The sequence below is a fragment of the Providencia sp. 2023EL-00965 genome (genome assembly GCF_033550225.1).
Lineage (GTDB): Bacteria > Pseudomonadota > Gammaproteobacteria > Enterobacterales > Enterobacteriaceae > Providencia > Providencia manganoxydans.
On the sequence record NZ_JAWUEH010000013.1, the window covers coordinates 115,343 to 173,013 of the forward strand.

Annotated in this window: 49 protein-coding genes and 1 riboswitch (1 of these 50 cut by a window edge); of the genes, 16 read left to right on the plus strand and 33 right to left on the minus strand. The window is 37.9% G+C overall.

Translation table 11 applies throughout. The annotated features are described in order from the left end of the window. Positions 1-668 precede the first annotated feature (668 nt). The 5 genes from cra to leuO form a co-directional block, all read right to left on the minus strand. The gene (gene cra / locus SC428_RS16285) at positions 669-1,679 is read right to left on the minus strand and encodes a catabolite repressor/activator (protein ID WP_070925258.1); all 1,011 of its coding nucleotides are present in this window, start codon (positions 1,677-1,679) and stop codon (positions 669-671) included. A gap of 228 nt (positions 1,680-1,907) precedes the next feature. Then, positions 1,908-2,399 (minus strand): acetolactate synthase small subunit, encoded by a 492-nt coding sequence (ilvN, locus tag SC428_RS16290; RefSeq protein ID WP_318708915.1) that lies wholly within the window; start codon positions 2,397-2,399, stop codon positions 1,908-1,910. A 2-nt stretch (positions 2,400-2,401) separates the two neighbouring features. After that, complete coding sequence (ilvI, locus tag SC428_RS16295) at positions 2,402-4,129, minus strand: acetolactate synthase 3 large subunit (RefSeq protein WP_070925256.1); 1,728 nt, start codon at positions 4,127-4,129, stop codon at positions 2,402-2,404. Positions 4,130-4,435: 306 nt separating this feature from the next. Next, positions 4,436-6,268 carry an AMP-dependent synthetase/ligase gene (locus SC428_RS16300; protein WP_081335843.1) on the minus strand — a complete coding sequence of 611 codons (1,833 nt, stop codon included), beginning with the start codon at positions 6,266-6,268 and terminating at the stop codon, positions 4,436-4,438. Positions 6,269-6,626: 358 nt separating this feature from the next. Continuing rightward, entirely contained in the window at positions 6,627-7,580 is a 954-nt protein-coding gene (leuO, locus tag SC428_RS16305) for a transcriptional regulator LeuO (protein WP_140181784.1), read from the minus strand. A gap of 892 nt (positions 7,581-8,472) precedes the next feature. On the opposite strand from leuO, the gene leuA reads away from it, so the two are divergent. The 6 genes from leuA (at position 8,473) to mutH (ending at position 16,400) form a co-directional block, all read left to right on the plus strand. After that, positions 8,473-10,053 (plus strand): 2-isopropylmalate synthase, encoded by a 1,581-nt coding sequence (leuA, locus tag SC428_RS16310; protein WP_070925253.1) that lies wholly within the window; start codon positions 8,473-8,475, stop codon positions 10,051-10,053. Positions 10,054-10,055: 2 nt separating this feature from the next. Continuing rightward, positions 10,056-11,147, plus strand: coding sequence for a 3-isopropylmalate dehydrogenase (gene leuB / locus SC428_RS16315; protein ID WP_070925252.1), 1,092 nt, complete (start codon positions 10,056-10,058; stop codon positions 11,145-11,147). Position 11,148: 1 nt separating this feature from the next. Beyond that, complete coding sequence (gene leuC, locus SC428_RS16320) at positions 11,149-12,552, plus strand: 3-isopropylmalate dehydratase large subunit (protein ID WP_070925251.1); 1,404 nt, start codon at positions 11,149-11,151, stop codon at positions 12,550-12,552. Between the two features lie 12 nt (positions 12,553-12,564). Beyond that, positions 12,565-13,167 carry a 3-isopropylmalate dehydratase small subunit gene (gene leuD / locus SC428_RS16325; RefSeq protein WP_283125645.1) on the plus strand — a complete coding sequence of 201 codons (603 nt, stop codon included), beginning with the start codon at positions 12,565-12,567 and terminating at the stop codon, positions 13,165-13,167. A 319-nt stretch (positions 13,168-13,486) separates the two neighbouring features. After that, positions 13,487-15,166 carry an HTH-type transcriptional regulator SgrR gene (gene sgrR, locus SC428_RS16330; protein WP_318708859.1) on the plus strand — a complete coding sequence of 560 codons (1,680 nt, stop codon included), beginning with the start codon at positions 13,487-13,489 and terminating at the stop codon, positions 15,164-15,166. Between the two features lie 550 nt (positions 15,167-15,716). Next, complete coding sequence (gene mutH / locus SC428_RS16335; RefSeq protein ID WP_070925315.1) at positions 15,717-16,400, plus strand: DNA mismatch repair endonuclease MutH; 684 nt, start codon at positions 15,717-15,719, stop codon at positions 16,398-16,400. On the opposite strand, the gene SC428_RS16340 is transcribed toward mutH, so the two are convergent. After that, positions 16,387-16,734, minus strand: coding sequence for a hypothetical protein (locus SC428_RS16340; protein ID WP_254679796.1), 348 nt, complete (start codon positions 16,732-16,734; stop codon positions 16,387-16,389). The genes mutH and SC428_RS16340 overlap by 14 nt on opposite strands. 139 nt (positions 16,735-16,873) lie before the next feature. Next, on the minus strand, positions 16,874-17,119 hold the full coding sequence (locus SC428_RS16345; protein WP_140181774.1) for a helix-hairpin-helix domain-containing protein: 246 nt from the start codon (positions 17,117-17,119) through the stop codon (positions 16,874-16,876). A gap of 412 nt (positions 17,120-17,531) precedes the next feature. On the opposite strand from SC428_RS16345, the gene SC428_RS16350 reads away from it, so the two are divergent. Further along, positions 17,532-18,398, plus strand: coding sequence for an alpha/beta hydrolase (locus tag SC428_RS16350; RefSeq protein WP_318708863.1), 867 nt, complete (start codon positions 17,532-17,534; stop codon positions 18,396-18,398). Positions 18,399-18,435: 37 nt separating this feature from the next. Here SC428_RS16350 and SC428_RS16355 read toward each other — a convergent pair whose 3' ends face one another. The 4 genes from SC428_RS16355 to speA form a co-directional block, all read right to left on the minus strand. Continuing rightward, positions 18,436-19,344 (minus strand): sphingomyelin phosphodiesterase, encoded by a 909-nt coding sequence (locus tag SC428_RS16355; RefSeq protein ID WP_140181770.1) that lies wholly within the window; start codon positions 19,342-19,344, stop codon positions 18,436-18,438. A 939-nt stretch (positions 19,345-20,283) separates the two neighbouring features. Beyond that, the gene (locus SC428_RS16360) at positions 20,284-21,063 is read right to left on the minus strand and encodes an acetoin reductase (RefSeq protein WP_070925245.1); all 780 of its coding nucleotides are present in this window, start codon (positions 21,061-21,063) and stop codon (positions 20,284-20,286) included. A 427-nt stretch (positions 21,064-21,490) separates the two neighbouring features. After that, on the minus strand, positions 21,491-22,411 hold the full coding sequence (speB, locus tag SC428_RS16365; protein WP_283125642.1) for an agmatinase: 921 nt from the start codon (positions 22,409-22,411) through the stop codon (positions 21,491-21,493). 111 nt (positions 22,412-22,522) lie between these two features. Further along, positions 22,523-24,427 (minus strand): biosynthetic arginine decarboxylase, encoded by a 1,905-nt coding sequence (gene speA / locus SC428_RS16370; RefSeq protein ID WP_318708868.1) that lies wholly within the window; start codon positions 24,425-24,427, stop codon positions 22,523-22,525. A gap of 690 nt (positions 24,428-25,117) precedes the next feature. On the opposite strand from speA, the gene metK reads away from it, so the two are divergent. Both metK and SC428_RS16380 read left to right on the plus strand, forming a co-directional pair. Continuing rightward, entirely contained in the window at positions 25,118-26,272 is a 1,155-nt protein-coding gene (gene metK, locus SC428_RS16375; RefSeq protein WP_070925244.1) for a methionine adenosyltransferase, read from the plus strand. A 216-nt stretch (positions 26,273-26,488) separates the two neighbouring features. Further along, complete coding sequence (locus SC428_RS16380; protein WP_070925243.1) at positions 26,489-27,244, plus strand: tetratricopeptide repeat protein; 756 nt, start codon at positions 26,489-26,491, stop codon at positions 27,242-27,244. A gap of 256 nt (positions 27,245-27,500) precedes the next feature. On the opposite strand, the gene SC428_RS16385 is transcribed toward SC428_RS16380, so the two are convergent. The 5 genes from SC428_RS16385 to SC428_RS16405 all read right to left on the minus strand — a co-directional run bounded on the left by SC428_RS16385 (position 27,501) and on the right by SC428_RS16405 (position 32,056). After that, positions 27,501-28,415, minus strand: a complete 915-nt coding sequence (locus SC428_RS16385; RefSeq protein WP_070925242.1) for a LysR family transcriptional regulator — start codon at positions 28,413-28,415, stop codon at positions 27,501-27,503. A 280-nt stretch (positions 28,416-28,695) separates the two neighbouring features. Further along, complete coding sequence (locus SC428_RS16390; RefSeq protein WP_318708871.1) at positions 28,696-30,402, minus strand: glycosyl hydrolase family 18 protein; 1,707 nt, start codon at positions 30,400-30,402, stop codon at positions 28,696-28,698. A 475-nt stretch (positions 30,403-30,877) separates the two neighbouring features. Further along, a complete protein-coding gene (locus SC428_RS16395; protein ID WP_070925241.1) occupies positions 30,878-31,285 on the minus strand; it encodes a DUF6691 family protein in 408 nt (135 codons plus the stop codon). A gap of 4 nt (positions 31,286-31,289) precedes the next feature. Further along, positions 31,290-31,727, minus strand: a complete 438-nt coding sequence (locus SC428_RS16400) for a YeeE/YedE family protein (protein WP_070925240.1) — start codon at positions 31,725-31,727, stop codon at positions 31,290-31,292. 2 nt (positions 31,728-31,729) lie between these two features. Beyond that, entirely contained in the window at positions 31,730-32,056 is a 327-nt protein-coding gene (locus SC428_RS16405) for an ArsR/SmtB family transcription factor (protein WP_070925239.1), read from the minus strand. A 104-nt stretch (positions 32,057-32,160) separates the two neighbouring features. On the opposite strand from SC428_RS16405, the gene SC428_RS16410 reads away from it, so the two are divergent. Beyond that, positions 32,161-32,694: a SprT family zinc-dependent metalloprotease gene (locus SC428_RS16410; RefSeq protein ID WP_070925238.1), complete on the plus strand. Its 534-nt coding sequence runs from the start codon at positions 32,161-32,163 to the stop codon at positions 32,692-32,694. A 35-nt stretch (positions 32,695-32,729) separates the two neighbouring features. Here the strand turns inward: SC428_RS16410 and SC428_RS16415 are convergent, their stop codons facing one another. Further along, on the minus strand, positions 32,730-33,746 hold the full coding sequence (locus SC428_RS16415) for a magnesium transporter (RefSeq protein ID WP_233445652.1): 1,017 nt from the start codon (positions 33,744-33,746) through the stop codon (positions 32,730-32,732). A gap of 128 nt (positions 33,747-33,874) precedes the next feature. Beyond that, positions 33,875-34,051: riboswitch (M-box (ykoK) riboswitch) on the minus strand. A 586-nt stretch (positions 34,052-34,637) separates the two neighbouring features. Here SC428_RS16415 and SC428_RS16420 point away from each other — a divergent pair. Further along, positions 34,638-34,874 carry a HEAT repeat domain-containing protein gene (locus SC428_RS16420; RefSeq protein WP_070925236.1) on the plus strand — a complete coding sequence of 79 codons (237 nt, stop codon included), beginning with the start codon at positions 34,638-34,640 and terminating at the stop codon, positions 34,872-34,874. A 159-nt stretch (positions 34,875-35,033) separates the two neighbouring features. Here the strand turns inward: SC428_RS16420 and hcr are convergent, their stop codons facing one another. Continuing rightward, entirely contained in the window at positions 35,034-36,038 is a 1,005-nt protein-coding gene (gene hcr, locus SC428_RS16425; protein ID WP_070925235.1) for an NADH oxidoreductase, read from the minus strand. 63 nt (positions 36,039-36,101) lie between these two features. Continuing rightward, on the minus strand, positions 36,102-37,754 hold the full coding sequence (hcp, locus tag SC428_RS16430) for a hydroxylamine reductase (RefSeq protein ID WP_140186059.1): 1,653 nt from the start codon (positions 37,752-37,754) through the stop codon (positions 36,102-36,104). A gap of 320 nt (positions 37,755-38,074) precedes the next feature. On the opposite strand from hcp, the gene SC428_RS16435 reads away from it, so the two are divergent. Then, positions 38,075-39,169 carry a porin gene (locus tag SC428_RS16435; protein WP_070925233.1) on the plus strand — a complete coding sequence of 365 codons (1,095 nt, stop codon included), beginning with the start codon at positions 38,075-38,077 and terminating at the stop codon, positions 39,167-39,169. Between the two features lie 55 nt (positions 39,170-39,224). On the opposite strand, the gene SC428_RS16440 is transcribed toward SC428_RS16435, so the two are convergent. From SC428_RS16440 to SC428_RS16460, 5 genes are read right to left on the minus strand one after another with little or no spacing between them, the layout of a single operon-like run. Next, entirely contained in the window at positions 39,225-39,650 is a 426-nt protein-coding gene (locus SC428_RS16440) for an NUDIX domain-containing protein (RefSeq protein WP_140182821.1), read from the minus strand. Between the two features lie 14 nt (positions 39,651-39,664). After that, on the minus strand, positions 39,665-40,924 hold the full coding sequence (locus SC428_RS16445; RefSeq protein WP_070925232.1) for an adenylosuccinate synthetase: 1,260 nt from the start codon (positions 40,922-40,924) through the stop codon (positions 39,665-39,667). Positions 40,925-40,936: 12 nt separating this feature from the next. Further along, the gene (locus SC428_RS16450; RefSeq protein WP_318708881.1) at positions 40,937-41,590 is read right to left on the minus strand and encodes an HAD family hydrolase; all 654 of its coding nucleotides are present in this window, start codon (positions 41,588-41,590) and stop codon (positions 40,937-40,939) included. 10 nt (positions 41,591-41,600) lie between these two features. Beyond that, positions 41,601-42,695 carry a phosphoribosyltransferase gene (locus tag SC428_RS16455; RefSeq protein ID WP_318708883.1) on the minus strand — a complete coding sequence of 365 codons (1,095 nt, stop codon included), beginning with the start codon at positions 42,693-42,695 and terminating at the stop codon, positions 41,601-41,603. A 29-nt stretch (positions 42,696-42,724) separates the two neighbouring features. Next, entirely contained in the window at positions 42,725-43,492 is a 768-nt protein-coding gene (locus tag SC428_RS16460) for a HisA/HisF-related TIM barrel protein (RefSeq protein WP_070925228.1), read from the minus strand. A gap of 332 nt (positions 43,493-43,824) precedes the next feature. Here SC428_RS16460 and clcA point away from each other — a divergent pair, with 332 nt between their 5' ends. After that, the gene (gene clcA / locus SC428_RS16465; RefSeq protein WP_318708886.1) at positions 43,825-45,225 is read left to right on the plus strand and encodes a H(+)/Cl(-) exchange transporter ClcA; all 1,401 of its coding nucleotides are present in this window, start codon (positions 43,825-43,827) and stop codon (positions 45,223-45,225) included. 42 nt (positions 45,226-45,267) lie between these two features. On the opposite strand, the gene tehB is transcribed toward clcA, so the two are convergent. The 5 genes from tehB to SC428_RS16490 all read right to left on the minus strand — a co-directional run bounded on the left by tehB (position 45,268) and on the right by SC428_RS16490 (position 50,061). Further along, on the minus strand, positions 45,268-46,155 hold the full coding sequence (gene tehB, locus SC428_RS16470; RefSeq protein ID WP_318708888.1) for an SAM-dependent methyltransferase TehB: 888 nt from the start codon (positions 46,153-46,155) through the stop codon (positions 45,268-45,270). A 273-nt stretch (positions 46,156-46,428) separates the two neighbouring features. Further along, on the minus strand, positions 46,429-47,508 hold the full coding sequence (locus tag SC428_RS16475; RefSeq protein ID WP_070925225.1) for a linear amide C-N hydrolase: 1,080 nt from the start codon (positions 47,506-47,508) through the stop codon (positions 46,429-46,431). Positions 47,509-47,781: 273 nt separating this feature from the next. Beyond that, positions 47,782-48,591, minus strand: a complete 810-nt coding sequence (locus SC428_RS16480; protein WP_070925224.1) for a topoisomerase IV — start codon at positions 48,589-48,591, stop codon at positions 47,782-47,784. Between the two features lie 319 nt (positions 48,592-48,910). Further along, the gene (locus SC428_RS16485; protein ID WP_070925223.1) at positions 48,911-49,489 is read right to left on the minus strand and encodes a YceI family protein; all 579 of its coding nucleotides are present in this window, start codon (positions 49,487-49,489) and stop codon (positions 48,911-48,913) included. Between the two features lie 14 nt (positions 49,490-49,503). Further along, the gene (locus SC428_RS16490) at positions 49,504-50,061 is read right to left on the minus strand and encodes a cytochrome b (RefSeq protein ID WP_272580167.1); all 558 of its coding nucleotides are present in this window, start codon (positions 50,059-50,061) and stop codon (positions 49,504-49,506) included. A gap of 412 nt (positions 50,062-50,473) precedes the next feature. Between SC428_RS16490 and SC428_RS16495 the strand changes: the two genes are divergently transcribed. Then, complete coding sequence (locus tag SC428_RS16495) at positions 50,474-51,112, plus strand: glutathione S-transferase family protein (RefSeq protein WP_318708891.1); 639 nt, start codon at positions 50,474-50,476, stop codon at positions 51,110-51,112. Between the two features lie 330 nt (positions 51,113-51,442). On the opposite strand, the gene SC428_RS16500 is transcribed toward SC428_RS16495, so the two are convergent. Next, positions 51,443-52,060 carry a malonate decarboxylase holo-ACP synthase gene (locus SC428_RS16500; protein WP_140182829.1) on the minus strand — a complete coding sequence of 206 codons (618 nt, stop codon included), beginning with the start codon at positions 52,058-52,060 and terminating at the stop codon, positions 51,443-51,445. Positions 52,061-52,277: 217 nt separating this feature from the next. Between SC428_RS16500 and SC428_RS16505 the strand changes: the two genes are divergently transcribed. Together SC428_RS16505 and SC428_RS16510 are read left to right on the plus strand one after the other, a co-directional pair. Continuing rightward, positions 52,278-53,246, plus strand: a complete 969-nt coding sequence (locus tag SC428_RS16505; RefSeq protein WP_070925219.1) for an FUSC family protein — start codon at positions 52,278-52,280, stop codon at positions 53,244-53,246. 588 nt (positions 53,247-53,834) lie between these two features. Beyond that, the gene (locus SC428_RS16510; RefSeq protein WP_318708894.1) at positions 53,835-54,476 is read left to right on the plus strand and encodes an NAD(P)-dependent oxidoreductase; all 642 of its coding nucleotides are present in this window, start codon (positions 53,835-53,837) and stop codon (positions 54,474-54,476) included. A 57-nt stretch (positions 54,477-54,533) separates the two neighbouring features. Here the strand turns inward: SC428_RS16510 and SC428_RS16515 are convergent, their stop codons facing one another. The 3 genes from SC428_RS16515 to iolE all read right to left on the minus strand — a co-directional run. After that, positions 54,534-55,646, minus strand: coding sequence for a class II histone deacetylase (locus SC428_RS16515; protein WP_318708896.1), 1,113 nt, complete (start codon positions 55,644-55,646; stop codon positions 54,534-54,536). A 285-nt stretch (positions 55,647-55,931) separates the two neighbouring features. Beyond that, the gene (iolB, locus tag SC428_RS16520; protein ID WP_318708898.1) at positions 55,932-56,765 is read right to left on the minus strand and encodes a 5-deoxy-glucuronate isomerase; all 834 of its coding nucleotides are present in this window, start codon (positions 56,763-56,765) and stop codon (positions 55,932-55,934) included. A gap of 78 nt (positions 56,766-56,843) precedes the next feature. Then, positions 56,844-57,671: the 3' portion of a myo-inosose-2 dehydratase gene (gene iolE / locus SC428_RS16525; protein ID WP_140182832.1), read on the minus strand. It continues 66 nt past the right edge of the window; only the last 828 of its 894 coding nucleotides appear in the window; its start codon lies beyond the right edge, outside the window; the stop codon is at positions 56,844-56,846.

Here is a 57,671-nt window from a genome sequence, read left to right on the forward strand (position 1 = left end):
CCTCTTTATTTCCTGTTTACCCACTTTACCCCACAATTCTCCACTTATAAAGTTTACGAATGGTAGGAAAACCTTGTCAAGCCAGATGCACCTAGCTTTTGCTTTATTTACAGAACAATTCAGAAAAGATAAGAGAGGGTAAAATCTAATTCGGAGATAAAATTATGAATAACGGGTTGATATAACTCATTTATTTTTGACAATGCAGTAAATATTGACTTAATTCTATTTTACTGACGAAAAAACGGGCAAATGATGATATATCCTATATACGTCTCATTTTTAATCAGCTTATCGATAACCGATTCTTTACTTTCAAATTAACCGTGAATGTCTAATTACTATAAATATTCTCGATAACTGCCTCACAGGAAAATAAAAACCATAAATTTCAATCAATTAAAATACTGTTTTAATAGACAGTATTTTAACTCAAATATGGATTCAGGATAAATTTTATATTTAAACCTAAACTTTTAAATTAATTTTTTTATTTAATTTTATTCCACTTCGAGAAATTAGATTTATCCGATTAAGAATATTCCTAAAGTTAAATATTTACTTATTTTTAGCATGAAATAAAAAGCCCCTTTTGAATAGGGGCTAATATGATACTCATAAATGTGATCGATATCACTCAGTATTCAACCAGATTAATTAAAAAATAATTATTCCTTGCGACCTAAGCTACCACGTCGGCATAAATCACGGCGAATACGTGTAATACCTGTATCAGGTTTTTGCTTTTCATCTAGACTTGCAAGAACTAATTCTAAAATACGTTCAGCAATATCCCTATGACGCTGTGCAAGCGATAAAACAGGACAGCCAAGAAAATCAAGCAACTCGCTATCACCGAACGTTGCAATTACCATATGTTCTGGTAAGCGCCCGTTACGTTTCAATGCGACATCGAGCACACCTTGCAACAGCGAAAATGACGTCGTAAACAAAGCATCAGGCATCTGATTGCCTTTATCTAACCACTCAGCAAACACATCTGCTGCTGACGCCCTCTCATAACTATTAGCGTACAGATAATTAACTTCTCTTGAATCGCCTTCCCAGCCCTTACGAAAACCTTGTTCACGCAAATAACTGACGGATAGCTCAGGTAAAGCGCCAAGATATAACACTGATTTTGCAGGAAATTTCTTCAGCTCAGTTGAGATCATCAATGCATCTTCTTGGTCATCACCCACGACGCTAATAAAGTGCTCTTTTTCAAGCGCCCTATCAAGAGCGATAATAGGTAAGGAACGATTTGCCCAGCGCTGATAAAAAGGATGTTCAGGAGGTAGTGCCGTTGAGACAATAATCGCATCAACTTGACGCTGCAAAAGATGTTCAACGCAACGAATTTCATTATCAGGTTGATCTTCAGAGCAGGCTATCAATAACTGGTAGCCGCGTTGGCGTGCCTGACGTTCAAGATAATTAGCGATGCGAGTATAGCTCGTATTTTCGAGATCAGGGATGACTAGCCCTATCGAACGTGTTCTCCCTGCGCGTAGCCCCGCAGCTACGGCATTTGGATGGTAATTGTGCTCTCTGACAACAGCCATCACTTTTTCTACAGTTTTATCGCTGACTCGATACTGCTTGGCCTTGCCGTTGATCACATAACTAGCCGTTGTGCGGGAAACCCCTGCTAAACGGGCTATTTCATCCAGTTTCACGTTAACCTCTTTGTGTGTTTCAACCAAACTTAATACATTGATTATACTGCTTATATTGCAGCCTCTAATAACCGCAAGCCTATATACTCGTTATATTTCAAGCAGTAGAGGGGATTAACTACCTGCATCTTGAATTATTTAGAGTATAAAATAACAGCTGACGGTCAAAGCCCCGAATGACTCGGGGCTTTACACATTACTGTATTCTACCTTCAGCTGACAAATTTTTCATCGCATAATTTTATCACCGCGTGATACACCGATGATACCTGAACGCACAACTTCAACAATTTCAGCAACACCACGCACCGCTTCGATAAAAGCATCTAGTTTATCGCTTGTTCCTGCGAGCTGAACGGTATAAAGCGTTGGCGTCACATCAACAATCTGTCCACGGAAAATATCTGAGCAACGTTTGATTTCATCACGCCCATAACCTGATGCTTGCAACTTAACTAACATAACTTCACGTTCAATATGTGCTGAAGCCGTTAATTCGCTAACACGCAATACATCCACTAATTTATGTAGCTGCTTTTCAATTTGCTCAAGAACCTTCGCATCGCCTTTTGTCTGAATAGTCATTCGAGACAATGTCGGATCATCTGTCGGTGCAACCGTCAAACTTTCAATATTGTAGCCACGTTGAGAAAATAGCCCGATGACTCGAGATAACGCACCGGATTCGTTTTCTAATAAAACTGATAAAATACGACGCATGATCAAGTCCTCTCCGTTTTGCTCAGCCACATTTCATCCATTGCACCACCACGGATTTGCATTGGGTAAACATGCTCAGTTTCATCAACATTAATATCAACAAACACTAAGCGTTGGTTTTCATTAACCTCAACCAAGGCTTGCTTTAACTTGTCATCTAACTCAGCAGGAGAGCTGATAGAAATACCGACATGACCATAAGCTTCAGCAAGCTTCACAAAGTCAGGCAATGATTCCATATAAGAGTGAGAGTGTCGCCCTTGATAAATCATATCTTGCCACTGCTTCACCATGCCTAAAAAACCATTATTTAAGTTCAATACAATGACAGGTAAGCCGTATTGCAGCGCCGTTGACAGCTCTTGAATATTCATTTGAATACTGCCATCACCAGTAACACAAATAACGGTAGATTGTGGATGCGCTAATTTAACCCCTAAAGCAGCGGGTAAACCAAAGCCCATCGTTCCTAAGCCACCTGAGTTGATCCAACGACGAGGTTTATCAAATGGATAATATAATGCCGCAAACATTTGATGTTGGCCGACATCTGAAGTCACATAAGCCTCACCCTGTGTTAAACGATAGATAGCTTCAATGGCTTGCTGTGGTTTAACTTTTTGGCTATTGGTTTGGTAACTAAGGCATTTTTTCTCGCGCCATGTTTCGATATCCTTCCACCACGCCTGAAGCGCTTGGCTATTCTGCTTTGTGGAAGCTTGATCTAACTGGCTCAGCATTTGCTGAAGTGCCAATTTAGCATCACCAACAATCGGAATATCTGTATTTACGGTTTTTGAAATAGAGGTTGGGTCAACATCGATTTGGATAACCGTGGCATTTGGGCAATATTTTTCGAGATTATTGGTGGTTCTATCATCAAAACGCACCCCAACTGCAAAAATTACATCCGAGTTATGCATGACTTTATTGGCTTCATAAGTCCCATGCATACCTAACATCCCAACGGATAAATGATGTGTTTCAGGGAAAGCCCCGAGTCCCATTAACGTGGAAACCACTGGAAGTTGCAACTTTTCAGCAAGTTCTAGAATTTCTGGTGAGCAGCTTGAGTTGATCGCACCACCACCAATATAAAATACTGGCTTTTGTGCTGCTATCAGCTTAGAAAGTGCTTTTTTGATTTGTCCTTTATGGCCTTGCAACGTCGGGTTGTATGAGCGCAAAGAAACTGTTTCTGGATAGCGATAAGGGTATTTGTGCGCCGGGCTGACTGTATCTTTAGGTAAATCAATGACCACAGGGCCAGGACGCCCACTTGCTGCAATATAGAATGCTTTTTTGATGATTGCAGGTATGTCTTCCGCTTTTTTAACTAAAAAACTATGTTTTACAATTGGGCGAGATATTCCCACCATATCACATTCTTGGAATGCATCATTACCGATAAGGGAGCTTGCGACTTGCCCTGATAGTACGACCAAGGGAATAGAATCCATGTATGCTGTTGCAATACCAGTGATCGCATTTGTCGCACCGGGCCCTGAAGTCACTAAGACGACTCCTACATCCCCTGTCGATCGTGCGTATCCATCCGCCATATGTACAGCGGCTTGTTCATGACGAACGAGTATATGATCCACACCACCAACGGTATGAAGTGCATCATAGATATCTAAAACAGCACCACCTGGATAACCAAATACGTGCTTTACACCTTGGTCTATCAATGACTTGACGACCATTTCTGCTCCCGACAACATCTCCATGAGTTTGCCCCCAGACTATTTTTGCAAGTTAACAGAGGTATGACTGTCCTCGTAATTATTGTCATTTCTTCTGTCGTAATTATGACTGCTATTAACATATCGTTGAGATTAATACGACGCAAACATCATTTGTTAAGCAAAAATGTCAACTTAGAGCATTCACTCCATCTTTATTAATTATTAGTCGAACTAACTAAGATAATAACGAAGAGCAGCAAATATCGCTGCAATATAGTGAAAAAGAGTGCAAAGTGCAGCCGGATATGATGTTAAATATCCGGCTAAGAGAGAAATGTGATAGCTTAATTATTCACGATACATTGATTCTATTTCAGACTGGTAACGTTCTGATATGATCTTTCTACGTAATTTGAGTGTTGGTGTCAGCTCCCCTTTTTCCATTGAGAAATTGACAGGAAGTAGTGTAAAACGTTTAACTTGATGGAATGCTTCAATATTTTTTTGTAAATCTTTTAAGCGAGTTTCAAATAAGGCCACAATATTTGAGTCTTTGAGCAATTCAAGTCGGTCACGGTATTTTAAGTTAATCGACCTTGCATATTCCTCAAGTGAATCATAACAAGGCACAATTAAAGCCGATACAAATTTGCGCGCATCTGCAATTACCGCAATATGTTCAATAAATTGATCCTGCCCTAACACCCCTTCAATCATTTGTGGTGCAATATATTTACCATTCGATGTTTTCATCAAATCTTTCAAACGATCAGTAATATACAGATTGCCTTGTGCATCTATCTCACCCGCATCACCCGTTTTTAACCAACCATCCGCTGTGAAAGTATCATCAGTTTCTTGTGGACGATTATAATAACCTTTCATCACCACAGGCCCTTTGACCTGAATTTCATTATTATTGCCAATACGTACTTCAACTGATGATAAAGGTGTCCCAATAGATCCGAGCGGATAACGCCCTTCTTCCCAACATGAAACCGTCGCGCAGGTTTCTGTCATGCCATAACCATACTTAATATTGATGCCAGCGGCTAAAAAGAAAGCAATCACCTCATCATCTAAGCGCGCACCAGCAGCAGGCATAAAACGAATGCGTCCACCAAGCAACTGACGCAACTTGGTGAGAACCAATTTATCCGCCAAATTATAAAATGCGTTATTAATGATTGAAAGTGATGAGCCTTTGGTAAGAGCTTTCGTTTTTTTCTTACCTTGGGCTAGTGCCCATTTAAACAATAAACGACGTGGTAGAGGCGCTTTAGCAACTTTACCTAATACCGCACTATATACTTTTTCATAAAAACGAGGCACGGCACACATCACCGTTGGTTTCACATCTGCTAACGCCTCTCTAACCGCATTGGTGTCTGTTAAATACACATTGCGAGCGCCAGTATGCATAACGTAGAAACTCCAAGCGCGTTCAAAAACATGGGATAGTGGTAGAAAACTTAATGACACATCATCAGAAGTGAGTTTCAAACGTTGATCGTGCAAATAGAGTTGTGCTGCCATGTTGTAATAATCCAACATAACACCTTTAGGTTCACCAGTTGTCCCTGATGTATAAATGATAGTGAAAAGATCACTAAGGTTATGAGCAGCAATTCGACGATTTAATTCATCTTGATATTCTGCGGTATTTTGCTCAATAAAGTGTGATAAGTGGTATGAAGGAATGTCACTTTCTAGTAACTCAACATCACTGTTAAGCACCACAATAGCAATAAGCTGTGGGCAATGTGATTTTAATTGACACGCAATGTGATACTGCTCTTGCTCACCGACAAATAGAATACGAATGTTTGCATCATTAATGATATAGGCGGCTTGTTCTAAGCTACTTGTTGCATATAGAGGTACCGTCACGGCTTTTAGTTGTAAAACAGCGAGGTCAACTAAAGACCAATTCATACTGTTATGGGCAAATAACCCAATGTTTTCCTGTATGGCAACATTAAGCGACAGAAGACGGCAAGCAATTGCAGAAGAGAGTTGTTCAACTTCCTTCCACGTCAGCTCACTCTGTTGGCCATTATGCCATTGACTGAAAGCTATCCGGCTTGCCGATTCAACAGCACTAAATCTATTGTGCAAGCGATTAACCAGATGGTAAGGATAAAGGTTTTCAGTAATCAAAGTGTGTTTCCTATAGTACATTTGTTAACTGAAGTGATTCGGCAAAGTCACAAGACACTTCGTAAGTTAATTATTTCAGCTTACAACTGTTAGCTGAATACTTGGAGTGTATAGACTAAAAAGGAGCGAGGAAAGAGGTATTATGTAAAGATTATGCAAATGTTATTGGCTTAGCAAAACCCACTATTGTATTTCACTCTGACGAGTTACCCTCATAATACGACCTGTTACAACACTTTTAATTAAGGTATGGCGACTAGGTTCATGCGCTATTCATCACATACTGTGTATGCCCCTAGCACCTCATTCACAGATTACCTAGCCGCACCTTAAGTAAATTTTAATTAAACAGTATAAGAAGGGTTAATCAGCAGTAAGCCTAGATTGATGATTCTGTAATAAGCTGACAAATTCGTGATTTCATCCATTGATGCCCTTTATCGCGAGACGTTGACTCATGCCATGTTAAATAACATGGACGTGTATTGTCAGCCCAAGGCAAGGCCACTGTGCGAACAGGGAATTTATTATCTGCATGCTCAACCAACCATTTAGGTACAATAGCTACTAAATTAGTTTGTGACACCATATTTAGCACACTGTGTAAATTGATTCCTTGATAACTAATTGTTTGTGATAAATCAGTATTAGAATAATATAAATGACTAAATGAACCAATATTATCCATAGACATAACTGCATGTTTTTCGTTTACTAACTCTTCAAGCGTGATGCTATTTCCAATATAAGGATGGTTATTGGCCACCACTAAAACAGCTTCATCATTAAAGATAATTTGATGTTGATATTCGTTTTTACCGAGCTTATTGTAGCTTATCGAAAAATCTGTTTCTTGATATTTTAGTTTATGTTCAATGTTATTATCTAAGAAACCATGAATAACTATATTAATATTAGGTGATATTTCTTTAAACTTTTCGACAACAATTGCCGCTAAGCGAATATCTAGAGGGGAGCAAATCGCTAAATTAAAAATCCTTTCGCTAATCAGGGGATCAAAAGAGGCTCCGGGTAGTTCATTATGAACTAATTGTAAGGCTTGTCTAATAGGACCAAATAATTGCTTAGCACGTGATGTCGGTTGGATCCCTCTACCATAACGAACAAAAAGCTCATCATTAAACATTGATTTTAAACGAGATACTGCATTACTTACCGCAGGTTGTGACATCCCCAAAACTTGTGCTGCTTTAGTCACATTTTGCATTTGCATTACAACATCAAAGACTGTCAGTAAATTTAAGTCTACGTTTCTTAGATGAATATCACTATTCTCTTTTTTTGTTGGTGAAACTGTATCAAAATCAATCATTCTTTACTCCAATAAAGATATTTATCATTTTTAATTAATGACAATTCATATACCTATAACTTATTTAATAGATGCATAAATTCATTAAATATTATTTTTCAAACAACTTATACATAATAAGCTATTCTGCGTTCCCTGCATTTATAAAACGACGCTCTAATTATATAACTTATAGATTTGATGATACAATATAAGCTGTAATAAGAAGCGAAGGTATTCATATATTAAATGAATATTACTCATTCATTTAAAACTACTATTGTTAACCCCAAAATAATAAAACAATTTTTAAAATAAATCATAATAAATATGATCAGCTTTACCGAAACATTCTCATTATCAGATTAATTATAAATTATTCATTTACCGAATAATTTATTGATTGAAAACTATAATTCAAGCCTATTTCTATTTCTCACATTATCGCTTTATTCACATCGCAAAATCGCGCAAAAAACACCCAAAACAATCAGTTTATGCTATGTTTTTACCTCGACATTTCATGAAAAGAATTTTACCCCTGCTTTATGACCAAAATATAGGGAAAAACATCACTAAAAATTTAGAAATTAGTCACAATCACTAAGTATTGATGATGATTCATAATTCGCAAAATTTACGACAAAAATCTAAAGTTGACAGCAAAGAAAAGATCACGTATCAATAAATATATCTTGATGAAAAACAAATTTTAGAGACCGCGTAAATGACAATTTCTATCCGCCTACTAAGCCTACTACTACTCGCATCCAATGTGCGCGGTATGCTTATGGACGGAAGGTAACACGCAGTCCAGAAACATAAAGAACCCGCGCCAGCCGCGGGTTTTTTTATGCCTGCCGGCACCGCAAAAATATAACGATAAAATTCTGTATTTAAAGAGGAACACAACATGAGCGATCAAGTCATTATATTCGATACCACCTTACGTGACGGCGAACAGGCATTGCAGGCAAGTTTATCCGTTAAAGAAAAATTACAGATTGCGTTTGCGTTAGAACGCTTGGGCGTAGATATCATTGAAGCAGGTTTTCCGGTTTCCTCTCCCGGTGATTTTGAATCTGTACAAACTATCGCTCGTGAAATTAAAAATAGCCGCATCTGTGCATTAGCTCGCTGTGTGCAAAATGATATTGATGTGGCTGCTGAATCATTAAAAGTCGCTGAAGCATTTCGTATCCATATCTTTTTAGCTACCTCAAACTTACATGTACAAAAGAAATTAAATAAAACGTTTGATGGTGTCATGGATATGGCGATCGACTCAATCAAACGCGCTAGACGTTATACTGATGATGTTGAATTTTCATGTGAAGATGCAGGCCGTACCGATATTGATAACTTATGCCGTATTGTTGAATCCGCAATCAAAGCTGGCGCAACCACCATCAATATTCCAGATACTGTTGGCTACACCACGCCATACCAATTCGGTGGCATTATTACTTCTTTATATGAACGCGTTCCTAATATTGATAAAGCTATTATTTCTGTGCACTGTCATGATGATTTGGGCATGTCTGTTGCCAACTCCATTACAGCCGTACAAGCGGGTGCTCGCCAAGTTGAAGGAACCATTAATGGATTAGGTGAACGTGCAGGTAATACCGCATTAGAAGAAGTGATTATGGCCATCAAATTGCGCGAGCAGATGATGAATGTTCATACCAATATTAATCACAAAGAAATCTACCGTACCAGCCAATTAGTTAGCCAGTTATGTAACACACCGATCCCTGCCAATAAAGCTGTTGTAGGCAGCAATGCATTTGCTCACTCATCGGGTATCCACCAAGACGGTGTGCTGAAGAACCGCGAAACCTATGAAATTATGACGCCAGAATCGATTGGTTTGAAAGCTATCCAATTGAATTTAACCTCTCGTTCAGGTCGTGCCGCGGTTAAACATCGCATGGAAGAAATGGGATACCATGAAGGGAAAGATTTCAATTTAGATGAATTGTATACCGCCTTCTTAGGTTTAGCCGATAAGAAAGGCCAAGTGTTCGATTATGACTTAGAAGCATTGGCTTTCTTTGCTAATCAGCAAGATGAAACTGACCATTTTGTCATGGACTATTTCAGCACCCAATCAGGCTCCAGTGTCGTTGCGACCGCAACAGTGAAAATGCGCTGCGGGGAAGAGGAAAAATCAGAAGCTGCCACTGGCAACGGCCCTGTTGATGCTATTTATCAAGCTATTAGCAAGATCACAAATTACCCTATTCAATTAGTATCTTACAAATTATCCGCAAAAGGCCAAGGTGAAAATGCATTAGGTCAAGTCGATATTGTTGTCGAATGCTTCAATCGCCGTTTCCACGGAATGGGCTTAGCAACAGATATCGTTGAGTCTTCTGCAAAAGCAATGGTGCATGTATTAAATAGCATCTGGCGTTCTGAACAAGTCGAAAAAGAAAAACAAAAAATAAATCAACAAGAATCACAATCAAATACAAAGGAAGCTGTATAACAATGTCTAAGAGCTATCATATTGCCGTATTGCCTGGAGATGGCATTGGTCCAGAAGTTATGGCGCAAGCAAATAAAGTATTAGATGCTATCCGTCAGCGCTTTGCGTTATCGATTACCACTAAAGAATATGATGTTGGCGGCATCGCTATTGATCGTCATGGTAAGCCATTGCCTGAAGAAACAGTGGCTGGTTGTGAAAATGCGGATGCGGTGCTGTTTGGCTCTGTCGGTGGCCCTAAATGGGAAAACTTACCGCCTGATAGTCAACCTGAGCGTGGTGCTTTATTACCACTACGTAAGCATTTTAAATTATTCAGTAATTTGCGCCCAGCGCGTTTATATCAAGCTTTAGAAGCGTTTTGCCCATTAAGAGCTGATATTGCTGCTCAAGGTTTCGATATTTTGTGCGTGCGTGAATTAACGGGTGGTATCTATTTCGGTCAACCTAAAGGCCGTAAAGGCGAAGGTAAAGAAGAGTATGCCTTTGATACTGAAGTCTACCATCGTTATGAAATCGAACGTATTGCCCGTATTGCCTTTGAATCCGCGCAAAAGCGTAATCATAAAGTAACCTCAATTGATAAAGCTAATGTGTTACAAAGCTCAGTTTTATGGCGTGAAGTTGTTAATCAAATCGCCAAAGAATACCCTGATGTCGCCGTTAGCCACATGTATATTGATAACGCGACCATGCAGATGATCAAAGCGCCTGCACAATTTGATGTTGTGCTATGTTCGAATTTATTTGGCGATATTATTTCTGATGAATGCGCCATGATCACAGGTTCAATGGGAATGCTGCCATCTGCAAGTTTAAATGAAGCTGGCTTTGGCTTATATGAGCCAGCAGGTGGCTCAGCACCAGATATCGCAGGACAGAATATTGCGAACCCTATCGCACAAATTCTATCCGCAGCAATGCTGTTAAGATTCAGCTTAAATGAAAACGATGCCGCAGATGCTATCGAAAGAGCGGTCAATAAAGCGTTAGAAGATGGGCATCGTACTGCTGATTTAGCAGGTGGTGGTAAGTCCGTTAGTACTAGTGAAATGGGTGATATTATCGCCCGCTATATTCGTGAAGGGGTGTAACATGGCTAAAACTTTATATCAAAAATTATATGATGCCCACGTTGTCCGTGAAGTTGACAACGAGACACCTCTTATTTATATCGACCGTCATTTGGTTCATGAAGTGACCTCACCTCAAGCCTTTGATGGTTTGAGAACAAAGAATCGCCCATTGCATCAGCCAAGCAAAACATTCGCCACTATGGATCATAACGTTTCTACGCAGACCAAAGACATCAATGCTTGTGGTGACATGGCGCGGATCCAAATGCAAGAATTGATGAAAAACTGTGAAGAGTTTGGCGTCACGTTATACGACCTCAACCACCCTTATCAAGGGATCGTCCATGTTATGGGACCTGAGCAAGGTATCACCTTGCCGGGTATGACAATTGTTTGTGGTGACTCACATACAGCAACACATGGTGCATTCGGTGCTTTAGCTTTCGGGATCGGTACATCTGAAGTTGAACATGTTATGGCAACGCAAACCTTGAAACAAGCACGCGCCAAAACAATGAAAATTGAAGTTATCGGCAAAGCCCCTGCTGGAATTACAGCAAAAGACATCGTATTGGCTATTATCGGTAAAACAGGTAGCGCAGGTGGCACAGGCTATATTGTTGAATTTTGTGGCGAAGCTATCGAAAACCTCAGCATGGAAGGCCGTATGACAGTGTGTAATATGGCTATCGAATTAGGGGCAAAAGCGGGGATCATTGCCCCTGATGAAACCACCTTCAATTACATGAAAGGGCGCCAGTTTGCTCCGAAAGGCGCAGAGTGGGATGAAGCTGTTGCCTACTGGAAAACGTTAAAAACGGATGATGATGCCCAGTTTGATAAAGTCGTCACATTACAAGCTAGCGACATTGAACCTCAAGTCACTTGGGGAACAAACCCAGGTCAAGTAATTGCCATTAATCAACCAATCCCAGCACCTGAATCATTCAGCGATCCTGTCGAACGTGCCTCTGCGGAAAAAGCGTTAGCTTATATGGGATTAGAATCAGGTATTAAATTATCTGATGTGAAAATTGACAAAGTGTTTATCGGTTCTTGCACCAACTCTCGTATTGAAGATTTGCGTGCAGCTGCGGCAATCGCAAAAGGCAAAAAAGTCGCTGCGGGTGTGCAAGCCATTGTTGTCCCAGGCTCGGGCCCAGTTAAAGCACAAGCAGAGCAAGAAGGTTTAGATAAAATCTTTATCGAAGCTGGCTTTGAATGGCGTTTACCGGGTTGCTCTATGTGCCTTGCAATGAACAATGACCGTTTAAACCCGGGTGAGCGTTGTGCATCCACCAGTAATCGTAACTTTGAAGGCCGCCAAGGCCGAGCTGGTCGCACTCACTTAGTCAGCCCTGCGATGGCAGCAGCAGCAGCGATCAATGGTCACTTTGCTGATGTACGTGATATTCAAGCCTAAAGGAGACATGAAATGGAAAAATTGATTACTCATACTGGTATTGTCGCACCTTTAGATGCTGCAAATGTCGATACAGATGCAATTATCCCTAAACAGTTTTTGCAGAAAGTGACTCGTACTGGTTTCGGCCAACATTTGTTTAATGACTGGCGTTTTTTAGATGATGCAGGCCAACAACCTAATCCGGATTTCGTCTTAAATAAACCGGTATTCAAAGGCGCAAGTATTCTATTGGCACGTGAAAACTTTGGTTGCGGCTCATCAAGGGAGCATGCGCCTTGGGCATTAACCGATTTTGGTATTCAAGTCGTGATTGCACCAAGTTTTGCCGATATCTTTTATGGCAACTCGTTTAATAATCAGTTATTACCAATTAAATTGAGCGAACAAGAAGTCGACGAAATGTTTAATTATGTGAAGCAGCATGAAGGATGCCAATTCACTGTCGACTTAGAAAATCAAACCGTTAAAGCAGGCGATAAAACTTATCATTTTGAGATTGATAGCTTCCGTCGCCATTGCATGATGAATGGCCTTGATAGTATTGGTTTGACATTGCAACATGCAGAGCAAATTAGCCAATATGAGCAAAAACTCCCTTCTTTTATGCGCTAACGATTACGTTTCAACCACCAAACGCCTGCAATAATTGCAGGCGTTTTTGTTTTTAAATAGTGAACAAGTTTTTCATAACATGCTAATCTAAACTGAAGCCATCCCTATTGTTTTTGTATTATTAGAAAAGAAAGTGCCATGGTAAAAAACAATAAAAAAGCCGATAACCTAAGCTATCGGCTGGTAAATTACCATTACTCAATAATTCGGGGAGTTGGCCTGCTAACTAGCAGACCTAACGAGCTACTTACTGGTACCTATTATCAATGGGATATTAGGAAATAAAAATTGATGAAATCATTGCCGGAGTTCCCCTTTTATGTCTAGTTCTCGTCTGCAAACGCAATTTGTTCGCCTCTGGCAGCACTTCCAAGGACAAGATAGTGAAACCACACTGCAACATATTGCAGACACACTGTTTTGCTCTCGTCGACACGTTCGTACTTTACTCAATAATATGCAATCTCATGGCTGGTTAAGTTGGCAAGCTGAGGCTGGTCGAGGTAAACGATCTACCCTACTTTTTCACGTTAATGGATTAGAATTACAACAAGCTCAGGCTGAACGCTTATTAAAAGAAGAAAGTATTGAAAAATTAGTCGCACTAGTCGGTGACAAAGAAACTATTCGCCAAATGGTGCTTTCTGAGCTGGAAAGAAGCTATCGCCAAGGCAAAAACCTATTACGTATCATTTATTATCGTGATTTTCCTAATTTGCTGCCCGGAACACCGATACGCCGCTCTGAAATTCATTTAATGAGCCAAATCTTTAACGGGCTAACCCATATAAATGAGGAAAAAGGGGAAGTCGAAAATGGGATCGCTCATTATTGGCAAGCAATTAGTGATACCGAATGGCGCTTTTATTTAAGACCAGCAATCTATTTTCATCATGGACGAGAAATGTTAGTCGATGACGTTATTAGCTCACTAATGCGCTTAAGTCATTGTTGGCCACTATTTTCTCATATTAAATCTGTTACATCCCCACTGCCTTACGTGATTGATATTCAGTTAAGTTCACCAGATAAGCAGCTCCCATTATTATTAGGTAGCCCTCATGCGGCTATCATACCTAAAGAATGGGAAAGCCTTGAAAATTTTAATAAATTGCCTATTGGTACAGGACCTTATCTCGTCGAAAAAAACTTACCTCAAAAACTTACCATTACCGCATTTGAGCGATACTTTGGCTATCGTGCACTACTCGATGAAGTGACTATTTGGGTCGTACCAGAGCTTTCTGAACAAATGGTTTGTACCACATTAAAAATGGACAATGACAATACGCCTAATGATTCACTAGAAAGCAGAATGGAGGAAGGTTGTTACTTTTTGTTGATGGATCAACGCTCTTCGCTTTCTCAACGCAGTGATATCCGTAAATGGCTGTGCAGTTATTTGACGCCAATAAATTTATTAGCTCATTGTGAATCCTTTTATCAACGGCACTGGGCGCCTGCCTATGGCTTATTGCTTCATTGGCATCACAGTAAGATGCTAACACCGCTACCAAAACCAGCCGATCTTACTCAGCTCACCGTCACCTTTTACCAACAGCACCATGAGTTTTATGCGATTAGCCAGATCATGAAACGCGTTTTAAAATCACAAGGAATTGAATTAAAAATACAAATTGTTGATTATCAAGCGTGGTTTAATGGTGATGTCGAAAGTGATATTTGGTTAGCCACTGCTAACTTTTTTAAACCTCTGGAATTTTCTATTTTTGCTACTTTGTACGAAATTCCACTCTTACGTCAATGCTTAGGTAACTCGTTAAACGAAGAGCTCGTTAAATGGCGAAATCAACAATTAAATGTTGAGTCTTGGTGTGAAAGTCTTGTTGATTCACAGATATTCCATCCTATTTTCCACCATTGGTTAGAGTTACAAGGGCAAAAAACCATGCGTGGAGCAAGGATGAATACTTTCGGTTGGTTCGATTTTAAATCTGCATGGTTTAAACCCACTGAGGATAATACACAGAAATCATAGAAGTTATAAACATTGTAAGTGAATAATAAGGATGTTATTCACTTTTTCTGTGGATATCTATGTTAACAACCCGATAGTAATCAGGGTATATCCTTTAAAGGGATTAATTAAGCAAACTAACCATTTTTATTAAACTCTAATAAATCATAAGGATAACGCGATTTAAGGCAAGTTATTCACTGTTTATCTTTTCATCATCCTTGTTTAGGAGTTCAAGTGAGCAAAGATCAAACAATGTATGATTTATCCACAAGTAATGTACTTAACTTACTCATTTTATGTGACGAAGTTCAACAAAATGACGAAGTCAAGGCTGTAAATACACACAGTAATTAAATTTTTTCACAGTTATCCAATAAACCTGTGGATAACTCAGTGCATGACCCTGTGATTAGCATGGGATGAACGTGAATAACCTATTTTTTTTAGTTTTATTTATTTTATTAAAGGCAATTATTATCTTATATATCAATATATTAATAATCTCTTATAAAAAGTGATATACTGAATATATCTTGTGGATTTTTTTTGGCTATTATTTCATCGCATTATGCAATTTACACCACCTTTACCCCCTGAAAATGAATCTGTGCTAATGGCTAGAGCACAAGCTCTCGCAGGCTATACACTTGGCGAGCTAGCAAGCTATGCAGGTTTACCAATCCCTCCAGATCTAAAACGTGATAAAGGCTGGGTGGGTATGCTGCTTGAGTACTTCTTAGGTGCCACCGCAGGGAGTAAGCCAGAACAAGACTTTGCAAATATTGGCGTTGAACTAAAAACTATTCCTATAGATCGCCATGGCGTACCTCTTGAAACAACCTTTGTTTCTGTTGCTCCTCTCACTGGCAATAGCGGGTTAACATGGGAAAATAGTCATGTCTATCGTAAGCTTTCACGTGTTCTCTGGTTTCCTATCGAAGGTGAACGGCAAATACCACTTGCCGAGCGACGTGTGGCAAGCCCATTATTGTGGAGCCCATCTCCTTTGGAAGAAAAATTATTACGTCAAGATTGGGAAGAGCTGATGGATTTAATTGTATTAGGAAAAGTCGAAACGATTACTGCTCGGCATGGACAGGTTTTACAAATACGCCCCAAGGCGGCAAATAGCAAAGCCCTAACAGAAGGGATTGGTGAATCGGGCCAAACAATCATGACCCTTCCCAGAGGTTTTTACCTTAAAAAAGATTTTACAGCTCCGCTTCTGGCAAGGCATTTTAAAATTGATTGATAGAGCTGATCATTAATCCTGCAATGTTTCCTTGCTCACAGTGCTGGATCGTAACAAGACTCCCTGTTGAGAATGCCATTTCAATGATACCAAACATTTTCTTGTTATAATCCCCTCCCCTTAACCCTAAAACTGGAATTCTTTTCGTTACCGTAGGCCCATCAAATAACGAGATTAAATATTCTGACTGTTGAGTGATTTTTCGTTCAGCAAATGTAATAGCAGCAATTTTCTTTGGCATTCCTTTATAACTTTCACATTGATCAGGAAAATAATTTACCTCTTCTGTGCTGGCTACTGCCATGATAACAATACATAAAATAAACTTTGCCATTTTATTAAACATAGTTACAAAAATATTAGTAATTTGATTTAGCTAAGCGTAAATCAAATTACTTAGTCTTTCATGTAAAAACAGCGGCTAAGTATTAATTAAAAATAACAGAGATAATCTTTTAATTATGTCTTTAGATCTATTTCTCTTTCAGTGAATGCCGTGCCGCCTCTATAGCTCCTTCAACGGCTTTTTTGGCTTGAGGACTATTCTTCCAACAGCTTGATCCGGTTAAAGCAGCTCCAGAAATTAAAATTTCGTCATAAGATGCTTCACTTAACTGCAATAATGATGAAAACCCCATTTGCTCAAGACGACTAATCACGGTAGGACCAACCCCTTTTACCGCCAGTAAACATTGTTTTTCTGCATCAGAGAATCCCATAATAACGCCTATTAGAAATAATAAATGAGACAGTAATATACCCTAAATAATTAGAATTTCAGCTATATGATAAGGCCAGAGATATAAAAAGTGATGTAACGTGTATGAGTTAACACGGTCAAAAAACATTGCTATTTGCTATAATTAGCTTTGCATTCAACATACTTCTTCTTTTACTATATACGCTTAACACACTTTGATAGTAACTATGCTCAAAGAAATATATTGTAAATAGTGTGCGTATTCATAATTTTATACCCTAGCTCATTCGAGTCGCTAGCAATATAGAAAACGAAATGGCACCAATGAATTAAGCCAGAAGTGCTCAACTCGAAGTGTGACGCGTTTATATCCATACAATCCCCTAAAACATAGCATATTTGTTTTTTGGAACGACAGCTAGGATCCAGTAATGCAAACTAATCGGTTCGTTAACTCTCGACAATATTCAATTAAACTACCTGACAATCGTCATTTAAGTTGGTATGAATCAGGCCCTGTATCCGGCTACCCTGTGGTTTTTTGTACTGGAGCTGGCATGAGCGGGACTTTAGGTTTTGGGATCGAATTACTGGATAAGTTGAACATTAGGTTAATTGTCCCTGAGCGTGCAGGCCTAGGCCGCTCTTCTATAGATCCACAGAAATCGTTAGCAAGTTTTGCTGCCGATGTTAATGCGTTACTCAATTCACAACAGATTGAACAATATTCTGTGGTTGGTTTTTCCCAAGGAGCTGTATTTGCTATGGCTTTAGCTTTTTATGGACATCCGAGCTCGCTATCCATTGTCGCTGGGCAAGATCAATTTGACTATCCTGCAACAAGAGCCATATTGCGTTCTGATATTATCAATATGCAAGAACAGGCCAGAAATACCCCAGAAGCGCTTGCAGATTGGTTACAAAAAAATGTGAGTGCACCATGGCTGCTGGCCTTTATACTCCACTATAGCGCAGAAATCGATCAAGAATTTTATAATGAACCTACTTTCTTGCAAGCCTATACCGACTGTATGAATCAAGCTTTTCATCAAGGTAATTTAGGATACGTACAAGACCTATTAATTTCATTTCAAGAGTGGAAATTTCAGCCCGAAGATATCCATTGTCCAGTATTATTATGGTATGGGGAAAAAGATGAAAGTACCGTCCATTCACCTGATTTCGGTAAAATACTTTCAACACGTTTCTCTAATTGCCAACATTTTATTTTAGAAAATGAAGGTGGTTCATTACTATGGACGCAGGCCGAACGTATTTTAACTCATTTAAACGTCTGATCGTATGAACCACTCTGCACCATTGCCATGGCTGAAATTAATATAATTCAATTTCAGCCACAACAGGATAATGGTCAGAATAATCAAAAAATAGCTTATTATTATAATCATAGCCTTGCTTTGTTTTTATAACACGCGTCTGTTCATTAATTGAAACTACATTTTTTGCAAAAATATAATCTAAATGCCAACGGTGCCGTTCATCTGGTGAAGCTTCTCGAATGATATTATTCGTTGCAAAATCCCAAGATGGCTGTGGATTAAAGTTTTCAGGCTCTCTCCAACCAATAATTTTCAATGCTTGCTTATATTCATCAGAACCATAATCGATATTTAAATCTCCGCCTAAAATAATAGCTTGGTGATCATCGCTCGTTGATTGTTCAGCCCAGTTCACCAATTGAGCTAACTGTGACTTACGATGTGAAGATGGATGACTCATAATACAGAAGCTATCATCGGATTGCATATGTGTACCAAATACACTTACCACTTTACCATTAATATCGATAACCGCTCTAACTCCACCTCTGGCACTAAAGCGATCAGCACCACACCCTGCATCTTCAAATAGCTGATATTCACGGTAGATAATAGGATGACGAGATGCAATAGTAATACCTGAGTTGACTTGCTGAATAACATCCCATCCTCCTTTTTTAGCATTCCAGCAATGATTAGAATCACAATAAGATAATATCGATTCATTATATTGTGCTGCAACAGGTGTGTGGTAGAAGAAACCCAATTCACGCATGCCAGATAGCAATTTTTTTTCAGAGTCATAGTTAAAAACCTCTTGAAAAATAACAATATCTATATCTTCAAAGATATTATCTTTTATCATTGCATTAATACGCTTGTCTTGTGTTAGGGCGCTAATACTAAAGAAGGGAATATGCAGTAAATAAGTATTTAACGTCATTACTTTAATGGTATTCGACATAAATTTTCCTTATTAAATGGTTTATTTGAAAAATATCAATTTATTTATTATATAAATGAAAATATCGCGAAATTAAAGCTATTGATTATGCTACTCAAGCCTTAATTAGGCTAAACCATATATGCATCATTGAATATATTATTTATTAATGTATTACCAAAAGAATTTTAACAGAGTTAAGTTTAGGTTAGATTATTTATAATGAATGTTTATTTAAAATAGTTTGTAATGTGGCTAATCCATTAATCAATAACTATAAAACAAAACTATTATGTAGAAAGTTAATATTAAATATTTCAATACAATTAACAGCGAAATAAAATCTATATTTATTTAATCTCTCATCCATTCTTATATATCAATAATTAGTCACATGCATAAACAGGTGACGAATATGAACAGTTCCTATTAATAAGGCTACAACTCAGAGGTTTGACGAGCGGTGCGCTATATAATTCGAGCTGTAACAAGGCGACAAGTCAGCGAATCACTAGGTGCATACATAAGTATGTGACTAATGTGAGCGAACGCCATCAGCAAAGCTACAGCTCAAAAGTTTGACGAGCGGTGCGCTATATAATTCGAGCTGTAACAAGGCGACAAGTCAGCGAATCGCTAGTCACACATATAAATAGTAACTCGCGTAAGTGAATGCAATCAACAAAGTTACAACTCGGGGATTGACGAGCGGTGCTCTATATAATTCGAGCTGTAACGAGGCGACAAGTAAGCGAATCGCTAGGAGCATACATAAGTATGTGACTAGTGTGAGCGAACGCCATCAGCAAAGCTACAGCTCAAAAGTTTGACGAGCGGTGCGCTATATAATTCGAGCTGTAACAAGGCGACAAGTCAGCGAATCGCTAGGAGCATACATAAGTATGTGACTAGTGTGAGCGAACGCAGTCAACAAAGTTACAGGTCGAAGTATGACGAGCATTAGCGATAGACGATACCGCCATCAGTTAATATAGACTGACCGGTAATATAATCAGAATCATCACTCGCTAAAAAGGCGACTAGGCCTGCTACATCTTCTGGTGTTTGTGCTCGGCCTAATGCTATTCCTTCTACATATTTTTTATAGGTTTCACCTTTTGGAGCACCTGTAATTTCAGCGAAGCGTTCATCAATTTCTACCCACATGTCTGTTCCTACTATACCTGGGCAGTATGAGTTAACGGTGATACCTGAACTGGCATATTCTTTTGCCGCGGCTTGAGTTAGTGCGCGTACAGCAAATTTCGTTGCTGAGTAAACCCCTAGCATGGCAAAACCATCATGCCCTGCAATGGAGGAGGCGTTAATAATTTTACCTTTATGTTTACGTTGCTGGAATTTTTCACTAGCGGCTTGAATACCCCACATCACACCATCAACGTTAATTTTGAAGATAAGATCCATATCTTCTTGACGAACATCTGCGATCGGTTTTACTTGTGCGATCCCCGCATTATTAATCATGACATCAAAGCCACCTAACTCGGCCTCTGCATGTGCAACAGCAGCGAAAACCTCTTCACGTTTACTGACATCCGCTGCAAATGTGGTCGCTTTACGGCCTAGTGCTTCAATCTCTTTAGCTACATCGACCAGTTTATCTTTTTTCAGATCAACCAGTGCGATATCAGCACCTTCTTTTGCTAGACGTAATGCGATACCACGCCCAATACCTTGTGCTGCACCAGTAACTAAAATGACTTTATTATTCAGTGCCATAAGTATTCTCCCATTGAAAGCCGTTAAAATGAATGACTCAAACTAATAATTACGTTAGCAAGATTAACAACAAGTTACAAAGTAATGATAATAGGCTGTTATTAGAGAATATAATAATAGATTGCACTATGTTTGAGTGAGAATCACTTACATTTGCGATATGAATAACTTTAAAAAGCAAAATACTAGTTAATTAGAGGTAGATTTACACAATAAGAAGTATGGCAAAAAATGCTATTTGTCTATATTTGCTTAATAAATCTTCTATAACTCCAAATAATTTGAGATGCAGATAGGCAACAAGTGAAGATAGGAAAGGAGTATCAATACATTATGTGGCTCAGCTCGCTGAAGGTAGGCAATGCTGATGCAGCTTGAGCGAGTTAAAATTTAGGCTGCCTAGATGACAGCCTAATATTAAGACACCTTATTTTTTAGATGCTTGCAAATAAAGCATCTCTAGTGCTATCGATGCTGCGGCTAAAGCCGTAATTTCTGATTGGTCGTAAGCAGGTGCAACTTCAACAACATCCATACCAACGATATTTAACGGCTGTAAGCCACGCAGTAATTTTAATGCACGGTCAGAAGTTAAACCACCAACTACAGGTGTACCTGTTCCTGGGGCAAAAGCAGGATCTAAACAATCAATATCAAAAGTTAAGTAGACAGGCATATCACCCACAATTGATTTAATTTGTTCAATCATATCATCAACACTGCGATCGTTTACCTGTGCCGCATCTAACACAGTGAAACCATTATCGCTATCATGTTCAGTACGAATACCGATTTGTACTGAATGGTTAGGGTCAATCAACCCCTCTTTTGGTGCATGATAGAACATGGTGCCATGATCATATTGGCTACCATTACCATAAGTGTCTGTATGTGCATCAAAGTGGACTAGCGCCATCTTGCCAAAGTGTTTTGCGTGAGCACGTAATAACGGTAATGTCACAAAGTGGTCACCACCAAACGATAAACAACGTTTACCTGACGCTAGCAGTTTCTCAGTATGCGCCTGTAATTTGTCACACATATCCTGAGCATCACCGAAAGCAAATACCACATCACCACAATCCACGACATTTAAACGTTCTGTTAGTTTAAAATTCCATGGCCAGCGATGACTTTCCCACGCTAAGTTAGTTGATACTTGACGGATAGCAGCAGGACCATGTCGGCTCCCCGCTCGCCCTGAAGTCGCCATATCAAATGGAACACCAGTGATCACCCATTCAGCATCTGAGCTATAAGGCTGAAAATTTAATGGAAAACGTAAAAAACCAAATGCGTTAGAAACCAATGAATTATCAGTCTGGTTCCCTAATGTACTATTGATCATCACTTCTACCTCTACCTGTATTTGCATTTGCCAAATACATTGATTTATTAGGTTTTATTCACAGGATACCCTGTGATTGATTTAAAAAATCTAATGGCGATTTATCGCAAATTACTCGTCTTCTAAATAAGTATAGCCATAAAGGCCTGCTTCAAATTCTTCAACAAAATCTTTTTGCAGCTGTTCGCTTAAACCAGTCCCTTTCACTTGCTCAGTAAAGCTTTCTAACAAGACTTCAGGAACTAATTTTACATATTGCAGCATATCCGCGACTGAATCGCCTTCTTCACTTTGCAAATAACGAAGGTTGCCTTGGCTATCAACCCATACATCGATTGCTGCGGTGTCACCAAACAAATTGTGCATATTACCTAAAATTTCCTGATAAGCACCAATCATAAAGAAGCCAATCATTGGCGGATTTTCAGGGTCATAAGCAGGCATTGGCATGGTAGTTTCAACACCATCACCATCAACATAGTGATCAATAATGCCATCTGAATCGCATGTGATATCCAACAGTACCGCACGACGGTCTAGCGGCTTATCTAAACCTTCAATAGGTAACACAGGGAAGACTTGATCAATCCCCCATGCATCGGGTAACGATTGGAATAACGAAAAGTTTACATAAAACTTATCGGCCATACGCTCTTGTAGCTCATCAATTATTGGGCGATGCGCTCGATTGCTTGGATCCAAATCTTGCTGAATACGACGACAAATATTTAAATAAAGTTCTTCTGCCCATGCGCGCTGGGTTAAATCCAATACGCCATGAGCGTACTGTGTATGCGCTTCTTGTAAGTCAAACTGGCTATCATGAAGCCATTCACGTAATGAGCGGCTATTGCCTTGGTGCTGCATCGACTCCCATGTTTCCCATAAAGAAATCAATGAACGTGGTGCATCTTCATCAGGTGGAGATGTTTTAGTAAATTCATTACGCTCTACCCCAATCACATTAGATACCAATACGGTATGATGTGCGGTTAATGCACGGCCAGACTCAGTGATCACCGTTGGGTGAGGTAAATCAAACTCCTCACACGCATCACCTATCGCCCAAATGACATTATTAGCATATTCGTTTAACCCGTAATTGACAGAGCAATCAGACTGGGAACGAGTACCTTCGTAGTCAACGCCGAGGCCACCACCAACATCAAAGCATTGAATTTGTACACCAAGACGATGCAATTCAACGTAAAAACGTGCTGATTCACGAACCCCTGTCGCAATATCACGAATATTCGCCATTTGTGATCCTAGGTGGAAATGCAATAATTGCAAACTCTCTAAACGACCTGCATCACGTAATATTTCAACTAACTGTAGTACTTGCGTTGCCGCTAGCCCAAATTTAGATTTTTCTCCGCCACTAGCTTGCCACTTACCTGAACCTTGTGATGCTAAACGTGCTCGAACACCTAAGCGAGGTGTAACATTCAAGCTCTCCGCTTCCTTCAGCACCATTTCAATTTCAGACATTTTCTCGATAACCAGATAAACTTTGTGTCCGAGTTTTTCGCCAATTAATGCTAAACGGATATACTCGCGATCTTTATAACCATTACAAACAATCACTGTGCGAGTACGACCTGCGTTAGCGAGAACTGCCATCAATTCGGCTTTTGAACCCGCTTCTAACCCAAGAGGTTCACCTGAATTAACTAATGACTCAATGACACGTCGTTGCTGATTAACCTTAATAGGATATACCAGAAAATAGTCACCCTTATAACCGTATGATTCACGCGCACGCTTAAAGGCCGCATTAATGGAACGCAAACGATGCTGTAAGATTTGTGGGAAGCAGAACAACGCGGGTAAACGCAGATGTTCCTGTTCCTCTTGTACTTGATAGACAAGTTCAGCAAGATCGATGGATGTTTCTGGGTTATCAGGATTAGGGCAAACACAGACATTTCCGCGCTCATTCACCTGATAGTAACCACCGCCCCAATATGCGATGTTGTACGTCTGGCGCATTTTACGAGCGATATTATCATTCATAACAAACTCCTAATATGGAGGGGTGAGTGACGCTTTCTCCGGCCAGATAGAACCCCGTCATATGACGTGGTGACACTGGGCAGTTATGTCGGGGAAACAGCTATTACTCGGATTAATTAAAGTGCTTAGAACATCTAAACGGTGACAAATACGACCATTAGGCTGGCAGTTTACCTACTGATAGCCAAAGGTGTACTGAGAAAGTGACGGTAACTTCGTGAAGAAGTAAAGAAGGACAGGAAAGTAAAAGCCAAAAACACACGGCGATCCGCATATAGCTGTTGGTTACTGTTATTCAGTAGATTATGGATCATCACCCATTAACCCCCAATATAACTGTTTAATCTTCATCAATAGTGAAAAAGATAAACACTCCTGATAGATAGCAGGCAATTTATATACCTACTCGTATATAACGGAATATATCTAACTAACCATTACGGTCGCTGTTTATACATTGATTGAGCAGAAATTGCAAAACGTTATTGCTTTGTTCGAAATAAAATTAAGCAAGAAACTTTTTTTTTCGTTTGTATTTTCTAAAAACTACTCATTTTTTCAAATAGTAACAGTTAGTGCCTGCTGTTTTTTAATAAAAACAGGTGGCACTTTCCATGTTAAGCGATTAAAATAGACGTCTAGATGTTAAAACATCCAATTACAATCTGCGAATTCTAAGGTATTAATTTCATGGCGACACATCTCTTTACTTCTGAGTCTGTATCAGAGGGGCATCCAGATAAAATTGCCGATCAAATCTCTGATGCGGTTCTTGATGCAATTCTTGAACAAGATCCAAAAGCTCGCGTTGCTTGCGAGACTTATGTTAAAACAGGTATGGTGATGGTAGGGGGAGAAATCACCACCAGTGCTTGGGTTGATATAGAAGAAATTACACGTAAAACTGTTCGTGAAATTGGTTACACCAGTTCAGATATGGGCTTTGATGCAAATTCGTGTGCCGTTTTAAGTGCAATTGGTAAACAGTCACCTGATATAAATCAAGGGGTTGACCGCGCAGATCCTTTAGAACAAGGTGCTGGTGACCAAGGTATTATGTTTGGTTATGCGACTAATGAAACAGATGTTCTCATGCCTGCGCCGATTACTTTTGCACACCGTTTAGTACAGCGCCAAGCTGAAGTCCGTAAAAATGGCACATTGCCGTGGTTGCGCCCTGATGCAAAAAGCCAAGTCACTTTTCAATATGATGACAATAAAATTGTCGGTATTGATGCCGTTGTTTTATCGACCCAACATTCTGAAGACATTAAACAACAAGATTTGCATGAAGCCGTTATGGAAGAGATTATCAAACCTGTGCTTCCAACAGAATGGCTAGCTCCAACAACCAAATATTTTATTAACCCAACTGGACGTTTTGTTATCGGTGGCCCTATGGGTGACTGTGGTCTAACTGGCCGTAAAATCATTGTTGATACCTATGGCGGCATGGCTCGTCATGGTGGTGGGGCATTCTCAGGTAAAGATCCGTCTAAAGTTGACCGTTCAGCAGCTTATGCAGCACGTTATGTTGCTAAAAATATTGTTGCTGCGGGCTTAGCTGATCGTTGTGAAATTCAAGTTTCTTATGCTATTGGTGTGGCAGAACCAACCTCAATCATGGTAGAAACATTTGGTACAGGCAAAATCCCTGAAGCCCAGTTAGTACTACTTGTTCGTGAGTTCTTTGATTTACGCCCATATGGCTTAATTCAAATGTTGGATTTACTCCATCCAATTTATCAGCAAACAGCATCATATGGTCACTTTGGTCGTTCACAATTCCCATGGGAAAAAACTGATAAAGCCGAAATCTTACGTAATGCAGCTGGTTTAAAGTAACCATAAATAAAAAGTTCGAGGTGTAGCTAAACGATCCGCTAAAAGTATAACTGGCATAGCATACCTCAACGCAGAACGCTGCAATTAGAAGTATCATGAACTCACATAGACCCTACAATAATGTAGGGTTTATTTTTCAGGTAATTCTTGTTGTTAGCAAAGCGAGTTATGTCATTATAACCTGCTAACAGTTAACCCCCATTTATAGAGGCCACTATGCCAATTATTGGTGCCCTACTCTATTTTATTCCTGCTATTTATTTTGCTGTACATGTTGTCAAAACACATCAAAATTCATACTGGTTATTTATTTTATTTGTATTCCCTATTTTAGGTTCTATTGTCTACGCTTTAGTTATTTGGTTACCTTCTATTCGCTACTCTCGCCATGGCTATAAACTAGAAAACACCATCAGAAAACAGTTGTTTTCGGGTAAAGATCTCAGTGAAGCGAATCGTCAATATCAGCTAAGTCCAACAACAGAGAACTGTGTTGCACTTGCTGAAATACTAGCAGATCAACAAAAATACCAAGAAGCCGCCAAATATTATGTCGAATCGTTGCAAGGAATAAATCAATACTCTCCAGATATTATGCAAAAATATGCTCAAGTGCTGTTTGATCTAGGCGATTATCAAAATTGCCGTGACACACTTGATTTACTTTGTGAGAAGAACCCTAATTTCACGTCTCCAACAGGCCATTTTTTATATGCGAAAGTATTGGCTAAGTTAGGTCTAATTGAAGAAGCCAATCAAGAATTTCGTGCATTGCTACAATATAAAGAACGCATTGAATACAAAGCTATTTATGCCGAGTTTTTATTCGAAAATCAACGTCAAAATGAAGCAATGCCTCTCATTGATGAAGTCATCAAAGAGTATAATCTTTTACCAAAATCAGCAAAAAGCTATAATAAACAATGGTATCAATTAGCATTGAAAATAAAAAATAATAAAAGGCTTGAATAAACGTCTTAACACCTGAAATCTATGCTCTAAAGAATTTAAATTACATATCAGCGACCAGCGAATAAACCGCTAGTAGCATAAGCCACAATATAATGAGTGGCGAGTGAAAAAACTCACTATGCTTTAACGAAAAACGCTGCAACTTGAAGTAAAACGAGCTATAAGTTAATCCTAGTGGCATTAGCCCTCTGCCACTAGGATTTCTAAAACAATAAGACCGACCTAATAACATGAAAGCCAATAAATATCTTTACTATTATGCTGTTGATAGGTTTTCGGTAAAACTAGATGCATCAATTTTTTTTATCAGCCTTTCTTTCCACCAAGAAAAATGCCCCCCTTTACTTGCCGGGTGCCAAGCAAGCCAAATAAATTGATCATCTTTTGGTATTTCTACTGGAACTATCACTAGCTCTTGCTTTTTTAATTCATTCTTTATATGAGATGGACAGATAAAACCATAACCAATACCTCTCTTAATCAAGATTAATTTACTTTCTAAATCACAGACTAATATTTGTTTTTGTAGTATTAATTCCTTTTCTCTATTAAATGACAATTCATGGCTACTATCTGCAATTTCCACATGAATATCATTTAGTAATTGCTCTCGTGTTATCACTTTATTTTTAGAGGCAAAGGGGTGTGATGGTGAAACACAGAGAGCAAAACTAAGTTTGCCAAGTAATTGCATTTTTGCTTTTACATTTTCAGGTACATTACCAAGCGCAATAATAAAATCAGCTCTATTTTCTTTTAATGCGTCCCATGCACCTGTCATCGCTTCTCGTTGTATAGATATATGAATATTTCCACTAGTATTAATATAATCGCGGATATCTTGTACAAAAATATCTAGTGGCAAAAATTTTTCAACCACAATGCGAATTTGATTGTCAAGTGTTGGAATATTTCTAACTCTATTTTCTAGATCTTGAACTGCATTCAATATCCAAGCCCCCTCTTGCAATAAAAATTCACCTTCTTTTGTTAATCGAATTATTGGGCCGTTGCGATGAAACAACTTAACTTTCAATCGGCTTTCTATATTCAATACTTGATAAGAAATTGCCGATGGAGTTTTATGCAACACATCCGCCGCTGTTGAAAAAGAACCTGTTTTTTTGATAGTATTTATTATATTAATTGCATCCACGGATAATCTAGTCATATAAGCTCCGATTAATTTAAAATAGCTAATACAATGATTTCAGCGCATGAATATTAGATAACTACATATATAGAACTATCATAATATTAATAATAAAAAATCTAGAAACATCCTAATCTAATTACTTAATAAGTATAAGTAATTTAAATTGATTTGTAATTAATAAATAAAAGCAAAATAAAAATATTGACCAAATAAAATAATAGAACATATATATTTAAATACTTTTTTGTTAAATATAGGGGAATGTATCCCCTATATAGATTATGATAATCATTCATCATTTTAAGGTATTGCCTAAGCTCGAGTTCATACTATTAAGGATATCACCATTATCGGCATCAATTTCCCATGAAAATAATCCGCCTAGTTTATTATCTAAAACATATTTACCTTTCGCCTTAACAGAACGTTCATCATCAAAAGTAATTAAATCACCTGTTGATGCTTTAAATACATACGGTGTTTCCGCTACCGTATCGTAGTTATACGTCCACAAACCAGTCATATATTGGTTTTTTATTTGCCGATAATCGACAACACCATTTTCCCATGTACCAGCGACTGGCCCAGTTGCTTTCCCTGTAAATGGATTATCACCCACATAGCTATTAACCCCTGTCCACCCTCTACCATACATTGCCGCCCCTACAACAATTTTTTGTGGCGCGACACCTTGAGCTAACAAAGCATTTACCCCATTTACTGTCGTGTATTCAGTATCAGGTCTCCAACTAGATGCATTAAGTGCTGTATGGTAACCAAGCGTATTTAAATCAAATGCGCCATAAAAGTCATAGCTCATCATAAATAAATGATCGACTGATTTTTGTACTGTACCAAAGTCCACTTTATCTATTTTGACTTTAGCTGCACTAATTGCCGAAGTTAATTCGTACTCACGCCCTGTTTCTTTTTCCAACCCATCTAGCATCGCGCGAAGTTCTTGCATTAATAATAAATAAGTTTCGCCATCTTTATCTGATGCTAATACAGTACTAGCGCCATTTGCGCCAGGATATTCCCAATCTATATCAACACCATCAAAGAATTTCCATGTCAGCAAAAATTCTTTTACCGAATCTACAAAAATATCACGCTTAGTTTTATCTTTCATCGCATAGAATGGATCAGATAATGTCCATCCACCAATTGAAGGAAGTACTTTTAAATCAGGATAGGCTTTTTTCAAGGCCATTAACTGACCAAAATTTCCTTGGTAAGGTGAAGTTGTACCCGTTTGTGGCTTATTAAACGCAGCCCACTGGTCATGAATACTTACTTTATAATCAGCTCTACCCAGGCATGATGTCTGCAATGTTTCAAAACTATTCTCAATTTGTTTTAAACTATCATTAATACCATGACCACCACATATGGGAATAAAGCCATAAAGAATATGGGTTAAATTTTGTGCCGGTATTTTGTCTACTGGGAATCCTCGTAAATATACCCCCCATTCTACAAAATATGCCGCAATAACTTTTCCAGAACTTTGTGTATAAGCCTTATTATTTTCTAATAAAGGCGTTTTAAGCATCGCTATTTCAGTTGACTTCAAATGGATACCATCAGTATCTTTAACAATAAGTTCTTTCGGATCACTAAGAGTACATTCATCTCCGTTACAAAAAGCAACTGTGACTTGATATATTCCTCCCTTGGTCACCTCAACTGCTGTGGTACCATACCCTCCCATGGTAGGAATACTTTGAACTAACTCGTCATTAAAATAAATTTTAACGGTTGTTCCAAAATCACCATTCCAGTTAGTCACGGCCCATTCAATTGGAATACTTACTACGGTTTTTCTCTTGATCGCCGCTTCATAATTTGTTGCGGCTGATATATCAACGAAAGCATAGTTTGTATGATTCCAATTTGAGTAAGGATCTACAACAGGTTTTACAGGAAAAGCAGCATAAGCATATTGACTTGCTAAATAACTCACAACAGCAATCGATAATAATTTATTTAACGTAACCATTTCTTTCTCCTTAAATTAGAGAAAACAAGTTATTATGTCTTTTATTTTTCTTTCATTCGTGTCTAGTATCAACATCATTTGTTTGATACGGCATAAACATTAGAGGCTCAGCTGTATGACTGTAAATGAGAGAAAATGGTATAGCAGCTAATAGTGAAGAGTCTAAAGAATGTAATAAGACGGAATTTTGAAATCGATTTTTCATCATTCACCTCTTTTATTGGTTAAGATAAAAATATCCACATCAGTTTTATTAAATCCACGTTCTACTGACCACTAATATTATTATCAATTTTAGAGGTGCTCTTTATGAATAAATCGATGCAATAAATTAAATATTTATCATGATAAATATTTTTTTTACTAAGGATGAGTAACTTTATATGTAATGTATCTTTATGTGACATCTTTTTATTCTAATAATTTATATTTTAAATCATTAGAATAAAAAGCCCTAATATAAAAGGGCTCACTTTTATTTTTTTAACATCTGAAAAATGGACATACCTGCTATCATAGCTAAGGTAAAAATAATTCCCTCCGTTACCCCCATCCCTGTCAACAATAATGCAGGCCCAGGACAAATCCCCGCGATCCCCCAGCCTAACCCAAATAATACGCTACCAATTATCAAGGGCTTATCGATTTTTGTATTCTGTGGGATTTGTATAGGACAATTGAGCACACTCATTTTACGTTTTTTAGCTATCGCAAAAGCAATAGCACTGACTACCATTGCTACTGCCATTGTCACAAGTAAAGAAGGATCCCAATTTCCTGTAATATCTAAGAAACCAAGAATTTTAGCAGGATTTCCCATACCGGCTAAAAGTAGCCCAAGGCCAAATAACAAACCTGATATCAATGCAACGATAATAGGCATCTATTTATCCTCTTAATCCAAATGTATTAACAATCGCAACTGTCGCAAATGCAACAATCATAAAAGTCATCACTGCCACAATTGAGCGGCGAGAAAACCTAGCCATACCACAAATACCATGTCCACTAGTACAGCCGCTGCCTAAGCGTGTCCCAAATCCCACTAATAATCCTGCAATAATGATGAAAGGTGTACTCGTCGAAATAATGACTTCTGGCGCATAGAAAAAGAAACTAAAGATAGCTGGTGCAACCATAATTCCCACAATAAATGCCACCTTCCATGCGGTATCCCCCACAATAGGTTTTAATACGCCTCCTAAAATACCGCTAATACCCGCTATTCTGCCATTTAAAAGCAATAAAGTTGAAACAGCCAATCCAATTAATAAACCACCGATGGCTGCTGACCATGGAGTGAAATTAGCCCAATCAATAGACATGATTATTTACCCTCTTTCGGACAATAAAGTGTGTAGAGTGTGTTCAGTAAAATAAACAGTTTTTCATCGGCGATTGCGTAGTAAATACGTTTACCTTCACGCCGCGTTACTACAAGACCTTCATTTCGTAGCACGGTCAATTGTTGAGATAATGTAGGTTGTTGTATTCCTAGTGATACCTCAAGATCACTCACGCACGCCTCTCCTTGCGTCAATTGGCATAACAAAAGTAAACGATCCGAATTACCTAATGTTTTTAAAAGCGTTGAAGTTTGTGTTGCCGCTAATTTCATTGCGTCCAGTAGTTCACTTGAAAGTGGCTTTGTCATTATGTCTTCTCATTATCAATATCATAAATTATAATATATGTTTTGATATAATGAGTGTCAATAACACTTGTTTACCTGCCATCGCTTGTATTAAGCTTAGTTGTATGAAAACACTTCGTGTCCCCATCAATCTACAGCAAAAAGTTATGCGCACTTTGCGAGCAAAACTTATGTTAGCTCAGCAAAAACTCGAACAACATATTCCAGAACCCATAATTAACTATAAACAACGCGGAACAACCGCTGGTAGTGCCTATTTAAAAGAATGGGAGATCCGCTTAAATGCCGTACTGCTTTTAGAGAATGGTGAGAATTTTATCGATGAGGTGATCCCCCATGAGCTGGCACATTTATTAGTTTATCGTGTGTATGGGCGGCAAGGTATTGCACCGCACGGTTCGGAATGGAAGTGGATGATGGAACATGTGCTTGAAGTGCCTGCAAGCCGGACCCATTGCTTTGAGGTTACGTCGGTAAAGAGCCGTACTTTTCATTATCATTGTGCCTGCCCTATTACACACGAATTAACCGTGAGAAGGCATAACAAAGTTGTTCGAGGGGAAAGTCAGTATTTGTGCCGAAAATGTGGTGAGATATTAAAACAAGGAGCAAATAGAGCTGCGACAGATATTAAATAGATTGGATCTATCGCAGCCAAAATCAACTGATAAGCTTAGGCAAACTCTGTCATCACCAATTTAGCAATTTCAAAGTAAATAATTAGACCTGTACCATCGATAAAAGTGGCAATAAAAGGTGCCGATACTACAGCGGGATCCACTTTTAGCTTCTTCAATACCATTGGAATAATTGAAGAAACAATGGCGCTCCACATGGTAATTGCGATAATCGTCAAACTCACCACAATTGTTACTTCAGCACCAACACCAAGTATCCATGCCCTTATTAAAGCTGCCGCACCAATTGTAATGGCGACTAAAAAAGATGTCGAAACTTCTTTTTTCAGCACAGCACCGACATTACGTAAGCTCACTTCGCCCAATGCCATGGCTCTAACAAGTGTAGATGTAATTTGTGTACCGCTGTTGCCGCCTGTTCCAATCAATAATGGAATAAAGAAAGCCAGTGAGATAGCCGCTTCTAGTTGTTCTTCAAACGCTTTTAATACTGTCCCTGTATACGCCTCAGCGACGAATAACATGAGCAACCAAACCACTCGTTTACGCCACAATGTGACAGGGCTGGTTGATAAATAAGGTTCTTCAAGTGGCGTTGTAGCACCTTGAAGCTGTGCATCCAACGTATTCTCATCTTCAATCAATTCAGCAATATCTTGAGGACGCAATACCCCCATCAATTTACCAAACTGCACAACAGGGATCATATCCAAACCACTGTGATTGATCAGGTCATAAACATCATGACGTGATTGTTCTGGAGCAACGGAAAAGTAATTATGTCTCATAATATCAGAGACATGCAAACCTTCATCTGCCGCTAACAGCGATTTAACGGAAAGTATACCATTTAGATAATTATCCTGATCAACAACAAATAAAAATGTTGGAATTTGTTCACCATCAAGATGTTCAATCAAACTTTTTTTTACACAAGCAACTGAATCTGCAATAGAAACAGGTAAATACGACTGACTCATGTAAGCGCTTACTGTTGAGTCATCAATTTTCGGTTGCTGTGAATTGTTGTTTTTTAGGCGTGCGCCTTTCATTGCGGACTGAGCAATTGCTACAGTTCCCGCTTTATTCTGGGAAGTGAATGTCATTTTTTTAGTCCCTAGTTACTGTTGGTTACTCAAACAGTACTCACATAGGGGCGAAACCAGATGAGAGAATGCGATGGCTATCTCCACGTCTCGGTTTTAGCACTATACAACGTATCTCATTATAAAATAATGAGAAGTTACATGGGGATATACCTTCGTTCGATATATCCTGTCCTGATCTTGGGCGTCTCTCGACGTCGTCAGATCAGCAACCTGTGTTTGTATAGGAGCCTCGCCTAACGAGATACTGCACTTTTAATGCGTCGCGAATTATAACCATTGAGATGTTAATTACCACCCCAAAAAAAGGGTTAATATCGAATAGCCATTATTCTGTTTAGGATTTGTTTAAGTTGATGTATAACAACAATTCCCACCGAAACAAAATGTAATAAAATATGAATTTATATTTCAAAAAGATTAGTACTGTCTATAATTAACTCATACTAAACAGCTTTTTGGAGTTGTAGCACTATCCCGTTATAAAATAAGATAAAGGCGCAATTGCATTTAACCATTACGATGATTAATTGAAAAGTAATATTGTATATATTAATTTGTATTATTATATATTTTAAAATAATCTTATTTTATAGTATAAAAACCCTAATTAAGGGTTAATTAAGTCATGTACCTATAATTACTTTATTTATAAGGATGTCGCCTTAGAATAATTTAAGTAAGCGAATGCACTTAAGTATTTATTAAACTCGAAAAACAACCACTTTCAGTTACACTTCAAAATAAAATAATAAAAACATATATTAATTTAGTCTTTAATATATTTTATTTTACATTAGAATAGTGTTAAGTTAATTAAAGAGTGAAGATTTGATTATGGACAAGACTATTGTCGGCATGCTGACAAACCTGACATTTAGGGGTAATGACGAGATAAAAATCGCTGCAATATCAGCTTTAGGTGATTATAAGGCGACAATTGAGTATGAAGAAGCCATCGTGCGTATTATTAATCTATGTCAGGACCCAAATAAAGAGATTGCAGTCTCAGCGATCAATACATTAAGTAAATTATCTATTTACTTTATGCATGATGGTAGTTATTTCAAGTAAAGATGCCTAATATTTAAAAAATTAGTCTGTTTATCACATTCTAATTCAATATTTTTCAATACGTTTATTTAATTAGGCATTAATACATAGACTACTGTCTCATTAATTCTATACAGAATGAGACAGTCCATATATTTTTAGTGATACTAAAAAAATACCCTAGGCTATTTCTGTATCACCTTGTAGTTGGCAGCTGCATGCTAATACATAACCATTTGCTATTTCTTCAGCCGTTAATGTCATAGTGCTACTTGTTATATAATTACCAGATAAAACTCTGGTTTTACAACTACCACAAACCCCCGCACGACAAGCTGCAATAACTGGTTGTTTATTTTGCTCTAAAGCAGAGAGTAAAGATGTACCAACTGGTACCTTAAAATTCATCAAACGGTGACGTATTTTTAAACTTAAGGTATCTTCACTTTCAATTGGTTCTGGATCTAACGAAAAACGTTCCATAAAAAAATGTTCAGCAGGAACGCCAAGATTTTTCGCAAATTGCTGGGCATTCTTCATATAAGGTGTTGGCCCGCATGTCATCACGACTCTAGAGCGAATATCAGGCACTAAAGCAAACAGTTTTTCTTGTGTTAAACGCCCTTCTGCAATTCCACCATGGTCAGGGTGTTCAGCCATAGTACACAATTGTAATCTCGGAGAATATAAATTAACTAGTTGTTGCCACTCATCAGCAAAAATAACTTGCTGCTGATCACGCACATTAAATAGAACTTTTACATCCGCTTGAGGACGATTTGCCATTAACCAACGTACCATTGACATAATGGGGGTTACTCCACATCCAGCCGCTAGCATCAAATATTGGTTACTGTTAATTTCTGCACAAGTAAACTCCCCTTGTGCATCCGAAAGCCACAAATAATCTCCTGGTTTAACTGAATTCGTTAACCAACATGAACCAACCCCATGATCCAACCGCCTAACGGTGATAGTAATAAAGCGACTTTGGCCTGGAGTAGAAGATATTGTGTAAGCACGCATTATTTCATCACTGTTTTTAATGCTTACTAATGCATACTGCCCAGGCGAATAAGTGTAAAAATCGTGATTGATTAAGTTAATCGTCCATACATCAGATGTTTCTTGATGAATAGAATGAATTTGCATTCTATTAGGACATAAGCTGCTTGGCATTGTCATCTTATCACTCCACTTGGTAGGGGGAATTATCATTCCCCCCTCTTTCATATTACTTTTTAAAAATTACGCAGGTAGGATTTCAGCTAAATCTTGTTCAACCGTTGTTATACTACGCATACCAAATTTCTCATTTAGTACATTCAAAAGATTTTCAGTTAAAAATCCAGGCGCAGTTGGTCCGGTATAAATATTTTTAACACCTAATGCCAAGAGCGTTAATAAGATAACAATTGCTTTTTGTTCAAACCAAGACAAGATCAAGCTAAGAGGTAGATCATTTACGCCACATCCCAATTTTTCCGCAAGATTAACTGCAAGCATAATTGCTGAGTAAGCATCATTGCATTGCCCAACATCGAGTAAACGCGGTAAACCTTCTAGTGTGCCGAAATCTAATTTATTGAATCGATATTTACCACAAGCTAATGTCATAATTAAACAGTCATTTGGCACACTGCGAGCAAAATCAGTATAATAACTACGCTCACCACGACTACCATCGCAGCCACCCACTAAAAATACATGGCGTAATTTTTTCTGTGCAACTAAATCAATAACGGTATCAGCCGCACTTAATAATGTTTGACGGCCAAAACCAACTGTAATTTTGTGCTCTATTTCAGTGTATGGGAAACCATTCATCGATAACGCTTGAGCAATCATTTCAGAGAAATTATCTCCAGTTAAATGTTTTGCTCCAGGCCATCCAACAATACTGCGCGTCCAAATGCGATCTTTGTATTGCCCAACATCAGGATCAATAATGCAGTTTGATGTCATGAGTACAGGACCTGGGAATTTAGCAAACTCTACTTGCTGATTTTGCCAGCCACTACCGTAGTTCCCAACAAGATGAGAGTATTTTTTAAGTTCAGGGTAACCATGCGCTGGTAGCATTTCACCATGTGTATAGATATTGATCCCTGTACCTTCAGTTTGTTCTAGCAACATTTTCAGGTCTTTTAAATCATGACCTGAAATAAGGATACATTTGCCCGCGACAGGACGTACATTAACTTCTGTTGGGATCGGATGTCCAAACTCACCTGTTTCACCAGCATCCAGTATTTCCATCACTTTAAAGTTCATCATGCCAATGGCCATTGCGTTATCAAGCAGCTCATTCATATCAGCGGGTAACGTACCTAGCCATGCCATTATTTGATGATATTGTGCATAAATTTCATTGTTGTATTGTCCTAAAACATGAGCATGCTCCATATAAGCAGCAGCCCCTTTCAGACCATATAAACACAGCATGCGTAAGCCATGGATATCGTCACCAACACGCGCTTTATCAATATCTAATGCAAATTCTTCAGCTTGCTTTTGTAACGTTGCAATATCATTACTGTTTAACTGAAGATTAATTAACGGGTGATTGAAGACAATTGCACTATTTTTTGCTTGGCACTGCTTAATTAATTTGTCTCGCAGATATATCGCTTCTCTTGCATAACCAATAATACGTTCTGAATCAAAGTTAACATTGGTTAATGTTGAAAAAAATGCACGTGGAGCAAAACTATCTACATCATGATCGATAATGCCTAACTCGCGCGCTACCACTGCGCTAGCAGATAAACTTTGCAATACCGCAACTAATAGATCTTGCAAGTCAGACGTTTCAGCCGTTTTACCGCACATACCCTGCGCGTATGCACAGCCATTGCCAGCTGGAGTTCTAATTGTTTGTTCACATTGCACACAGTACATGTTTGTTGCCTCATAAGTTGCATTTTAAATACAACATTAAGATTAAACCTTTTTGACTAATAAGGAAGTGCGATTACAGACTATCTGAAGATTTATTGATCTAAATTAAGATTTAAATTTAATGAGAATCATTCACAGTTATCCATCTAATAAAGCAAGAAAAATTACTTTTATTATTCTGTAGTTAAAAATATCGATGTCATCGTCATCAAATTAACACTTGCACATTTTGATTTACTCAATTGATAATACCTTTACGTAACTTATTTAAGTGCGAAAAATACCATTTATTCAGTTAATCATTTTAAGGATTTATTATCATGAAGCGAAATATCCTTGCAGTTACAATCCCTGTATTAATAGCTTTTAGCACAGCAAATGCAGCCGAAGTGTATAATAAAGATGGGAACAAGTTTGATGTGTATGGACAAATTGATGTTCGACATTATCTTGCAGATGCTAAAAGTGGTGAAGATGGTGATGATTCAAGAGTGCGCCTTGGCTTTAAAGGTGATACACAGATTACTGATCAACTAATCGGCTTTGGCCGCTTTGAATGGGAAACCCCTACTAACAAATCAGAGAGTGATAACGAAACACAAAATCGTTTAGCCTATGCCGGTTTAAAGTTTGCCGATTATGGTTCACTTGATTATGGTCGTAACTACGGTGTGATCTACGATACCAATGCTTGGACCGATGTATTACCGCTTTGGGGCGCTGATACTATGGATCAAGAAGATACATTTATGATGGGGCGAAACCGTAATTTATTAACTTATCGCAATAACAATGCGTTTGGTTATATTGATGGGCTCAGTTTTGCATTACAGTATCAAGGAAAAAATGGCGATCAAAATAAATCAGCTAGCGACAGTGCACTAGATAATAATGGCGATGGTTATGGTTTTTCAACAGCCTATGAGCTAGGTTGGGGTATTTCGATCGGTGGCGGTTATTCAAATTCATCTCGTACACCAAGTCAAAATAACTCAGCAACAGGCGCTACAGGTAAACGAGCTGAAGCATGGAATATTGGCAGTAAATTAGAACTTGATGACATCTATTTAGCGGCAATGTATGGACAAACTTTAAATACAACTCGCTTTGGTGATGATGAGCATGAAACCACTGCGAATAAAACAGAAAACCTTGAATTAGTTGCGCTATATACATTTGATTTTGGTTTAACGCCATCTATTGGCTATAACCAATCTAAAGGCAAAAACTTAGGTCGCTACGGTAGTAATGACTTAGTTAAATATATTGCTGTCGGTGCAGCTTATGATTTTAATAAAAATATGTCCGCAGTTGTTGATTATAAAATTAATTTACTAAAAGACAATGAGTTTACTCGTGATTATGGCATCAATACAGATAATGTGTTGGGACTAGGTTTGATTTATCAATTCTAAAATAACTTATACGTTCACCTCATTGTGAAGACATGATGAGGTGATATTAATTTACTTATGAACGACAGAACATCATAATAGGATTATTAAATTTAATTTTTTGATCTTGCGATAGTGGAATTAGCCAAGATAAATTTGAAATAATATTTATAGGTAGTTGATATACAGAGTGTAAACTCACAATTTCTTTTTCAACTGTCTTTACCTGATTAAATTTTTCACTGTAGGTATAAAACATATATACACGATAATTATTTGAATTAGTTAAAATCAAAAAACATTGCCAGTCTGATAATTTCGTTATTACACCTGTTTCCTCAAAGAATTCTCGGACTATAGCATGATTAGCACTTTCTTCAGCTTCAATTTTTCCTCCCACGCCATTAAATTTTCCTTTTTGCCATTCTGGTTTATTTTTGTTGATCAGTACTACCTGTGAACCATCAGGGGAGTACATAAAACCTGTTACATAACTGATCATGGGACCCTCTTTGTTTAGCTACAAATAATCGTTTTTTCTCTATCTGCACCATATGAAATATAACGAATTTTTTTATTTGTTTGTTCTTCAATAAAAGATAAAAAAATCTCTAATGATTTTGGGAGTTGTGACCTATTTTGATAACATTCATTTAGAGGAGGCCAACCTGAAAATTTACGGTATATTGGTATAGCCTCAGCCAGATCTAATAGAGCTTCATCACATGAAACTGATTGGCCCTCAACCATATAATCTATTGCAATATAAACTTCATCAAAGCCTGCCAATACATCCACATTTGTTATTGCGAGTTCCGTAACGCCATTAAGCTCGATCGCTTGTTTAATTAAATTTAAATCTAACCAACCACATCGCCGCGGACGCTTGGAAACTGTGCCGTATTCATTTCCTTTTTCACGAAGTGTCTCTGCAATTTCATTATTCAATTCGGTCGGGAATGGCCCATTACCCACTCTTATCATATACGCTTTCATAACGCCTAAAATATGAATAGGTGAACTTGGGATCCCTATGACTGAAAAACAGCTTTGCACTAAGGTTTGATAGGCAACAGTATAAGGATAAGAGCCAAATGCATTATCTAAAAATGTTGCTTGAGAGGTTTCAAGTAGTACATCTTCATTTCGATTAATTAGCTGACGAATTTTCTTATCTGTAAAAGACAGGTAAGGTTTTATATATTGGCATTGTTCATGCAGCACATCTAACGTTGCTTCAAAACTTAGCGCAACCTCACCATTAAAGACATATTTAATTTGCTTCTCACGTAACTGCCACAAAAAAGCTAATTTATCTCTTAAACGATCTTTATCAAGGGCATCACAGAGCCTAATCCCGTGACGGTTAGCTTTGTCTTCAAAACAAGCGCCTATACCGACCCCGACCGAGCCTATTTTTCGTTTGCCTTTAAAATATTCAGATGCATGATTTAATGAGGCATGTATAGGCAATACAATATGACATCGATAGTCAATACAAATAGAAACATCTTGATAATTTGCTTTAAAGCGTTCTATTTCATCTATTAAAATTTCAGGGCTAATAAGTGCACCTTGGCAAACAAATAAGTTACGTTGATGCAAAGTAGCTGGTAACTGAGAAAATGACAGACGCTTATTTTTAACTTGAACACTGTGCCCTGCATTTGCACCCCCATTAAACCTAACAATATTATTCATTTTTGCAGAAAGGTAATCAACAAATTTGCCTTTCCCTTCATCTCCAAATTGTAATCCTATGACAGCATGTAGCATACCTCCTCCTATTTAAGTAATTCTTTCAGCTAAAATAGCAGCTTCGACTAATGAATTAACAACATATGCCCCCGTTTCTAATAATTTTTCCTCGCTATGAGTTCCTCCAGTATAAAGAATCGATTTTGCTCCAGCATCAAATGCCGATAATGCATCATCGGTAGAATCACCAATCACAACACAATCACTAGGTGAAATATTTAATTTTTCAATGTGTGATGCTAATTGTTTTGACTTACCAAACTTTAAAAGTTGTGAGCTTCGCCCGTGAATTAAATTGAAATATTTACCTACTTGAGTATTACATACACTTAAATCAAGATCGTCTTGTTCCATTAATGAACAAACTGATTGAGTCAGATTTTTTAATTGCTGATACTGTAAAGCTTTAATAGCATCCTTACACAGTTTCGCTTTTCTAACCTCTGGTTTATAATAATAATTAAAAATATTCCCAATTTTTTTCCATTCAATTTTTGTTGGAGTACGACCTAATACATTATGATAAAATTTCTGAATGGGAACTGAGTAATGTTGCCTATATTCATTTAACGTCAATGGCTTAATATCTAAGCTAATAAACACTTGATTAGCTGCAAATAGAGAAATATTAACATCATCTAAAAGAGTTCCATTCCAATCCCATATAATATGTGTTTTTTTCATAGTTCCTCTTTTATTTTGGATCCTCAATAAATAAACTAAACCTATTAAATAGTGCTAAAAGTCTTTTTTCCTCTGGAAATATTTTATACAATATTGATATCATTTTTAATGAATAATTAGCCCAATCTTCTGTTGTAACGCCACATACTTCCAATGCATTTTTTTCTTTATCTTTTAATAGATTAAGCAACTCAAAATGCCTAAAACACCATGGTGTTAACTCCGTCATAAAATTTAGCTCAAATATCTGATCTTGGTGTTTATACACCTTACACCTAAAAAATTTCTCCCAATGTAATTCTGTCGCATATGTTGATATAGAACAGTCTGTTATTGCATGTAAATATTGTTTAGCTTTATTTAAGGTTGCCCCACTACCACAATTATCATCTATCAATAATATATTCCCTTTATCCAACCAATTTTTATATAGCGGTATTGATTCACCAATATTTCTCTCATCATAATAAGAGATTTTTATGATACTAAGAGGCTTATTTAAATAACAACTTGCTATCGCTGCGCAACTAATCCCACCCAATGCAATACCGACAATATAATCATACTGTTTTTTTAGATAACTAACTGATGATAAGGAAATAAAATGATTGTCTGCTTCAATTTGTTCCCGTGGAAATTTTAACCCTAAGTTAGGATCAATCGAAATCCCCTCTAACTCATCGGTATATTTAGGTAAAGGCTTTCCTTGAAAGAAACAGATAATTGTATAAGCACACCAATTAATTGCTCTGATATAATTAAATAAAATACTTTCAAAACTATCATAAGCTCCTATAATAAAATCAGCTAAACGAACCAATTTAGAGAAAACATGATCTACAATCACATACTTTATAATTTTTTCCGCAGCCATATAAGGAACCATCAAATATTTATTTTTTAAAACTTTTATTTGATGGATCATTTGGTTGCAATTTAAATTCTCGTAATAACTTTGCCCTCGACTATTTAGCATACCATTATTATAATGAAATAATTCAGGAGAATATCTATATGCTTTATAAAATAGGCTATTATCCACAGGATAATATAATGCACCTAGCAAGCTTATATTCTCCATTTTAATAGAAAATATTTTTCCCATAAATGCACTCTTAATCAAGATTAATTAAATTATACTATCGATAAAATACTAGGTATATTTATTATACCTATATGAAGTGCTTGCCCAAGTATCACACCTTCAATACCTAGCTCTCGCATGTCAGATAATGTGATAATATCATTTAAAGATGAAACACCACCACCAGCAATAATAGGACTATCAGTTTTAGCACAAACTTTTTTTAATAAATCAAAATTTGGTTTACTTAACATTCCGCCTTTTTCAACGTCTGTGACGACATAACGTAAGCAGCCTAACTTATTTAATTTGTCTAATACTGGCCACAATAAACCACCATTCACTCTCCATCCTCGGCTCGTTAAGTAATAATCACCATTAATTTGTTTAACATCTAAAGCAATAGCGATTTTATTACCATGTTCTTTGATTACCTTTTCACACCACTTTATATTTTCTAATACCGCAGTACCAATATTTACTCTTTCGCATCCTAAATTCAATGCACGCTCAAGTGTTCTATCATCCCGTATTCCACCACATACTTGAGCACGAACATGTGACATTGAAATTGCTTGTTTCACCGCTTGATAATTATCACCAGTACCTGCTGCTGCATTTAAATCAACGATATGTACTTTTTTTGCTCCTTCATTCTGCCATTTGTTAATAACTTCAGTCGGTGTTCCAAGGATCATCTTACTGACGTGAGATTGATCATAAGAGTTTTCTAACGTCATTTTGATTGCAGCTTGTGAAACCATAGCAAAACCAGACACGATATCAATTGATGGGTAAATATCGAATGGAGTGGTCATACTTACCCCCTTATTGAAACTGAATGTAGACGCTAGATATTAATTCACTGATTATTTAGCTTACAAATTCAATAAAGATCAGTTTCTATTCATTGTTATCACTATTGAAATAAATTATTCCCCATATGCAAATAATTAGGCTTATATATTGAATTACCTACACATTAAAATCATATTTCAATAGTTATAAAGTGCTGGTGCTTTCTCTATAACTCATTTTATTTCTTAAATAAAATACCTACTCATATTTTTATGATATGGTTGCCTTATTCTTTGTTATGCTAGAATTATTGTTGTTTTGTTACCAATCATAAATAGAGAGTCATAAAGAGATGTCCGAACAAAGTCCTATTAGTCAGTCCGCGATGAAGTATCGTTTCGGAATACTCAGACGATTAAAAGAATCCAATAAAACTCCACTTGCTATCTTATTATTGGCCGCTTTAATTGGCGCATTTGTTGGTCTAGTAGGTTCTCTTTTTGAATTGGGTACTACGTGGGTCAGTGACTATCGCAGTAGTACCGTTAGTCAATATGTCACTGATAAATGGCTAATCATCCCAGCAATGTTTGCAGTATCAGCCATACTCGCCATGATTGGTTATTATCTTGTCAAAAAGATATCGCCTGAATCAGGTGGCTCTGGTATCCCTGAAATTGAAGGTGCTCTACAAGATTTGCGACCTGTTCGTTGGTGGCGAGTGATCCCTGTAAAGTTTTTTGGTGGATTAGGTGCTTTAGGCTCAGGTATGGTACTTGGTCGTGAAGGCCCAACAGTCCAGCTTGGGGCAAATATTAGCCAAATGTTTTATGACATTTTCCGTGTTAAAAATAATGAGTCACGCCATACTTTATTAGCTGCTGGTGCAGCAGCAGGTTTATCAACTGCCTTTAATGCTCCTCTTGCAGGTATTTTATTTGTTATTGAAGAAATGCGTCCTCAATTCAAATATAGCCTCATTTCTATTAAAGCAGTATTTATTGGTTCGATTACATCAACCATCGTGTATCAATTAATCAGTGGTCAGGCTGCAATCTTAAATGTTGGACATTTCTCATCAGCTCCATTGAATACACTTTGGCTCTACTTAATTCTAGGCATGCTATTTGGCGTTATTGGTATTTGTTTTAATAATTTCTTACTTTACTTGCAAACAAAATTCCTCGCATTCTATAAAGATAAAGTTTCTCGGTTTGTGCTCATGGGTGGCCTAATTGGTGGCTGCTGTGGGGCGATTGGTGTGTATATGCCAGAAATTGTTGGTGGCGGTTTTTCAGTGATCCATCAGATGATGGCAGGTAGTTTCACTGTGACTATCCTATTGTTATTTTTCGCTCTGCGTTTTTTAACCTCTACAATTAGCTTTAGCTCAGGAGCACCTGGCGGAATTTTCTCCCCACTTCTCGCATTAGGTACGCTTTTCGGTGGAATTTATGGTTACTGTATACAAGAAATATTTCCTGATTATCCGATTGAGATTGGAACTTTTGCTATTGCGGGTATGGGGGCATTATTTGCCGCAACAGTACGAGCGCCACTAACCGGTTTAGTTTTAGTACTTGAAATGACAAGTAATTATCAGTTGATTTTACCGATGATTATTACTTGTTTAGGAGCAACTATGGTTGCACAGCTACTTGGTGGCAGACCGCTCTACTCGGTTTTATTAGAAAGAACCTTGCAAAGAAGTTCACAGCAAAAATCAAATGACCAAGCAAAAGCAACAAACTAAGCTTAATGATTTAGCGGGATACTCATGTATCCCGCAATAATATTATTTTTTCTTCGCAATCAATGTCGCAAAATTAAGTTTAATACGGTTACCATCCGCATCAGTGCGATGCAAATGTCCAGGATCTTCGTTGTACTTTAAAATTTCCCAATCTTGATAATACTCTTGAAGCTCACCGGCTTTGAGGAAACATTTGAATGGGATCAAATCAAGTGGTGCATCTGGTGTTTCAACTGGGCAAACAATTAAATTAATACCGCCAGATAATGTGTGCGCCTGCATATCGGCAATAACATTAGCAATGTTCTCTCTCTGTAAAAACATTAGAACAACCGTCGATATAATCAGGTCATAGTCACCTTTTATTTGATGGCTATTAATATCATAAACGGCGGTCTTGATATTTTCGATCTCTGCTTGTCTTTTTACAAACTCAATTGCTTGAATGTGTTGTGGGTTAATATCCACAGCAGTGACATCATAGCCTTGCAGAGCAAGATAAAAACTATTACGTCCGCGTCCTGAGCCGAGATCAAGCGTTTTACATGGTTGAGATAGGTGATTTTCACATAAAAATCTGACTTCCGAATGTGGGATAGTCAAGCCATATTCTTTATAAAATTTAATCTCTGGCTGACATAAAAATGAGAGCTGGCATTGCATATCATCACTACAAGCAGCAATTCGATGCCAAACTTGTGGAGCAATAAGTGGCGGTTGATTATCCACATCAAATGTAAATTTCTGCTCACTGCCATCATCAGCAAAAATGATAAAATCTAGCGTTCCTGCTAAAACACGAAGCTGAGCATAAGTATCCTCTTTCGTGTTATGTCTGTCTTGAAACATCAACGGAAGAGACGCTTTATCCCATACAGGCATCGTTTTGTAGCAAACTAATTCACTCATACCATCACCTTTAAGTTGCATATTAAATACATCTTATAGTTTTATTGAATAAGCTGCAAAGGTTTCATGATGAGATAGATATTGACTTGATTAAAATCAACCTTCTGGCTATTAGGTGGTTTCAGACTGCTGATAAACTTATTATATTTGGTGCCAATAAATAAGATTTTGAAATTAATAAGTAAAATCAACTCATTGATTTTCGACTGAGAACACGAAGTGGGAAAAAACGCTTTTATCCCACTTCGTCAATAATTTCAATCTTCTGTTTACTCAGAAGGTTGTCGAAAAAACTTAATATCCAAGTTGTTTCGCAGAAAGCCCTAGGAACTCAAATGGCTTACTATCAACATACTCTTTGGTCGCATCACCTGAAAAAATATGATCCTGCTCTACACCTAAATCTAATTTTTTAACCTTACCTGTTTCAGCTGAAAAGTCGATTTTCTTCAAATCTGTCCAAAAAATATTTGGGGTTAGTGCTGATTCGAAAAAGTAGAGTTGGCGTTTATGGTCAACAAGCGTCCGCCAACGCGTTGATGAAATTTCTGGAGAATTTTCTGTTGTTAAACCATAAGGAACTGAGACATTACGAATAACACCAAATACACTGGCTACCGCTTTATTTGGCGTTGTGTGTTGTGGGATGGCATTAATATAAAATTGAGCTCGGGCAAACCTATCCGCCGAACGATTCGTCCCTGGCAACATCACTGTACCACCAATTCCTTGCCAATATTCCTGCATCGCTAGCTGTTTCTCGTAAGTCGGAGAGTTTGTCATCACCTGATATTGGCGGCTGTGGTGGATCACTTGTTTACCATCAATATATTCAATAATCGCACTATCGCCGCTCGCATCTGATAATGATAAGTGCAATGTCGCCAAGCGATCTTGACCTGGTACATTATCGGTCATGACCACTAAAGGTGTTTTTTCCAGTGCCTCTACAGCTTCAGCAACAGATGCATAATTATCAAGCATATATTGTGCCCATAGAGAAATAGATAATGCAGGCTGCTTATCATCCGCTTGTGGATACTTAGATTCTGCTAACCATAAAAGATTAGTAACTAAACCTTTTTCATTAACACCATCTGTTGTAGAAATATCATAACCAGAAGCAATCACGCTGCCATATTTGGATTTCCATTTAAGAGAATTAGGCCCAGCAATCCCATCTCTTTCCATACCGCGAGGAAAAATCCATAAATTAGTTCCAATATCATATTTCCAATCCATTGTTCTTGCGGTCATGGTTTGCTGATCATCGCCTAAATAAACCACTCTAGTACAAGCTTGGGTGACGATTGAAGGGACGTATACCGCGGCCGCTGTTAGCAGAGCAACCATACTTTTCTTAACAAATGACATCCTACCTCCTCGATAAAATTCAAACTTATCGTAACCCTATAATAATAAACTAACACAATAGAATATATTAATGGTAATCAATTAAGACGCCCATTGGCTTAGCCATAGAATTTAACTCTGAAAGTATAGAAGAATTACTTAGCTTGCACAGCCATTTGAAACATTCAATAACAATAAAATGCTATTTAGTCATTAAAATAGAGGAAGTAATAGGCCGTATTTGACTGCCGAATGGCAAAAGACCCCATAATAAATGGGGTCTGCTATTTGTTACTACTGATTAGCACTTGAAAATAAGGTTCTTAAAAAAGCGGCTTTTTGTTTATTATCAGGCATCGCAAGAATGTGGTCATAGAAGCTAATAGAAATACGACAAGTTAAAGCTGGCTTTTGTTTTGCTTGCTCTAAGTTCGCAAGTAATTGAGTTTCCTTGCCGTATTGTGCTGCCAGTTTCTCTTGTAAACTGGTTAAAATCGCCATTTGTTCTTCATTAGTTAATGTTGGCTGTTTGATATTGGACTCACTTGAAATTAGCAAATCATTGGTTGCTGCTAATTGCTTAAGTAACATTGCATGGCTTTTTTGTGGTGGAATAACGGCCGCAGAATCGCGTAAATAAGGGAATAGTGAATAGAAACAAGTTTGCCCTGTTGGATCAGCCTCTAGTAACACTTTTAAATAATCATTCACTTTATGAGTAAAATTAATCACTGAGTCATCTGTTGCATAGGGCATACGCTCAATCACTAACTTCATCACGCTAGCAACCACTTGATCAAACATTTGTCGAGTCAGTAACTCGTTCGATGGATCATACTCACGCACGATTTGTTCTAGGCTCTGATACGCGACAGGGCTCATTTTTTTAATCGTTTCAATAACAGGCATCTGCTCTTCTAATTTCGACAATGCCTCTACTTGGCTCACGCTTAATGGTGCCGTTAAAACATCTTCTTGAACCTCAGCATTCGTCTGTGTTGATAATGTATTATCATCCTTGCCTAACCAATAAAATCCGATGGCAAATGCAATAAAAATAACAACAACAACCAGTGCTGTTTTGCGTGAATTTTTTGTCTCCAAGGGGCTTACCTTTATATCTAGATACCTATTAATTTTTCAATTGATTTATTTAAATAAATTTTATTTATAAAAACCAATTGATTTTCTATACATTCTACCTTGTTATAAAGTTCTCAAGCTATAGGAAAAAAGGAAATTAACCATATTATTTCGAGGATCAATTGAGTATCAGCTGCGTGAGACTCTGAAAGTCGAGAAAACGATGTCGCGAGTGCCATCGCTATGCCTTAAAGATGTATGCTTTCATACAAAAAACTATAAATAAATGTAAAAAGCCCCAATACATAAATGTATTGGGGCTTTTTCAGCTAATTAGGCATTACTTCTCTTGAACACCTTCAACTGAAATCAGCAATTCTGCTTCTTGTGATTTTGGACCAAGATCAGATTTAATGTTGAAATCTTTCAGCTTGATATTACCTTGAGCTTCAAAACCAGCACGGTAGCCACCCCATGGATCTTTACCTTCACCCATTAGTTTTGCATCTAAAGTAATTGGTTTTGTCACACCATTTAAAGTGAAATCACCAGTGATCTTATAAATTTCACCTTCTTTTTTCACTTCTGTTGAAACAAATTTCGCTTCTGGGAATTTTGCTGCATTTAAGAAATCACCACTACGCAAGTGTTTATCGCGCTCTGCATGATTAGTATCGATGCTGCCTGTTTTGATAGTGACTTCAACTTTGTCCTTTGCAGGATCTTTTGCATCATAGGTAAAGCTACCATCAAAATCTTTAAAGCTACCGTAAACCCAGCTATAACCTAAATGTTGGATACGGAATTCGATAAATGCGTGCTGACCTTGTTTATCAAATTTATAGGTTTCTGCTAAAGCTGAACCTGCGGTTAAAAATAAAGCTCCAGCAGCTAAACCAAGAACTGTTTTCTTAAACATATTTATCTCCACGTTTATTTATCGGGATTAAAACCCAACATTCTTTTTAAAGTAATATCACCATCAAAGAAGTGATGTTTAAATGCCGCAAAGGCATGTAAAACTGATAGCAAAACAACGGCCCAAGCAAGATATAGATGAACTTCACCTGCGGTATCTGCCTGTGTTGCTGCTCCAGTAAATAAAGCCGGTACTTCGAACCATCCAAATACACTAATTGGCTGGCCATCAGCGGTTGAAATTAAATATCCACTGATCAGGATACTAAATAAAATAATATAGATGAGAATCTGTGCAATTGCTGAACTTAATCTCGTTAAGCGACTATAACTCTCAAGAGGCTTAGGTGGTGGCGAAATAAAACGCCAAACCACACGAAATGCCATAACAATAAATAATAAAATACCTATACTTTTATGAATTTCGGGAGCTTGATGATACCAGCTATCATAATAACCAAGTGTCACCATCCATAAACCTAATGCGAACATTCCATATACGACGATCGCAACCAACCAGTGAACGAGCAAAGAGATATGCCCGTAACGTGTGGCACTATTTTTCCATTGCATATAAATAACCTTGTAAATTAAAAGGTAATTGAGCGTTTTAATAAACTGCTGTAATCATAAGGGTTATCAAAAATTATTCCTATCCCTAACTTAAACAAATATTTTGTTGATGATATTCAAATACGGTCACCATCCTTAATATTTTTTATAAATAGTGATTTGTCGAGCTTTAGATATTAAATATTAATAAAATTATCTTCAGTTTTTGTAAACAAAAGAAACCATTTATTTTTATTACTCGCCTTTGGTTAATATTTTGGTTATATCTTATAATTAAAAAATATAGACTATTGTTCATTCTTTTGTAAAAAGGCATTTGTAGGTTCTCTAAAACCCCTTTAAATTGTTAAATTCGTATCGTCTCAATCTCATCTTTCATTTTCAGACCTATCGCCCCATGGAGCAAGTGACTATGTACAAACTTTGGATAGCCAATAAAAATTACTCCTCTTGGTCTTTACGTCCTTGGATCTTACTGAAAGTACTGAATATTCCTTTTGATGAAAATATCTGCTATTTCGAAGTCGGAATTGGAAAAAGTAGCCACGATAAATTTAAAAGCTTTTCTCCATCGGGTTTAGTGCCTTGTTTAGTCGATGGGAAACAAACTGTATGGGACTCACTCGCTATTAGTGAATATTTATATGAAGAATACCCGCAAGTTTGGCCTACAGATAAAAGTGCACGTACATGGGCGAGATGCGCTAGCGCAGAAATGCATTCTGGATTTTCAGTGCTTCGTCAAACTTGCCCAATGAATCTCTCTCGTCAATCACCCCTTGAAAAAATATCAAGGGAGTTACAAGCTGATCTAAATCGTCTTCAACAATTATGGCAGGAAGGTTTTACCACTTTTGGAGGGCCTTGGTTGGCAGGGGCACAGTTTACCGCGGTAGATGCATTCTTTGCTCCCATCGCATTTAGAATACGAAGCTATCAATTACCTGTCAGCAATGCAGAACAACAATGGGTTGACCGAATGATTGCTTTACCCGCGATGCAAGAGTGGTATCACTCTGCACTTACAGAGCCAGTGGTCGAACACATTTAAGCTAGCAAAGTGGGATAAAAACTCACGTTTCCACTTTGTTAGCCATACTTTCAATAATTCAAATTCCGTTAAGCGGTAAGAGCATCCGTCCCAGAGAGCTTATATACATAATTAATGTGGATGAGCGGCGTTAACAATACGGCAACTTGATATATGACGAGTACATTGATGTAAAAAAATTCAACTGCACGAGCATCAAAATTATTTTTTAAACAATGTGATTGAGTTAGCAGCAACTTTATACCTTAAATAATTCAAGATGCAGCTAAACAACAAGCGAGTAAACGTCGCTCTACAACGCTGTAATAGGAAGAATGACAAGTATCAATATTATAAATTAATATCCCACGGATCGGCAGTCATCACATCACCTCGTGGTGTATGTAGAGTCACTTCGTCATTTTTAAACCATTCAGCCAATGAAAAGCCCCCTTTTGGCGTCTCTACATGAATATCTATACGACATAATGGCGTATTTGCTTTAATGGCAAACTCAGCAAAATCTTCTTTTTGGTGCGGTGTTGGACAACGAATAACCACGTCCAAATCGCCATCTGATAACATACTTTGAATATCAGTAACCAATGTATAAGCGCAACTGCCTGTCACTGCCCATGTCCATGGCCAATTATGCTGTGAAAGAAGTAACAGCACTTGTACTGGTGGTAGTGCAATAAACATGGAACGTTGTAGTTCTCGTGAATTACTGACAAGGGATGCAACATCCATAATATGTGTAATAGATGATTTATCAATTTGTGTAACAAAACGTTGTGAGGGTTTAATACCGCGGATCCCAACTGTAAGTTTATTTTCTGCTGCCGCTTCTCTACGCACGACTAATGGCAATTGTTTATTCCATTGAGAAATCACCCATTCAGGTAATGTTTCTACGGGTAAATCATCAAGACTATTGATCCAAACAAAATCATGTGGCTGCACTTGCATTATCTATTCCTTGTTTTCAATCTAGTGATGCACTATAGGATTATTATGCATTTTTAAGCCACAAAAAAATACCGCGCGGCACATTTATACAAAAACAACTATTTATCGTTTACTTTCAATCGATTTAATTGATTCAAAACGGTAAGCTTATAATTATGTTAATATAAAATCATCTTAATAAATAATAACTTATAAAACCTATTGTGAGCATCTTTTTATGAGGAAAATACCAGCAATCAATGACGGACTCATGTTCAGTGGCTGTATGCTATTAAGTGCTTTAGTGGCATTTGCCATTATGGATGTACAAGCCTCTATGTGGGCCGCATTCTCGACATTGTATGCATTTAACCTATTTAATGCGGCTAAAGAGTACAAAAATTATCTTTATACTTCTTTTTGGCTTGTCATGATCCTCGTCGCGATTTTTATCGGTGATACGCTACGATTAGGTACCGCTTTTTATATCTACCTTACCCTCTTTTCTTTTGTTTATTATCAGCTTTACGGGACTGATCCTGTCATGGATCTGACCATGAAATTTATGATTATTATGTCCACCATTGGAACGATCCTACCTGATATTTCTAAAAGCTTAGCATTTGGATTTATTATTGGTAGCAGCGTCACTTTAATAACCTGTTATTTATTAAGTAAAAAAATGCATCGCCGTGCTATTATTACAGGAAGTTTAGTTGAGCAAAATTTATTTACCTTACGTAAATACATTATTCCTCGTTCAATGACCTATGCAATTGGACTGATGCTGTCATTAACCATCCCACTGATGCTTGGCTTAGGCCATTTTTATTGGACATTACTCACCTTTGTATTTGTATTACACCCAAAATCACAGAGTATCATTCAAATCACCTTACAACGTGTTGCCGGAAGCTTACTCTCTGTCGTGTTGCTTTATTTCTTATTTAATACCCCTTTAATGCCTTATATCGGGTTAGCGGCGATTGTTATTTTCGCATTTCTTATGCCAATGAGCTTTCATCATGGCTATACCTTTATGACATTTGTTGTCACCAGCCTGATCCTTTCAGTACTTGAACAAGTGATTTATTGGCGACATCCTGCTTATGTTCTGTTATTTGATAGAATACTAGAAACCGCATTAGGTGGAGCGATTGCGGTAGCCACCAGTATTATTCTTAGATTATTTAGAGATGCGAAGTAATTTCCTATCAGCCCTGTCATGCAGGGCTAATTCAACATCATGATCCCTCTATTATTTCCAATACGAAGTTACTGTGATTATGATTTCGTCTAGCTGAAAACAACATTCCCGCCCCATTAAAGTAAATAGCAATTATATTCTAAATAATTCGAGATGCAGGTAGGCGACAAGTGAAGATAGGCGGGGAGGATAGATAAACTCTATGACTCGACTCGCTGAGTATAATCAACAACCCTGCAACTTGAAATATAACGAGTCTAGAGTGAATGACAACTAAGAAATCATACAGATTTAAATGCTGTGTTGAGCAAATTATCAATTTTTGCCAATTAGCATTACCACCACAAAATCCATCTTTGCAAAGCCACTCGTAATGAAGAGTAAATTGCTAAGGGAATACCACTACATTTATTAACATTACGTTATACTCAAAGGGTACTCACTAAAAATATGACTATTAAAAATACTCTAATACATCAAGATGCAATTAGGTAAAATGCACCAACAATGAAGCCTGATACAAAGACTGTTTTAGCCTAACACCGCAGCTTGAATAATGATGAGTATAATTAACTTGCGGAGCAAACAATGAAAATATCCATTATTGGAGCAACAGGTTTTGTAGGCAAGGCACTTGTTAATGAAGCGCTGCTTCGCCATCATCAAGTTATGGCTATTTCTCGTCATAGTAATCAACTCTCACAGCATGCTCATTTAATCACTATGGCGGGAGATATTACGGATACCCCTTGGCTAACCGCTCGGCTCCGAGGCCAAGATATTGTGATCAGTGCCTTCAATGGGGGTTGGCAAAACCCTAATTTGTATCAAGATACCATAACGGGTAACCAATCTATCTTACAGGCAGTCCGACAATCAGGCGTAAAACGTTTTATTGTTGTCGGCGGTGCGGGTAGTCTCGAAATAGCGCCAGGTGTCGATTTGATTGATTCCCCTGATTTCCCCGCGGCTATCAAACCGGGTGCCCAAGCCGTAAAAGAATTTAAGCAAACCTTACAAACGATACAAGATCTTGACTGGACATTTGTCTCCCCTGCGGCTGTACTTGAACCTGGAGAACGAACTGAAACATTTAGAATTGCAGGCAACCAACTGTTAATGAATGGGCATGTTCCCGCAAAAATTTCAGTGGAAGATCTTGCTGTCGCCATTCTTGACGAAGCCGAAAAACCAAAATTTATTCGGAAACAATTCACTGCGGCTTACTAACGCATACGCTAATACGGTTTGCCCCTAGAAATAGGGAGCAAACCGATTTTCTCTTAATTACAAACCAAACTTATCTTTGAGCTTATCCAACATTTGTTGTTGAAATAGTTCAAATTCAGCCCTAGGTTGCTGCAAGCCAATAAAATCCAATAGTGGATCTTGGACTTCAGTTCTAACCCCCACCATCTCTTCAATCACCGCTAAACCACAAAATGGTACATAAGCTTCCGAGTAGCCGCCTTCATGAACAATAACCAGCTTTCCATCACATAGCCTATCTGCCGCTTCCATGACTAACTGAGTCATTTCTCGAAAACTTTCACTGTGTAATTGCATTCTTGCCAGTGGGTCTAATGCATTTGCATCATAACCACTAGCAACAATGATCAACTCAGGTTTGAAGCGCTCCAAGGCAGGTATGACTATCTGTTTCATTGCATAGATATAGCTATTGTGGCCAGCACCAGCCAGTAATGGAATATTGAGATTGTACCCTTCGCCTTCACCACCACCAATATCATCTTCACCGCTATACCCCGGAGGAAAACATCCGTCTTGATGCAATGAAATAGTTAAAACATCGGGGCGATCCCAAAAAATATGTTGAGTGCCATTACCGTGGTGCACATCCCAATCAATGACGGCTACACGCTGTATATTAAATTGTTCTTTTGCACGTTCAATCGCTAATGGAATGTTTGCTAGGAAACAAAATCCCATGGATTCATCGGGTAAACAATGGTGCCCAGGTGGTCGAGAAAGGCTATACGCATTATCCAACTCACCGCTAAGTACGGCTTCGACGGCTGCACAGGCTAACCCAGCTGATAATTTAGCAATCTCATAACTACCCGGCCCTAATGGCGCTTCTTTACCTAAGAGCCCGCCACCATTATCGCTGACTTGTTTAAAACGGGTTAAATACGCTTGAGGATGTATTTTTAGCAGAGTTGCTTCACTCGCGGGTTCTGCTGAAGATAAAACAAGAGAACGGCTTAGTCCCGAAACGTCCATTAGGCTCTTTAGTCGCCTTTTAGTTTCAGGGGATTCTGCATGTGAAGCCCCTGCGGGCGGTTGTACCCATCCTCCAACAGGTAACGTGGTTGCGTGCAAGCCGGTACTGTGCCAAAAACAATGCTCATCAAAGAAAAAACCTGTTTTACGCTTCATTACTACCTCACTCATCATGTTTTATTTACATAAAATTAACACAATGAATACATCTGAACAGATTAACATATTAATAATGTGATTGATGTAAAATTAAAACAGCATTAGTTACATTGGTAACCGGCATTAACAGATACTGTTAATATGACAATAAAAAAAGCCAGCAATGAATTGCTGGCAAAGTCTAGATAACAGATTTTGGTTTTGGTATATACCCTAAATAATTCGAGATGCAGCTAAATCGAGTCAATAACACTGCAACTTGAAGTATAATGAGTATAAAAACTACTTTTTATCACGATGTTTAGCTGCATATTCTTCACTATTAACCCAGTTATGATCTTTCTCCCACGTAAAGAGCCATTTACGTGTTGGTCCAGCCATAACATTCAGGTAATAGTTATCATAACCAGCCATTGTTGCCATTGGGTGATAGCCCTTTGGCACCATTACCACGTCTTTATTATAAACAGCCATACACTCATCTAATTCACGATCATCAGTGTAAACACGCTGCATACAGAACCCCTGAGATGGGTTCAAACGATGATAATAGGTCTCTTCCAGATAAGTTTCTGCGGGTTCATTATCAGTATCATGTTTATGACTTGGATAAGAACTTGTGCACCCTTCATCTGTAAATACCTCAACTACGAGTAAGCTGTCTGCTGATTTATTATCTGGAAGAATGTTATGAACATAACGTTTATTGTTTCCATGTCCACGCTGCTCTGCATCGATGTCATTCGGTCCAATTAAACGTGTTGGGTAAGTTCCTTTACCTTTTGCTTGGCATACGGCTAATTCCAGCGCTGTTTCAGCAGTAACTTCAATAGCTTCTTGTGCGGTTACATAAACAGCATAGGGCTTTTTACGCTCAAAAGGATCCATGCGATCACCGATATTAGAAAATGTTTGCTTTGGTGTTTTGACTGTTGCTTTACCCGCAACTAACACTAAACATACCTCATTTTCCGATGCCGGCAAGGAAATCGACTCACCTTGTTTTAGTTCATACACATCAAAGTGGACATACCCCCAATTAGCTGATTCTGGCGTAATATGCTGAGTACGCTTCTGCTCATCTGGTGAATGATACTTTGATAATAATTTAGACATATCGCTTACCTCGGCTCTAACAACATATTTTAAGCTGCGACAATACATCGCAGCTCAAATTATTAACTTCACTGGCGTTTAAATCAGACCTGCATCTTTAGCAAATTTGTGCAAGTTATTATAGCCCAGTGTCGCATAAGTTAATGGATGGGCAATTGCAGGATCTTGCTCCGCTTCAACCACTAACCATCCATTTTCATATTGGCTATTTTTTAATACTTTAAATACCGCTGGATAATCAACACAACCGTCGCCCGGAACAGTAAATACCCCCGCTAATACGGCATTCAAGAAGCTTGTTTTGCGGTTTTTCACATCTTGTAGTACATCAGCACGGACGTCTTTACAGTGAACATGGTTGATACGTTTTGCCCAACGTTTAGCAACTTCAACAGGATCCGCTCCCGCAAAAGTTAAGTGACCAGTATCGAGTAGTAAGCCAACTTCATCACCTGTATATTTCATTAAATTATCAACATCTTCTGCTGATTCAATGACGGTTCCCATATGGTGGTGATAAGCAATTTGGACCCCTTGTGACAAGGTGTATTTTGCAAATTCAGTCAGTTTTCTACCGTACTCTTCCCACTGATCTGCGGGGAAAAGTGGACGCATGTGTACAGGTTTGTCTTGATCACCATGAATACAGTGTGTGACTTCAGCAAACACCATCACTTTCGCCCCTAAATCACGCAGTAATGCGAGGTGACCTTGAACCGCTTCAATTTCTTCTTCAACGCTGCGAGTCAGTAATTCCCCTGAATACCAACCAGAAACCAGTTTAAGATCATGTTGTTCCAGGATTGGGCCTAAAACTTCTGCTTTACGCGGAAACTTATTACCGAGTTCAAAACCAACAAATCCTGCCTGACGACCTTCAGTTAAACATGTTTCCAACGGCGTTTC

Bases quoted from the DNA above. Each gene is read 5' to 3' on its own strand.
- ilvN (WP_318708915.1), bottom strand. From the start codon at position 2,399: ATGCGTCGTATTTTATCAGTTTTATTAGAAAACGAATCCGGTGCGTTA.
- ilvI (WP_070925256.1), bottom strand. From the start codon at position 4,129: ATGGAGATGTTGTCGGGAGCAGAAATGGTCGTCAAGTCATTGATAGAC.
- SC428_RS16300 (WP_081335843.1), bottom strand. From the start codon at position 6,268: ATGTACTATAGGAAACACACTTTGATTACTGAAAACCTTTATCCTTAC.
- leuO (WP_140181784.1), bottom strand. From the start codon at position 7,580: ATGATTGATTTTGATACAGTTTCACCAACAAAAAAAGAGAATAGTGAT.
- leuA (WP_070925253.1), top strand. From the start codon at position 8,473: ATGAGCGATCAAGTCATTATATTCGATACCACCTTACGTGACGGCGAA.
- leuB (WP_070925252.1), top strand. From the start codon at position 10,056: ATGTCTAAGAGCTATCATATTGCCGTATTGCCTGGAGATGGCATTGGT.
- leuC (WP_070925251.1), top strand. From the start codon at position 11,149: ATGGCTAAAACTTTATATCAAAAATTATATGATGCCCACGTTGTCCGT.
- leuD (WP_283125645.1), top strand. From the start codon at position 12,565: ATGGAAAAATTGATTACTCATACTGGTATTGTCGCACCTTTAGATGCT.
- sgrR (WP_318708859.1), top strand. From the start codon at position 13,487: ATGTCTAGTTCTCGTCTGCAAACGCAATTTGTTCGCCTCTGGCAGCAC.
- mutH (WP_070925315.1), top strand. From the start codon at position 15,717: ATGCAATTTACACCACCTTTACCCCCTGAAAATGAATCTGTGCTAATG.
- SC428_RS16340 (WP_254679796.1), bottom strand. From the start codon at position 16,734: ATGGCAAAGTTTATTTTATGTATTGTTATCATGGCAGTAGCCAGCACA.
- SC428_RS16345 (WP_140181774.1), bottom strand. From the start codon at position 17,119: ATGGGATTCTCTGATGCAGAAAAACAATGTTTACTGGCGGTAAAAGGG.
- SC428_RS16350 (WP_318708863.1), top strand. From the start codon at position 17,532: ATGCAAACTAATCGGTTCGTTAACTCTCGACAATATTCAATTAAACTA.
- SC428_RS16355 (WP_140181770.1), bottom strand. From the start codon at position 19,344: ATGTCGAATACCATTAAAGTAATGACGTTAAATACTTATTTACTGCAT.
- SC428_RS16360 (WP_070925245.1), bottom strand. From the start codon at position 21,063: ATGGCACTGAATAATAAAGTCATTTTAGTTACTGGTGCAGCACAAGGT.
- speB (WP_283125642.1), bottom strand. From the start codon at position 22,411: ATGATCAATAGTACATTAGGGAACCAGACTGATAATTCATTGGTTTCT.
- speA (WP_318708868.1), bottom strand. From the start codon at position 24,427: ATGAATGATAATATCGCTCGTAAAATGCGCCAGACGTACAACATCGCA.
- metK (WP_070925244.1), top strand. From the start codon at position 25,118: ATGGCGACACATCTCTTTACTTCTGAGTCTGTATCAGAGGGGCATCCA.
- SC428_RS16380 (WP_070925243.1), top strand. From the start codon at position 26,489: ATGCCAATTATTGGTGCCCTACTCTATTTTATTCCTGCTATTTATTTT.
- SC428_RS16385 (WP_070925242.1), bottom strand. From the start codon at position 28,415: ATGACTAGATTATCCGTGGATGCAATTAATATAATAAATACTATCAAA.
- SC428_RS16390 (WP_318708871.1), bottom strand. From the start codon at position 30,402: ATGGTTACGTTAAATAAATTATTATCGATTGCTGTTGTGAGTTATTTA.
- SC428_RS16395 (WP_070925241.1), bottom strand. From the start codon at position 31,285: ATGCCTATTATCGTTGCATTGATATCAGGTTTGTTATTTGGCCTTGGG.
- SC428_RS16400 (WP_070925240.1), bottom strand. From the start codon at position 31,727: ATGTCTATTGATTGGGCTAATTTCACTCCATGGTCAGCAGCCATCGGT.
- SC428_RS16405 (WP_070925239.1), bottom strand. From the start codon at position 32,056: ATGACAAAGCCACTTTCAAGTGAACTACTGGACGCAATGAAATTAGCG.
- SC428_RS16410 (WP_070925238.1), top strand. From the start codon at position 32,161: ATGAAAACACTTCGTGTCCCCATCAATCTACAGCAAAAAGTTATGCGC.
- SC428_RS16415 (WP_233445652.1), bottom strand. From the start codon at position 33,746: ATGAAAGGCGCACGCCTAAAAAACAACAATTCACAGCAACCGAAAATT.
- SC428_RS16420 (WP_070925236.1), top strand. From the start codon at position 34,638: ATGGACAAGACTATTGTCGGCATGCTGACAAACCTGACATTTAGGGGT.
- hcr (WP_070925235.1), bottom strand. From the start codon at position 36,038: ATGACAATGCCAAGCAGCTTATGTCCTAATAGAATGCAAATTCATTCT.
- hcp (WP_140186059.1), bottom strand. From the start codon at position 37,754: ATGTACTGTGTGCAATGTGAACAAACAATTAGAACTCCAGCTGGCAAT.
- SC428_RS16435 (WP_070925233.1), top strand. From the start codon at position 38,075: ATGAAGCGAAATATCCTTGCAGTTACAATCCCTGTATTAATAGCTTTT.
- SC428_RS16440 (WP_140182821.1), bottom strand. From the start codon at position 39,650: ATGATCAGTTATGTAACAGGTTTTATGTACTCCCCTGATGGTTCACAG.
- SC428_RS16445 (WP_070925232.1), bottom strand. From the start codon at position 40,924: ATGCTACATGCTGTCATAGGATTACAATTTGGAGATGAAGGGAAAGGC.
- SC428_RS16450 (WP_318708881.1), bottom strand. From the start codon at position 41,590: ATGAAAAAAACACATATTATATGGGATTGGAATGGAACTCTTTTAGAT.
- SC428_RS16455 (WP_318708883.1), bottom strand. From the start codon at position 42,695: ATGGGAAAAATATTTTCTATTAAAATGGAGAATATAAGCTTGCTAGGT.
- SC428_RS16460 (WP_070925228.1), bottom strand. From the start codon at position 43,492: ATGACCACTCCATTCGATATTTACCCATCAATTGATATCGTGTCTGGT.
- clcA (WP_318708886.1), top strand. From the start codon at position 43,825: ATGTCCGAACAAAGTCCTATTAGTCAGTCCGCGATGAAGTATCGTTTC.
- tehB (WP_318708888.1), bottom strand. From the start codon at position 46,155: ATGCAACTTAAAGGTGATGGTATGAGTGAATTAGTTTGCTACAAAACG.
- SC428_RS16475 (WP_070925225.1), bottom strand. From the start codon at position 47,508: ATGTCATTTGTTAAGAAAAGTATGGTTGCTCTGCTAACAGCGGCCGCG.
- SC428_RS16485 (WP_070925223.1), bottom strand. From the start codon at position 49,489: ATGTTTAAGAAAACAGTTCTTGGTTTAGCTGCTGGAGCTTTATTTTTA.
- SC428_RS16490 (WP_272580167.1), bottom strand. From the start codon at position 50,061: ATGCAATGGAAAAATAGTGCCACACGTTACGGGCATATCTCTTTGCTC.
- SC428_RS16495 (WP_318708891.1), top strand. From the start codon at position 50,474: ATGTACAAACTTTGGATAGCCAATAAAAATTACTCCTCTTGGTCTTTA.
- SC428_RS16500 (WP_140182829.1), bottom strand. From the start codon at position 52,060: ATGCAAGTGCAGCCACATGATTTTGTTTGGATCAATAGTCTTGATGAT.
- SC428_RS16505 (WP_070925219.1), top strand. From the start codon at position 52,278: ATGAGGAAAATACCAGCAATCAATGACGGACTCATGTTCAGTGGCTGT.
- SC428_RS16510 (WP_318708894.1), top strand. From the start codon at position 53,835: ATGAAAATATCCATTATTGGAGCAACAGGTTTTGTAGGCAAGGCACTT.
- SC428_RS16515 (WP_318708896.1), bottom strand. From the start codon at position 55,646: ATGAAGCGTAAAACAGGTTTTTTCTTTGATGAGCATTGTTTTTGGCAC.
- iolB (WP_318708898.1), bottom strand. From the start codon at position 56,765: ATGTCTAAATTATTATCAAAGTATCATTCACCAGATGAGCAGAAGCGT.